This is a genomic window from Streptomyces sp. NBC_01217 (assembly GCF_035994185.1).
Classification (GTDB): domain Bacteria; phylum Actinomycetota; class Actinomycetes; order Streptomycetales; family Streptomycetaceae; genus Streptomyces.
This window is the reverse complement of record NZ_CP108538.1, coordinates 8,708,479-8,766,149: the sequence shown is the minus strand read 5'-3', so window position 1 is coordinate 8,766,149 and position 57,671 is coordinate 8,708,479. Positions and strand designations below refer to the sequence as shown.

The 57,671-nt window shown below is 67.5% G+C and carries 29 protein-coding genes and 12 pseudogenes (2 of these 41 only partly in view); 25 read left to right on the top strand and 16 right to left on the bottom strand.

From position 1 onward, the window contains the following. Positions 1-272: pseudogene (locus OG507_RS40580) on the bottom strand (Mu transposase domain-containing protein); its annotated part reaches 7 nt to the left of the window's first position; the annotation flags it as partial. Between the two features lie 349 nt (positions 273-621). Between OG507_RS40580 and OG507_RS39025 the strand changes: the two are divergent. Beyond that, a pseudogene (locus OG507_RS39025) lies at positions 622-1,170 on the top strand (transposase family protein); the annotation flags it as partial. A 446-nt stretch (positions 1,171-1,616) separates the two neighbouring features. Here the strand turns inward: OG507_RS39025 and OG507_RS39020 are convergent. Next, on the bottom strand, positions 1,617-2,108 hold the full coding sequence (locus OG507_RS39020) for a nucleotidyltransferase domain-containing protein (protein ID WP_327371822.1): 492 nt from the start codon (positions 2,106-2,108) through the stop codon (positions 1,617-1,619). Positions 2,109-2,201: 93 nt separating this feature from the next. Here OG507_RS39020 and OG507_RS39015 point away from each other — a divergent pair, with 93 nt between their 5' ends. From OG507_RS39015 to OG507_RS39000, 4 genes and pseudogenes are all read left to right on the top strand, one after another. Further along, entirely contained in the window at positions 2,202-2,498 is a 297-nt protein-coding gene (locus OG507_RS39015; RefSeq protein ID WP_327365108.1) for a hypothetical protein, read from the top strand. Between the two features lie 62 nt (positions 2,499-2,560). Continuing rightward, complete coding sequence (locus OG507_RS39010; protein WP_327365109.1) at positions 2,561-3,187, top strand: recombinase family protein; 627 nt, start codon at positions 2,561-2,563, stop codon at positions 3,185-3,187. Beyond that, positions 3,184-3,744, top strand: coding sequence for a hypothetical protein (locus OG507_RS39005; RefSeq protein WP_327365110.1), 561 nt, complete (start codon positions 3,184-3,186; stop codon positions 3,742-3,744). Before OG507_RS39010 ends, OG507_RS39005 begins: the two co-directional genes overlap by 4 nt. Before the next feature lie 334 nt (positions 3,745-4,078). Then, positions 4,079-4,810: pseudogene (locus OG507_RS39000) on the top strand (PP2C family protein-serine/threonine phosphatase); the annotation flags it as partial. 45 nt (positions 4,811-4,855) lie between these two features. On the opposite strand, the pseudogene OG507_RS40575 reads toward OG507_RS39000, so the two are convergent. From OG507_RS40575 to OG507_RS38990, 3 pseudogenes are all read right to left on the bottom strand, one after another. Then, a pseudogene (locus tag OG507_RS40575) lies at positions 4,856-5,011 on the bottom strand (acyltransferase domain-containing protein); the annotation flags it as partial. 185 nt (positions 5,012-5,196) lie between these two features. Further along, a pseudogene (locus OG507_RS38995) lies at positions 5,197-5,493 on the bottom strand (winged helix-turn-helix domain-containing protein); the annotation flags it as partial. A gap of 283 nt (positions 5,494-5,776) precedes the next feature. Then, positions 5,777-6,123: pseudogene (locus OG507_RS38990) on the bottom strand (IS1380 family transposase); the annotation flags it as partial. Positions 6,124-6,809: 686 nt separating this feature from the next. Between OG507_RS38990 and OG507_RS38985 the strand changes: the two are divergent. Beyond that, complete coding sequence (locus tag OG507_RS38985) at positions 6,810-7,901, top strand: helix-turn-helix transcriptional regulator (protein ID WP_327371817.1); 1,092 nt, start codon at positions 6,810-6,812, stop codon at positions 7,899-7,901. 70 nt (positions 7,902-7,971) lie between these two features. On the opposite strand, the gene OG507_RS38980 is transcribed toward OG507_RS38985, so the two are convergent. Both OG507_RS38980 and OG507_RS40570 read right to left on the bottom strand, forming a co-directional pair. Further along, the gene (locus OG507_RS38980) at positions 7,972-8,457 is read right to left on the bottom strand and encodes a hypothetical protein (RefSeq protein WP_327371816.1); all 486 of its coding nucleotides are present in this window, start codon (positions 8,455-8,457) and stop codon (positions 7,972-7,974) included. Beyond that, entirely contained in the window at positions 8,366-8,689 is a 324-nt protein-coding gene (locus OG507_RS40570) for an aspartyl/asparaginyl beta-hydroxylase domain-containing protein (RefSeq protein WP_442811079.1), read from the bottom strand. Before OG507_RS40570 ends, OG507_RS38980 begins: the two co-directional genes overlap by 92 nt. Before the next feature lie 42 nt (positions 8,690-8,731). Here OG507_RS40570 and OG507_RS38975 point away from each other — a divergent pair, with 42 nt between their 5' ends. Further along, positions 8,732-9,844: an IS630 family transposase gene (locus OG507_RS38975; protein WP_327371815.1), complete on the top strand. Its 1,113-nt coding sequence runs from the start codon at positions 8,732-8,734 to the stop codon at positions 9,842-9,844. Positions 9,845-11,180: 1,336 nt separating this feature from the next. Further along, the gene (locus OG507_RS38970; protein ID WP_327371814.1) at positions 11,181-11,402 is read left to right on the top strand and encodes a response regulator transcription factor; all 222 of its coding nucleotides are present in this window, start codon (positions 11,181-11,183) and stop codon (positions 11,400-11,402) included. A gap of 310 nt (positions 11,403-11,712) precedes the next feature. Here the strand turns inward: OG507_RS38970 and OG507_RS38965 are convergent. Next, a pseudogene (locus OG507_RS38965) lies at positions 11,713-12,291 on the bottom strand (transposase); the annotation flags it as partial. 506 nt (positions 12,292-12,797) lie between these two features. On the opposite strand from OG507_RS38965, the gene OG507_RS38960 reads away from it, so the two are divergent. From OG507_RS38960 to OG507_RS38925, 8 genes and pseudogenes are all read left to right on the top strand, one after another. Continuing rightward, a complete protein-coding gene (locus OG507_RS38960) occupies positions 12,798-13,004 on the top strand; it encodes an MbtH family protein (protein ID WP_327371813.1) in 207 nt (68 codons plus the stop codon). Further along, the gene (locus OG507_RS38955) at positions 13,001-13,813 is read left to right on the top strand and encodes a thioesterase II family protein (protein WP_327371812.1); all 813 of its coding nucleotides are present in this window, start codon (positions 13,001-13,003) and stop codon (positions 13,811-13,813) included. Before OG507_RS38960 ends, OG507_RS38955 begins: the two co-directional genes overlap by 4 nt. Positions 13,814-13,953: 140 nt before the next feature. Next, positions 13,954-29,730 (top strand): non-ribosomal peptide synthetase, encoded by a 15,777-nt coding sequence (locus OG507_RS38950; RefSeq protein WP_327371811.1) that lies wholly within the window; start codon positions 13,954-13,956, stop codon positions 29,728-29,730. After that, positions 29,712-36,047: a non-ribosomal peptide synthetase gene (locus OG507_RS38945; RefSeq protein WP_327371810.1), complete on the top strand. Its 6,336-nt coding sequence runs from the start codon at positions 29,712-29,714 to the stop codon at positions 36,045-36,047. The genes OG507_RS38950 and OG507_RS38945 overlap by 19 nt, the downstream gene beginning before the upstream one ends. 461 nt (positions 36,048-36,508) lie before the next feature. Beyond that, positions 36,509-37,330 (top strand): TauD/TfdA family dioxygenase, encoded by an 822-nt coding sequence (locus tag OG507_RS38940; RefSeq protein ID WP_327371809.1) that lies wholly within the window; start codon positions 36,509-36,511, stop codon positions 37,328-37,330. Positions 37,331-37,502: 172 nt separating this feature from the next. After that, positions 37,503-38,753 (top strand): MFS transporter, encoded by a 1,251-nt coding sequence (locus OG507_RS38935; protein WP_327371808.1) that lies wholly within the window; start codon positions 37,503-37,505, stop codon positions 38,751-38,753. Continuing rightward, positions 38,752-39,184 (top strand): annotated as a pseudogene (locus OG507_RS38930) (transposase); the annotation flags it as partial. The gene OG507_RS38935 and the pseudogene OG507_RS38930, both read left to right, overlap by 2 nt. A 907-nt stretch (positions 39,185-40,091) precedes the next feature. Beyond that, positions 40,092-41,483, top strand: a complete 1,392-nt coding sequence (locus tag OG507_RS38925; RefSeq protein WP_327366649.1) for an IS1380 family transposase — start codon at positions 40,092-40,094, stop codon at positions 41,481-41,483. 239 nt (positions 41,484-41,722) lie between these two features. On the opposite strand, the gene OG507_RS38920 is transcribed toward OG507_RS38925, so the two are convergent. The 5 genes and pseudogenes from OG507_RS38920 to OG507_RS38900 all read right to left on the bottom strand — a co-directional run bounded on the left by OG507_RS38920 (position 41,723) and on the right by OG507_RS38900 (position 45,700). Next, entirely contained in the window at positions 41,723-42,340 is a 618-nt protein-coding gene (locus OG507_RS38920) for an IS3 family transposase (protein WP_327372239.1), read from the bottom strand. Position 42,341: 1 nt separating this feature from the next. Then, a pseudogene (locus OG507_RS38915) lies at positions 42,342-43,327 on the bottom strand (IS5 family transposase). Between the two features lie 13 nt (positions 43,328-43,340). Then, positions 43,341-43,697 (bottom strand): IS3 family transposase, encoded by a 357-nt coding sequence (locus OG507_RS38910; protein WP_327371807.1) that lies wholly within the window; start codon positions 43,695-43,697, stop codon positions 43,341-43,343. Between the two features lie 288 nt (positions 43,698-43,985). Further along, positions 43,986-45,377 carry an IS1380 family transposase gene (locus OG507_RS38905; RefSeq protein ID WP_327366649.1) on the bottom strand — a complete coding sequence of 464 codons (1,392 nt, stop codon included), beginning with the start codon at positions 45,375-45,377 and terminating at the stop codon, positions 43,986-43,988. Between the two features lie 59 nt (positions 45,378-45,436). Further along, a complete protein-coding gene (locus OG507_RS38900; protein WP_327371806.1) occupies positions 45,437-45,700 on the bottom strand; it encodes a transposase in 264 nt (87 codons plus the stop codon). Positions 45,701-45,806: 106 nt separating this feature from the next. On the opposite strand from OG507_RS38900, the gene OG507_RS38895 reads away from it, so the two are divergent. Beyond that, the gene (locus OG507_RS38895; protein WP_327371805.1) at positions 45,807-45,995 is read left to right on the top strand and encodes a hypothetical protein; all 189 of its coding nucleotides are present in this window, start codon (positions 45,807-45,809) and stop codon (positions 45,993-45,995) included. A 286-nt stretch (positions 45,996-46,281) separates the two neighbouring features. After that, complete coding sequence (locus OG507_RS38890) at positions 46,282-47,085, top strand: aminoglycoside 3'-phosphotransferase (protein WP_327371804.1); 804 nt, start codon at positions 46,282-46,284, stop codon at positions 47,083-47,085. Positions 47,086-47,446: 361 nt separating this feature from the next. On the opposite strand, the pseudogene OG507_RS38885 reads toward OG507_RS38890, so the two are convergent. The 3 genes and pseudogenes from OG507_RS38885 to OG507_RS38875 form a co-directional block, all read right to left on the bottom strand. Further along, a pseudogene (locus OG507_RS38885) lies at positions 47,447-48,285 on the bottom strand (IS5 family transposase). A 737-nt stretch (positions 48,286-49,022) separates the two neighbouring features. After that, a complete protein-coding gene (locus tag OG507_RS38880; RefSeq protein WP_327371803.1) occupies positions 49,023-50,297 on the bottom strand; it encodes an MFS transporter in 1,275 nt (424 codons plus the stop codon). A 969-nt stretch (positions 50,298-51,266) separates the two neighbouring features. After that, complete coding sequence (locus OG507_RS38875; RefSeq protein WP_327371802.1) at positions 51,267-52,169, bottom strand: AraC family transcriptional regulator; 903 nt, start codon at positions 52,167-52,169, stop codon at positions 51,267-51,269. 143 nt (positions 52,170-52,312) lie between these two features. Between OG507_RS38875 and OG507_RS38870 the strand changes: the two genes are divergently transcribed. From OG507_RS38870 to OG507_RS38840, 7 genes and pseudogenes are all read left to right on the top strand, one after another. Continuing rightward, on the top strand, positions 52,313-52,630 hold the full coding sequence (locus OG507_RS38870) for a putative quinol monooxygenase (protein WP_327372238.1): 318 nt from the start codon (positions 52,313-52,315) through the stop codon (positions 52,628-52,630). Between the two features lie 111 nt (positions 52,631-52,741). Continuing rightward, on the top strand, positions 52,742-53,710 hold the full coding sequence (locus OG507_RS38865) for an alpha/beta hydrolase (RefSeq protein ID WP_327371801.1): 969 nt from the start codon (positions 52,742-52,744) through the stop codon (positions 53,708-53,710). A 145-nt stretch (positions 53,711-53,855) separates the two neighbouring features. Next, positions 53,856-54,461 (top strand): annotated as a pseudogene (locus OG507_RS38860) (SDR family oxidoreductase); the annotation flags it as partial. A 299-nt stretch (positions 54,462-54,760) separates the two neighbouring features. Next, entirely contained in the window at positions 54,761-55,174 is a 414-nt protein-coding gene (locus tag OG507_RS38855; RefSeq protein ID WP_327372237.1) for a CoA-binding protein, read from the top strand. A gap of 31 nt (positions 55,175-55,205) precedes the next feature. Further along, positions 55,206-55,406 (top strand): hypothetical protein, encoded by a 201-nt coding sequence (locus OG507_RS38850; protein WP_327372252.1) that lies wholly within the window; start codon positions 55,206-55,208, stop codon positions 55,404-55,406. Positions 55,407-55,497: 91 nt separating this feature from the next. Next, positions 55,498-55,665: pseudogene (locus tag OG507_RS38845) on the top strand (dienelactone hydrolase family protein); the annotation flags it as partial. A 288-nt stretch (positions 55,666-55,953) separates the two neighbouring features. Further along, on the top strand, positions 55,954-57,671 hold the 5' portion of the coding sequence (locus tag OG507_RS38840; protein ID WP_327371800.1) for a DUF305 domain-containing protein. Its footprint extends 187 nt past the window's final position; the window shows 1,718 of its 1,905 coding nt (coding positions 1-1,718); it begins with the start codon at positions 55,954-55,956; its stop codon lies beyond the right edge, outside the window.

The window sequence follows — 57,671 nt, the reverse complement described above, 5'->3', positions numbered from 1 at the left end:
TTGCCCCGCAGCAGCAGCACGCGCACGCTCTGGCCGATGAAGCGGGCCGGTACCGAGTAATGGCACTGGCGGACTGTGATCCGGCTGGTCCGGTCGGCCTTCGGTGTCAGGGTGATCCCGCATTCGAATGCCTCGAACGGCAGGGGTGCCAACGTCTCAGACTCGGCAGCGAAGTTGAAGCCGACCGTGGTGAGCCTGCCGTGCAGGATTCGGTTGTCCTCGGCGGCATCGATCTCGGCGATCCTCTCGTTCAGCTCCTCCAGCGAGTCCACCTCGGGGACGGGCACCAGGTGCGTGCGCCGGTACCGGCCGCTTCGTGCTCAACGCCGCCCTTTTCATGGGCGCCTTCCTGGCCGGGGATGCAGTAGAACGCGTCGAATCCGTAATGCGCCCGGAAAGCCACCCACCGTTCTGACTCCACCCGGCTGCGGCCGGTGCAGACCCGGTTGACGGCCGGTTTGAGGTTGTCGTAACGGATGTGCCGTGTTGGCCAGGGCCCCGGCGTGTGCCCGGCTCGTCCCGGGTTGGAGTGGTTGATCGCGGCAGCGGGCCCCGGAAGCAGGTGAACACGGCACCTGTGGATCATGGAGTTCTCTACGCTTCAAGATCCACGAAGGTGCCGTGTTCGTCCCTCCATCATCTCCTGTCGCTGTTCCCGCGCCTCACGCACCCCGCCTGGAGGCCCTCGGTGACGCTGCCGCTCAGGGGCAAGTCCGTTGTCTGGTCGCCGAGTTCGAGTCGGTCACCGACCCGCGAGGGGCTTGCGGAGTGCGTTACCGGCTCTCCTCGCTGCTGGCCCTGGTGGTGTGCGCGATGACGGCGGCGGGCCACGACTCGATCACCGCGGCGGCGGAGTGGTGCCGTCGTGCGACGCCGCATGAGCTCGCCGCCTTCGGCCTGCCCTGTCACCCGTTGCTGGGCCGCTACCGAGTCCCGAGCGAGAAGACCCTGCGCAGCGTCCTGGGGCGTCTGGATCCCGGCGAGATCAGCGCGGCCGGCTACGACTACCTCCGGCCCCTGCTGTCCACGCAGCCCCGTCAGCCGGATCCGGTGATGCCCGACGGGGGAACCGAGCGCGAACAGCGCCGGGCCCATCGCACGGCCACCCGCGCCGAGCCCGTGCGGTCCAGGCGGCGGGCGATCGCGCGCAGACTGTTGAGTACGAAGCGGCGTCGAAGTCGTATTCCGTGAAGAGGCGTTGGTGGATCCGCCGAGCGGTGTGCCTCTGCTTGCGCGGCGCGCTCAGGTCCTCCAGCAGCATCGCGTCGATCCAGTCCTTGGCCGGGTCCAGGACCGTCCCCCGGGGTCTGGGCACCTTCCGCGGCGGCGGCACTGCCGAACTCAGCGCCTGCCGGACCGTCCGGCGGTGAACGCCGTACTTCTCCGCGAGCACACGCTGGGACAGATCCGGATCAAGACACTTGTCCCAACGGATATTCGCGAACAGCTCAACACGCGACGAAACCACCCCGGCCTCCCGACATGACCGTGACCAACTACCACGTCCCGACATGACCGTGATCGACGGGAGACACCCTGACGTGAACAGGCGGACGGCCCAGCGCATTCACTCCAACGTGGGCACGTCGACGCCTCATTGCCGGCCGCGCGTTGTTTCAGAAGTGAGTGGAAATCCCGAAGGTCTCGCGGAGCCGAGCCATGTCATGACGGTCGCGGTCGGCCGGCTCGTAACCCTGATGGAAGTAGGCCTGCTGTTCGGCTGACAGACACGCAACTACCAAGCCCCCGATCGTGCCGGTCACAAAGCACGAGGCCGGATAGACAAATGGATGTTCCGCATCGGTTGATGCCTGCACCGCCGAACCGTCCGGCGCAAAGGCCAGAGGATGAAGATCGATCTCTCGTCCGTCCAAGGCCGTGACTACGAACCGCACGGGCCGCCAGTCCAAGGTCTCTACGAATCCCGCGTCATTCAGGAGCTCGACAACATCGGCTTCGTGATCATCCCGGAACATCAGATCGAGATCACGATGCTCGCGGGTCTGCTCACCGATCAGTGCGTCGATGCCCCACCCGCCACCGATCCAGGCGGCAAGGCCTGCCTGCTGCAGCCGTTCCAGTACGGATAACACATCATCAGCCGTCATCACCCTGGGCACGTTAGTACACCGCAACCGCCCCCAAAGCGAGTGGAGCCAGATCAACTTCTTACGTCAGTGGAGCCACTTTTCGTTGCCAGGGTGGAGCCCACAGAACTGCTTACAGACAGCCTCCCGCTGCGCGAGATTGCTGCCGGCTACCTGGCCGGGCTGGAGTGCGCCGACCTCGGCGACACCTACGGCGTTCCGGCCGGCACGATCAACTACTGGCTGGCCATGACCGGGGTTCCCCTGTGTCCCGGAAGCCGTGGCGTCCCACTGGACTGCAGCGTCCTGGACAGCCTCGTCCGCCGCCGGAAGAACGGCGAGACACTCGCCAAGCTCGGCCCGTCAGGAGACGTACATTCTGGGCAGATCGCCACAGCTCCCGTTCCATAAGTCGTTCCACAAAAGATGTTCCGGAACTCCCGTACGGAGCCGACTTCCGGTACGGTCCGGCCATGGGAACCGACAACCGCCACCCCGCGGGCGGGCTCGAACTCGCCTACGCCCGGGGCTCCACCACCAAACAGAGCCTGGAACGCCAACTCGACGCACTGAACGCCGCGGGCATCCCCGACGGACAGACCTACGTCGACAAGAAGAGCGGCGCCACCGTCGACCGCCCCGGCCTGGCCGACCTGCTCGCCTACGCCCGCCCCGGGGACACCATCGTCGTGTACACCCTCGACAGGCTCGGCCGGAACCTACGCGAAGTCCTCAACCTCGTCCACGACCTGGGCGAGAAGAACATCGGCGTGCGCTCCCTGGCCGACCCGCTGCCGATCAACACCGCCGACGAAGGCATGGGCCGCATCGCCTTCCTCCTGCTGGCCCTCTTCGCCGAGATGGAACGCACCTTCACCGCAGAACGCGCCGCCCACGCCCGCGCCGTCGCCGAAGCCGCCGGCCGCCACATCGGCCGCCCCGTCGCCCACCCCGAAGACAAGATCGAGTACGCACGGCTACTGAAAGCCCGAGGCGAGTCCCTCGGGCAGATCGCCGCGAAGACCAGGATCCCCAAGACCTCGCTGCACCGCTATCTGGCAACCGCCACCGGGGAAACCGAAAGCGACATGCCGGCGTGAGCGTCCGAAAGCAGGATGATCCGGGCCGCGTTCCCGAACTTACCTGGTGGCTGGACGATCCTGAGCTCTGGAAGCTTCTGGAGTTCGAAGGGCAACATGACGCGGATGGCCTGCCCGTCGATCTGAGGTGGAAGGACCGTCAGCAGCTCCTTGAAGACCTGGTCCGCCTTCCTGGACTGGTCGACGTCGACTTCGCACGGTTCTTGCTGACCCAAGAGACACGATGGCATGGACACGCTTGGGGTTTCAGTCACAGCATCGAGATCGCCGCCCTCTTGGTTGCTGAGCACCGCCGCGTCCAGGACATCTGGCTCCTCTGGGAGGCAATCGCCAGAAGCTTCGACACCTGGGGCGGCTTCCAGCCGCACACCCTGCTGTTCGCCGCCGGGACCGCCCGCGCGATCGAGTACGTCGGCGCCTCTGACCACCCGCAGCGGAGCAATCTCCTTGAGCACCTCCACGAGATCCCCGAACCCTCCGAGGAAGCGGTCACCGAACATCTGGCAGGCCGACGCCGCTACTACATCGAGATCCTCAACGAACTCGATACGCCGTAGAAGCACCATCGCCATCCGACTCCCTCAGCTCATGCTGAATGCAGGGGGCTTCGGATATCAGTGCAGACGACTACGGAAATCGACATCGGGCGTCAGATCCACCCCGGCAGTGTCTCAGAACCGCCTCGCACAACTCACCGGTTTTGAGAGGACCTCCGCAAACGACGACCTGCGGATTCACGATCGGCTCCGGGGTGTTCGCAGAACTCTCGCAACTGGTCATTTATGCGAGGGACTGGGCGTGCCTGCCCGCCGCCGAGGTGGAACCGGTGTGAGATCGAATGCGGGCAGTGCCCGCGGTCAGGCTGGGACATTCGCATGAGCGGAGGCAAGGATGCTTGGTGACCCGTTCGGGCTGGCCGAGGTGCTCGCCGCTGCGGAGGACGCGGCACCGGGGGCATCTCTCGCTGTGGTGGCGCGCAATCTACGCGACCGGTTCGACGCGCGGGCGGTGTCGTTCCTGTTCGTCGGCGTCGCTGGCCGGCAGATGGTGCGGGTCGACGAGGGTATCGCCCCGCGGGCCGGCCTCGACGTCGATCAGATCCAGCTGGCCGGCAGCGTCTACGACCAGGTGCTGCGCACCCAGGAGCTGGTGCAGGCCCCCGACGCCGGGTACGGAAAGCGGGTGTTCGCCCCGGTGACCAACCGCGGTGACACCATCGGCGTCCTGGAGTTGTCCCTGCCGCACATCAGCCAGGAGATCCTGGACGAGGTTGGCGAGGCCGCGCACGCGCTGGCGTACATCATCGTCACCGACCGCCGCTTCACCGACCTCTACCGGTGGGGTCAGCGCGCTACCCCTCTCAGCCTGGCCGCCGAGATCCAGCACCAGCTCCTGCCCGACGCGCCCTCCTGCGAAGCCGCACAGTTCGTGCTCGCCGCATGCCTGGTCCCGGCCGACGACGCCGCCGGGGACACCTACGACTACGCCCTCGACCACGACACCCTGCATCTTTCCGTCACCGATGCCATGGGCCACGACGTCGACGCCGCACTCATGGCCACCCTCCTGGTCAACGCCTCGCGCGGCGCTCGTCGCGACGGCGCCAGCCTGACCGAGCACGCCCCAGGAGCGCCACACCTCCGCCAGGGCGATCTCCATCGCCCACAGCGCGGGCTGGATGACGTCGAGTTCGGCGAAGCGGTCCTCGGGACCGTCTCCCAGGAGTTCGATGACGGACCACCCGGTCTCGGCGCGGATCGCGGCGTCGCATGCCTGCATGGCGCGGGCGAAGACCATTTCGCTGTCGAGCAGTTCTCGTCCCATGCCGATCCATTGGGACCCCTGACCGGGGAAGACGAACGCGACCCTGGGGCGCTGTGCGGGATCGGTGTACTCGAAGACGGTCCAGGCCCCAAAGGCCGCCGCGAGCCTTTTACCCGGGGCCAAACCTCCTTCTTCCACAGCTCCACCGCGTGCTCGTCACGCTCCAGTGCTCTGCGGGCGGGAGCCTGCCAGGACCAGCCGTGCCGTTTCAGCAGCCGCCACACCGTCGCCACCGACAGGCTCACTCGCAGCCGACGGCGGATCACCGCCTGGACCCGGACCAGGGTCCAGCGTTCGTCTTCGAAGCCGTGCGTCGCCGGGCCTTTGCCGAGTTCCTCCTCCAGCACGGCGAACTGGGCATCGGTGATGGTCGGTGAGTCCGCCGGACCCGCGGAACGCAGGCCCTCCATGCCGCCCTCGCGCCAGGCACGGCGCCAGCGTTCCACCGACCGCACACTCACTCGCAAGTCCTTGGCGATCACCGAGGTCTTCCCACCCGCCGCGAACCGTTGCCCGGCCTGAAGCCGGATCTCCTCACGAAGCGCCCGACGCTCAGCGGTCGGGCCCCCACCCTCCGAATACCTCACCCCACCGGCATACCGCAGGGATCATGAACCGTCACCACCCGACGACAACACGAAAACCTCAGTAGGTCAGGGTGCGGATCGCGCGGCGGACCGGTGCGGTGACCGCGTATCCGACCGAGAAACGCAGGAGAAGGCCGTTGTCACGCAAGGCGCGGAGATGCGTGAGGAATGCCTTCGCGCTGCCTGCGCTGTCGGTGCGGACCGGGATGTCGGTGCCGTGCCGGTGGGCGTCGGGGATCTGCGCGAGGGCCCGGTCGAGCGCGGTGATGGATCGGCGGCGGCGTTGGCCAGGAAACACAGCAACGGGTGGAACCCGAAGCCGCCTTTGCAGGTGGGTGCGGCCTGGCCCTTCTCGGAGTGGCGGGTGACCGGCGTGGCGTCGAGGTCCAGGACCAGGCCGGGCAGTATGCGTTCGTCGACAGCGGCCAGCAGCCGCCAGGCCGTCGGCGTGGAGGTCACCGGGCCGAACACCTCGCGCTGGTCCCGCAGGACGGCCAGCTCCACGATTGCCTCGCCGCCGTCAGCCCGGTCGCTTCGGTGAGGTCCGCCGGTAAATGTGCTCCGGCGTGCGTGCGGCCCGGCCGACTACGAAGTCCGCAACTGGCACGGCTGGTACCGACACATCACACCGCACCCTGACCAACGCCATTCAGGTGATCGATCGTCTATCGCGCAGCGAGTACAGCTGATTCCGTGTTGATCGAGGCGTGGTTGAGTCGTCTTCGTACGGGCGAGTGCCCAGGCCTGATAGTCGCGGTGCGAACAGTCCCGAACCGGGAATTGATAGGGGGAGAGTGGTGACACAGTGGGCCGTGGAAGCCGTACCTGGCTGTGTAAGCGCGCGATACAACTGCGTGGTCAACTCGCCGGCCTGCTCGTCGGCGTCGAGTTCCCCTCGGGTGGACTTTGGCGGCAGGCACTGGACGGGCTGAAGGCAATGGGGCCCAGCTTGCCGTCCCCGCATAGCGTTTGAACCAGATGGACCGCCATCTCGTGTTCAGATCAGTTGTCACAGACGACCACGATCGCGGCGTCCGCACCCATACCCACGGCGGCCCCCACAACCCTGACTACAGCTGCCGTGACGGCGGCGCGGCGCTTGTTGCCTTCACAAAGCATTATCCTCTAGTTTGCGGCTCTCCTGCGGTTTGCTCGGCCATCGGACATGACACCTTCGGTGTCATGGGGAATGCAACACCTGGAAGGAGATTGTGATTCTCCCAATTCACGGCGAGGCAGCCGAAACCGACCTGACTGTTTATGCATGGATTCTGAATAGTCGTCAACTTGACCTGGGATTGATGCAACAGGACCTGGGGCTGACCATTTCAGACCTGGAGGGCAGTATCGATCGGCTCTGCGCGGTTGGCCTGGTGGTGCGTCCCGACGATGACCCGGCTACTGGGTTTGCGGTGGACCCTGCTGTCGCCATCGCCAAGCTCACAAGCCCGATCGAGGCGCGTTTGCGGGAGGAGGAGCGCCGCATCCTGACGATTCGGGACGCGCTGGACAGGTTCACTCCGCATTATCTGGAAAAGAGCAGTTCCTCCCATGGTCTGGAAATCCTCGGGAACGTGAACGAGGTGCGGGCGGCCCTGAACCGCGAAGCGGCGCGATGCAGCCACGAGATGATTTCGTGTCAGCCCGGCGGGGGTTCGCGCAAGCCGGAGGCCATGTCCGAGGCGATGCAGCGCGATACCACCCTCCTGGAGCGGGGCGTATCCATTCGTACGCTCTACCACCACACTGCCCGGTTCAACGGGCCCAGCCAGGCCTATGTAGCAGTTGCATCGGCGCTGGGGGCGCAGTACCGCACGGTTCACGAGCTTTTCGGGCGTCTTATAATCTTCGACCGAGACGTTGCATTCATTCCTGTGCAGGATCAGTCCTGGGGTGCGGTCATTCTCCGGGAGCCCTCGACGGTGACGTACCTGTGCAACGTCTTCGAAGAGGCCTGGGAGCGGGGTACACCGTTCGTGGACGCGGCAAGCCAGGGTCTTGAACAGGTCTCGCGCGAAATCCACGAAACGATCGTCCGTCTGCTGGCCGAGGGGCACAAGGATGAGACGATTGCGCGTCGCCTGGGCATGTCGCTGCGCACGGCACGACGCCACATCGCCGACATCATGGAGCAGCTGAACGCGACAAGCCGCTTCCAGGCGGGCGTGGCCGCGGCAGCCCACAGACTCGTGAAGGCTCCGGCTGCCAAACAGGGCAACTGCCCCGATGCGGACGCGGCCTCGGTGCTGCCCCGGCCGTTGAGGGAACGCCAGGGCCGGGGCGAGGTTCCGGAAGGCGCCTGAAGCTGACAAGTGCAGACGGACGCCCTGCCCGCCGGTCCGCGCGAGATGGCCCGGGGCGCGGACGGAGGTGTCATTGCGCGGCGTGCCCTGTCGCCGGCGGCGGGTCTCCGACGAAGCTGAAGAGGTAGGCCGACGGCTGGATCACCGGCTGGATCACCCACGAGTAGCCCGGTGGGATGTACAGAACCTCCCTCGAGCGAAGCTGGTAGCTGATGGCGGCCCTGGCCGGAAGTTTTCCCTCCCGGCCGCTGTGTTCGGTGAGGTCTGGCAGCAGCGTCCAGTGTCCGCTTCCCGAGATCTGATGGACCAGGGTGTCACGTGAAGCCCGGGCGACCCGAACGCTCAGCGGGGCCTCTTCGCTGCGGACGGTCTGTACGGGCCTCCCCATGAGTTGAGCGAGACCGCGTGCCAACAGCACCCGATCCGTCTCATCCGCGTGGGAGTCATACGCCGGGTGATCGTGCTCAGGCCACACGACTCCGGGTGCCTGGCCCAGAAAGACCGATGCGAACGCGGCGACCTCCTGACAGTGCAGCGCTGCGTCGCTGGTATCCACCTGACATCCCCTCATCGTTGAAACCCTGCACACAGGACGGCAGGGACGCCGCATCGGTCAGCCCGCAGATCTCCGTAACAGCGCAGTGAGCGCCTCGTGCCCGGGGAGCGTCTGCGGGCCACAGGTCCGTGAGCAGGCACATGCGGGGCTGCGCGCCGTGGATCCACGCCTCGTGACCGAAGAATTGGCCGAAGAACAGACAATTTCCCTTCCCTCCCCTCCCGCGTCTCACCGGCTAGTGTTTCGTGATTCCGTCAGCGTTACTTGATCTTGTGTGACAGGGTCTCTTGGTGTGGAGATCTCCGTGGAACAGGCCGCCGAGTTGCGGGAGTTGGTGAACAGTCGGGACGTTCCTGCGGACATCGCTACGCGCGGCCGGATCGTGCTGTGGTCGAGTGAGGGGCGTCGGCGCAAGGACATTGCGGAGCTGCTCGGGGTGTCGCTGCCGACCGTGGACCGCTGGAAGATCCGCTATGCCGAGCAGGGCCTGGCCGGGCTGGAAGGGGAGCGTCCCGGTGGCGCGCGGGAACAGGTGCCGGCGCGGGTGCGGTCCCGAGTGATCGCGCTGACGCGCATGACGCCGCCGGACGGCACAGGGCTTTCGCACTGGTCCACACGGGAGTTGGCGAAGTACCTGGAGCGAACCGAGAACATCACCGTGTCCTGGCACTACATCGCGCGCGTCTGGCGCGAGGAAAGCCTGAAGCCGCACCGGTCCGGCACCTTCAAGATTTCCAAAGATCCCGCGTTCGCGGAGAAGGTGGCCGACGTGATCGGCCTGTATCTGGCCCCGCCGGGCGCCGCGGTGGTCCTCTCGATCGACGAGAAGACGCAGATCCAGGCGCTGGACCGGACCCAGCCGGTGCTGCCGGTCGCCTTCGCGGCGAGCGAGAAGCGCACCGCCGACTACGTCCGGCACGGCACCACGAACCTGTTCGCCGCCCTGAACGTCACCACTGGTGAAGTGCTCGGCGAGTGCAGGCCGACCCGGAACGGCAAGGATTTCCTGGCCTTCTTGAAGAAGGCGGTGAAACCGCACGCCGGGAAGGACATCCATGTCGTCCTGGACAACCTCTCGACGCACACCACACCCGAGGTCAAGGAGTGGCTGGTCAAGAACCCGCACATCCACTTCCATTTCACTCCCGTCGGCTCCTCGTGGCTGAACCAGATCGAGATCTGGTTCGGAATCCTGACCCGGCAGTCCATCCGCCGCGGCACGTTCTCCAGCGTCAACGTCCTGATCAAACAGATCCGCGACTACATCAACTCCTGGAACACGACAGCGAAACCGTTCACTTGGACCGCGACCGCCGACGAGGTCCTCGCGAAGGTCCGACTCGTCGCGACCAACGTGAAGAAACTCGTCAATAACAACTCGAACTGACATGAACAGGATCACGAGACACTAGAGGTACTCCGCAGCCGGCCGGGATGTCGAGGGCAAGGTACGGATTGATGCCCAAATTCCACAGGCTGCAGTGCGGCTTGACGGCCGTTGTGGGCAGCAGGGTCGGGAAATGGCCTTCCGGCGGCGCGCAATGCGCTCCGGTGTTCACCGCCTGTCCGTGAACACCTGTATTGCGGTCGGGAGACGGTTCGGCCGGCTCGGGAAATGAACTTCCCCCACTCGAAGAAGCAGATAACCCACCCGTTCCGATGGCACATCATGTGGCGCTCACAGCCGGAGAAATCCCTTCCCGCACTCCTCCGGGTGCCGGTCACACCCAAAGCGCTGATCGATGCCCGGAAGAATCCTTTCGCGTCCTCTTGGAGGCGGCCCCGGTACCGCCCGTCACCGTACAGCGCCTGCCCTGTCGGCCGCGTTCCGTACGCACGCCTGAACTCTTTCTTTTCCGATGCCATGTGCTTTTCCTCATTGCGTGACCGATTCCCGGTGGAACAGGGCACTTCTTATCCTCCTCCCGCTGTTCCGGCAGCGGCAAGTCACGAGAATCCGTTGGTCACAGCAGCCATACCCGGTACCTCTGGGCATCCAGACCTTACAAGTGGCCCTGACCAGCCCGCTCAAGAAGTCAGGACCCCACAAATGGCTCACCCGCCGCGGCCAACAGGGCATCGGCCGCTGAACCCGTTCGGACAGACATGTCCGGTGCCTGGCCCAAAGCCCCGCGCATGGCCCGGCGGCAGCCCCCCTCCGCTTCGCCCGCCACCGCAGCAGCGTGCTCCGCGAGGGCAGCCACCAGCCCAGAACTCCCGCGCCTCGCTTGACGAAAGCCGCAGAGACGCCCCCTGGCTCGCATGGACCCATGCGGGCGCCGTTACGGCCACCTCGGCAACCGACGTCGACCACCGGGCAGGCACCCGTTATCGGATTGATTATCCATTTCATCCACCCGTCGCCCTGGTGCCAGACAGCTTGATGAGGCGGTGAGGCGCTACTAATCGGCGCTCCCCCTTGCCACCCTTGCAGCAGGTCGCAGGTTGTAATTTTCACGCGCGTATACAGCTAGGAGAACCCCTGATGATTCGTCGGAGAGCGGCCGGTTGGATCGTTCTGGCCACACTGGCCGCCGTATTCCTGTCCCCGCAGTCACCGACTGCCGAGCCTGCTGCCGGCGTGCTGTCCCGGCACGCGGGGCTGCACATAAGAGCGGTGGCGTGCGGTGGCTGCCTCGACGACAGCTCCTGGGGCGGCCGAGTGCAACGGCCGAGCGCGTAGGAGAAGCAGCGCCTTTCCATCTACTCAGCCGGGACTGTCCATGTCTACGCAGAATTCGACTCAGCTATTCCTCACCTCCAGGGAGCGGGAAATCCTCGTGAAAATGTGCGAGGGCGGAACATACCAGGCCATCGCACGAGGGCTGGGGATCAGCCCGCACACCGTGGACACCCACATTCGCCGCATCCGACGCAAGACAGGAGTCACCAGCCGTTCCCAACTGGTGGTCCTGGCAGTGCAATTGGGCCTCTACCAGATCTGATCGGCAGGGGCACGCATGAACACCCGACGAGACCGCTCCCCGGTTCACGTCTTCCTGGCCGGCCAGGAAGACGAAGAGAACCTCTGCCGCTGAGCACTGCGGGGCTTCTTCTGCGTCCGGTCGGCACCCGGACCTGACTTCGGTCTTTCATGACGGGCCGCCGGATTCTCCGGCGGCCCGTTCCGGTTCGCCGGGGTGGTGATGGACAGAGTACCGGCCCGTCCGATGTCTCAACGGACGTCAAGCGGCTGCGGGGAGAACGCCGCTGCGCGGTTGCGGCACGGAGCCGATGATGCACTCAGAAGTCATCTCAATCGGTGAGTCTGCGGTGGCAGATGAGGGTGCGGGCGATGCTGGTGAGGGCGAGGAAGTGCCCGGCTTTGCGCTCATGGGCACCGGTGGGGTCGGCGGCAGCCGGCGAGCCGGGCCATGGCGCGTTCGACGGTCCAGCGGTGGCAGCCCCGTCGCTGTGAGGGCTGGACTCCTTTCCTCGCGATGCGGTGCTGGATGCCGCACCGGCGTAACCATCGCCGCAGGTGGGAGCAGCCGTGTCCCTTGCCGGCGTGGAGCTTTGCGGGTTTGCGCCGCCGGCGTCCGCGGCGGGAGCGGACGCCGGCGGCATCCCCTTGCACGAGGGGGATCAGGGCCTGGCTGTCGTGCAGGTTCGCCCCCGGGAGCCGAGCTCGTCGAGCACCAGACGGTGGAGACCGGCCCACACCCCGGCCTTCGTCCACTCGGAGAAACGCCGGTGAGCCGTCGCCCCCGACGGCCCGAACGAAGCAGTGGGCACCTGCTGCCACGTACGGCCCGACGTGGCCACGAACACGATCGCGGCCAGCCCCTCACGATCACCGTGCCGGCGCCGACCGCCGCCCTGACGCCGCGAAGGCATCTCCCGGGAAGCCCCGGAGACGATTGTCCGGCTGGCGCCCGGACTCAGGACGAGGCAATGGCCCGCCGCCCGGGCATGCCGCCGCGCACCACCCGTCGGCACCTCGCGCACATCACGGAGCGGTTGAACGCCTCAAGCCGCTTGTGGGCGGGAGTCGCCGCTGCGGCCTCCGGCCGGCTCATCCGGGGCCCGCGTGACCCATGCTGCGCAGGTCAGAGCGTTCGGCGTGCGGTAATCCAGGTGGTCCAGAGGCACCCGGGCTCTGTCAAGTAACGCCTCTTCGGGGCTTTCGGGTTCACACACATCACGATCGGATAGTCACGGCGACGGATTCGACCGGCGCATCCTGCAGTCGCCGGAGCCGGCCACACGACTTGTCGATCAACACGCCGGGTTCGAGCGAGGGCGCAGGCAGCCGGCTGACTGACATCGGTGGCCACGGCCCGCACATCTTCCGTACCCATGTGAACAACACACAACAGGTAACCGAGGAGTCAGTCATCATGAGCAACCCATTCGACAACGTCGACGGAACCTTCCTGGTCCTGGTCAACGACGAGAACCAGCACTCCCTGTGGCCCGCGTTCGTCGAGGTTCCCGCGGGCTGGAGGGTGGTTCACCCGGCGGATACCAAGCAGTCCTGCCTGGACTACGTCGAGGCCCACTGGACCGACCTGCGTCCCAAGAGCCTGATCGAGAGCACGGGATGACCCCGCTCCACCTGCCGACCTCGACCCGGCCAGGCACAGGCCTGCCTGCCGGCGAGGCGTGGCAGCCGGTCGTCGACAGCACCGACCCGTGGTTCCGCCGGTACCCGGTCGAACGCCCCGTTGCCCGACTGGTCTGCCTCCCGCACGCGGGGGGCACCGCCGGAGTGTTCCACAGCTGGCCCCAGTCGCTCGCACCCGGCATCGAGATGCTCGCCGTCCGCTACCCCGGCCGCCAGGACCGGCTGGACGATCCGTTCCCCCAGAGCCTGGAGGACCTTGCGGAGGAGATCGCCGGGCACCTGCTGCAGTACCTCGACCTGCCGGTGGCACTATTCGGCCACAGCATGGGTTCGGCCGTCGCCTACGAGGTGGCCCGCCGGCTCGAGGCCTGGAAACCGGACGCACTGGCCAGGCTCTTCGTCTCCGGCCGGGCGGCCCCCACCGACGGCCCGCGCGGCACCGGGCACCTGTCGGACGACGAGACCCTGGCCGCCTGGGCAGCGGGGTTGGGCGGCCCGGCAGCCGAGGTCTACGCCGACCCCGAACTGCGCTACATGCTGCTGTTCTCCCTCCGCGGCGACCTGCGCCTGCTGGACACCTACCGCCCGTCCGAGCTCGTGCCGCTGCACGCGCCGATCACCGCATTCGGTGGTACCGACGACCTCGGCTATCCGCCGGAAGAACTGTCCACGTGGAGCAAGGTCGCCAAAGGTGCTTTCGACGCCCGCAGCTTCAACGGGGACCACTTCTACCTCGTGCCCCACGCGGCCTCTCTGGTTGAGGAGATCTGCTCCCGTATTCCCCGGTAGCGGTTTCCGGCAAAACAGTCCCACCTCTCAGCCCCGGCGGCCGCACGAGACACAGGAGTCCCGGTGACTCCCCCGCGGACGGCGCCGTGGGCCTCACGCACCCGCTTCCTCACCAGCTCTTGCCTCGAAAGTTGATGACGATGTCCTTCTCGCGAAACGGCTCCTGGCCGCTCTCGGCACCCCAGACCGGTATCTGGATCGCCCATCATCTGGATCCGACCGGGGTTGCGTACAACATCAGCGAGTGCGTGGAAATTCACGGTCCGGTGGACGCCGGCCTGCTCCAGACGGCGCTCAGCCGGTCCGCGGCGGACATCGAAACGCTGCACATCCGGCTGGGGGAAGACGCTGACGGCCCGTACCAGTGGCTTGCCGACGAGACCGATCCCACCCTGGGCACGTGGGACTTCAGTGGCGAGGAGGATCCGACAGCAACTGCCTGGGCCTGGATGCGGACCGACACGTCCACGCCCCTGGACCTCGTCAAGGACGACCTGTGGCGGATGGCCCTGATCAAGGCGGCGGACAACCAGTTCTTCCTGTACTACCGCTATCACCACATTCTGATCGACGGGTTCAGCAGCGCTGCGTTTCTCCGCCGCATCTCCGAGGAGTACACCTCACTGTCCGCGGGTGCGCCGAACGCACAGAACTCGTTCGGACGGCTCCAGACGCTCCTGGAGGAGGACGCGTCCTACCGTCGTTCAGAGGAGTTCGAGCGCGATCGCCGGTTCTGGCAAGAACGGCTGACGGGCCTGCCCGGCAGCGTGACCCTGGCCACGCGATCCGAGCCGGTGTCCGCACAGGGGCACCTGCGCCTCACGGCGCAGGTGCCGCAATCCACCCTTGATGCCTTGCGAGACAGCGCACGCCGGGCGCGGACCAGCTGGTCGGCATTGGTGATCGGCGCAGCCGCCGCCTATCTGCACCGGATGACAGCAGCCGACGATCTGACCCTGGGCATGGCCGTGGCCGCCAGGCCGGCCGCTTTGCGGAATATCCCCGCAGTGACCTCGAACCAGGTGCCGCTCCGGTTCGCGGTCGATCCGGGGAAGTCCTTGTCCCAACTGGCTCGGGCCGCTTCACAGGAGGTCCGGCAGGCGCTGCGACACCAGCGGTACCGGTACGAGGACGTACGACGCGATCTGAAGCTGGTCGACGACGGGGCAGGAGTGTTCGGCCTGTCCGTCAACATCATGCCGTTCGACTTCAACCTGCGATTCGGAACGCACTCCGTCACCGCGCACAACATCTCCAACGGCCCGGTGCAGGACCTTGCCCTCGCCGTTCTGGAGCGGTCCGACGGGAATGGCCTGACCGTCATCTTCGACGCCAACCCGAGCCTTTACAACGAGTCGGAAGTAGCTGCACACCAGAAGCGCTTCCTGCGCGTCCTGGAGGCGTTCGCATCAGCCGATCCCCACACACCGATCGGGCGAATCGACCTGCTCGATGCCGATGAGCGCACACGTCTCCTGTCTGCCTGGGGAGCCGGCGAGACGGCCCCCACGAACGCGTCGGCACTGCTGCCGGGGTTGTTCGAGGCGCAGGTGGTGCGCACTCCGGAGGCGACCGCGGTGGTCTTCGAGGGGCAGGAGCTGAGTTACGCGGAGCTGAACGCACGCGCGAACCGGCTGGCACACCTGCTCATCAGGTCGGGGGTGGGTGTCGAGGACCGGGTGGCCGTGCTGCAGGAACGGTCGGTCGACCTGGTGGTGTCGACCCTGGCGGTGCTGAAGGCCGGCGGGACCTACGTGCCGCTGGACGGGCGGTCACCGGCAAAGCGGCTGCGGGCGGTGATGGCGGACACCGGGGCCTCGGTCCTCCTGACGGACCGGGCCTCGGCCGGTGTGGAGTTCGGCCACGCGGCACAGGTGCTGGTGGTCGACGACACCACAAAGCCGGCGGACATGCCGTCGAACGATCCGGCAGTGGCCCGGCATCCCGGGCAACTCGCGTACGTGATGTACACATCGGGGTCGACAGGTGTGCCCAAGGGTGTCGCGGTCACGCACACGAACGTGGTGGCACTGGCCGCGGACCGCCGCTTCCGCGCGGACGCGCACCGGCGGGTGCTGATGCACTCCCCGCACGCGTTCGACGCGTCCACCTACGAGATGTGGGTGCCGCTGCTGTCCGGCGGCACCGTCGTGATCGCCCCGCCCGGCGAACTCGACGCCCCGGCACTCGAACAGGTGATCAGAAGCGGGGGTGTCTCGGCGCTGTGGCTGACGGCCGGCTTGTTCCGGCTGCTGACGGAGGAGTCGGCGGCGTCCTTTGCCGGGGTGCGTGAGGTGTGGACCGGCGGTGACCTGGTGCCGGCCCCGGCCCTGCGACGGGTGCTGGAGGCATGCCCGGGCACCGTGGTCACCGACGGGTACGGCCCGACGGAGACGACGACGTTCGCCACCTGCCACCCGCTGCGGTCGCCGGCGGAAGTTGCGGACACCGTACCGATCGGCAAGCCGATGGACGGCATGCGAACGTACGTGTTGGACACGGGCCTGCAACCCGTTCCGGTCGGAGTGACCGGCGAACTCTACATCGCCGGCACGGGCCTGGCCCGCGGCTACCTGAACCGCCCGGGCCTCACCGCCGAACGCTTCCTCGCCGACCCCTTCGGCCCGCCCAAAACCCGCATGTACCGCACCGGCGACCTGGTGCGGTGGAACACCGGCGGAGAACTGGTATTCGTCGGCCGCGCCGACGACCAGGTCAAGATCCGCGGCTTCCGCATCGAACCCGGCGAGATCGAAACCGCACTCGCCGCACTCGACGAAGTCACCCAGGCCGCAGTCGTGGTACGGGAGGACCAGCCCGGCGTCAAACGCCTGGTGGCCTACGTCATCACTGACACACCCGCCGAGACCGACACCACCGCCCTCCACCACTCACTGTCGGCACTGCTGCCGGACTACATGGTGCCCTCGGCATTCGTGGTGCTGGAAGAGCTGCCGCTCACACCGAACGGGAAGCTGGACCGCAGGGTGCTGCCTGCGCCGGAGGTGACGGTTTCCGTGTCGGGCCGGGCGCCGCGTACTGCGCGTGAGGAGCTGCTGGCCGGTCTGTTCGCCGAGGTTCTGGGTCTTGCGGGTGTGGGGATCGATGACGGTTTCTTCGATCTGGGCGGCGACTCGATCGTCTCGATCCAGCTGGTGTCCCGGGCCCGCAAGGCCGGCCTGGTCCTCTCTCCGCGGGATGTGTTCGTCCACAAGACTGTGGCGGCGCTGGCCGGGGTTGCCAGGGAGCTGGATGAGGTTGTTGCCGAGGCGGTGGGTGCGGGTGTCGGTGCGGTGGGGCTGACCCCGATCGTTCACTGGCTGCGTGAGCAGGGCGGTCCGGTCGACGGTTTCTACCAGTCGATGCTGGTGCAGGCACCTGCCGAGGCAGGTCTGGAGGACCTGACTGCGGCCGTGCAGGCGGTGCTGGACCGGCATGACGCCCTGCGCATGCGGCTGTCCCGCGGTCAGGACGGCTGGGAACTGGAGATCGCACCGGCCGGTGCGGTGCCGGCAGCGAAGTGCCTGACCCGGGTCGACGTCCGGGGGGCGGGGGCGGGGGTGCTGCGTGAGGTGGTGGCCGAGGAGACCCGGGCAGCTCAGGGACGGCTGGCGCCTGAGTCGGGTGTGATGGTGCAGGTGGTGTGGTTCGATGCGGGACCGCAGGTGCCGGGCCGGCTGCTGGTGATGGTGCATCACCTGGCTGTGGACGGGGTGTCGTGGCGCATCCTGCTGCCGGATCTCCGCTCGGCGTGGGAGCAGGTGGTCGCCGGGCGCCGGCCGGTGCTGGACGCGGTGCCGACATCGCTGCGGACGTGGGCCGGCCGGCTTGCCCGGGAGGCTGTCGAGCCCGGCCGTGTCGCCGAGCTCGGCCTGTGGTCATCAATGGTTGCGGGTGACGCATCGCTGCTGACCGGGCGGGCACTGGACCCGGCAAGGGATGTTGCGGCAACAGTGCGTTCGCTGGAACTGGTGCTGCCGGCAGAGGTGGTCACGCCGGTGCTGACCACGCTGCCCGCAGCGTTCCACGCACATGTCAACGACGTCCTGCTGACCGCACTCGGTGCGGCAGTGAACGAGTGGACGCGACGCCGTGGTGCGGACACCGGCTCCGGGGTACTGATCGATCTGGAGAGTCACGGCCGGGAAGAAAACATCGCAGGCCCCGACCTGGAGAGTCACGGCCGGGAGAAGACCATCGCAGGCGTCGACCTGTCCCGCACGGTCGGTTGGTTCACCTCCGCGTATCCGGTGCGCCTTGCGCCCGGGGCGGCAGGTGTGGGTGACGGACCTGCTCTGGCGGGGGCGTTGAAGGCGGTCAAGGAACAACTGCGTGCGGTGCCGGACAACGGCATCGGCTACGGCCTGCTGCGCCACCTCAACCCCGGCACCGCACCCGTGCTGGCCGCGGGCAGCCGCCCGCAGATCGGATTCAACTACCTCGGCCGGTTCCCCGCCGCCAGTGAAGGCAGCACAACGGACTGGGCAGCAGCGCCGGAAGCCGCGACGCTGAGTGCGGGTAATGACGATTCCAGGCCTGTGCCGCATGTTCTGGAGGTCAACGCGCTGACCGAGGACCACCCCGACGGTCCGCGGCTGGTGGCGTCCTGGTCCTGGCCCAACGCCGTCCTGACCGAGAAGGAAGTGCGTGAGCTGGCGGAAGACTGGTTCACCGCACTGCGGACGCTTGCCGCACACGCGGCAGAACCCAATACCGGCGGACTGACCCCCTCAGACCTGCCCCTGGTCACCCTGGGCCAGGAAGAGATCGAGGAACTGGAAGCCCAGCACACCGCCACCGGCGTCACTGACATCCTGCCACTGTCACCCCTGCAGGACGGTCTGCTCTTCCACGCCCTCTACAACAACGACGAACACAGCGTCGACGTCTACAACACACAGTTCGCCCTGCACCTGAACGGAAACCTCGACGAACACGCCCTGAAGGCTGCGGGCCAGGCCCTGCTGGAGCGCTACCCGAACCTGCGAGCCGCATTCGTCCAGGCCGGATCCGGGCAGACGATCCAGATCATCGCCCCCCGGACCGAACTGCCGTGGAGCAAGACAGACCTGACCGCACTGCCCGAACACCAGCAGCACGAACAGCTGCAGCACCTGCTCGACAAGGACCGCATCCACCGGTTCGACATGACCACCGCCCCACTGCTGCGCTTCACCCTGGTCCGGCTCGCCGCCGACCGGCACGTACTGGTCTTCACCAGCCACCACATCCTCTTCGACGGCTGGTCCCTGCCACTGGTCATCGGTGAACTGTTCACCCTCTACAAACAGGACAGCTCCGCCCTGCCACCGGCCCCCGCCTTCAAGAACTACCTGCAGTGGCTGACCGCACAGGACCGGGAGGCAGGCCGGGAGGCCTGGCGTCAGGCACTGGCCGGCCTGGAGGAACCCACACTCCTCGCCCCGGCCGGCAGCGACCGCGAACCGGTCCTGCCCGAACAGGTCGACATCGAACTGAGCGAAGAATTCACCACAGCACTCACCACAGCCACACGAGCCGCGGGACTGACACTCAACACCCTGGTCCAGGGAGCCTGGGCAGTCCTCCTCTCCCGGATGACCGGCAAACAGGACGTGGTCTTCGGCGCAACGGTCTCCGGCCGCCCGGCAGAACTCGCCGGAGTGGAGAACATGATCGGCCTGTTCATCAACACCCTGCCGGTGAGGGCCCGACTGGACCCCGCCGAACCCCTGACCGGCCTCCTGGCCCGGATCCAGGACCAGCAGTCCGCACTCATCACCCACCAGCACATCCAGCTCGCCGACATCCAGCGCACCGCCGGACACGGCGAACTCTTCGACACCACCGTCGTCTTCGAGAACTACCCCCTCGACAGCGAAACCCTCACCGAACTCGCACCCGGCATCCAAGTCACCGACATCGAAGGACGCGACGCCACCCACTACCCACTCGGCCTGGTAGCACTCCCCGGACACCGACTGCGCCTCGGCCTAAGCTACCGGCCCGACATCTTCGACCGCCAGGACATCGAGCAGTGGGCCACCCGCCTCCAGCAGATCCTGAAAGCATTCACCACCGACGCGAAGATGCCGGTAGCCCGGGTGGACGTGCTGTCCGCACAGGAACGCGCCGAGATCGAAGCGGAGTGGAACAACACCTGCGCTCACGTGCCCCCGGCCACACTCCCGGAACTGTTCCAGGCACAGGCGGCCCGCACCCCGGACGCGACCGCGGTGGTCTTCGAAGGACAGGAACTGACCTACGCCGAACTGAACACGCAGGCCAACCGCCTGGCCCACCGCCTGCTGGCCACAGGCGCAGGCCCCGAACAGTTCGTGGCCGTCGCACTGGAACGGTCGGCGCAGATGGTCGTCGCACTGCTGGCAGTCCTCAAAACCGGCGCCGCCTACGTACCGATCGACCCCGGTTACCCGGCCGAACGGATCAGATACATCCTCGACGATGCCGCACCGGCCATCACGGTCACCACACGGCACACCGCACCAGAACTGCCCGCCGGCAAAAGCGGCACCGGGTTCGTCCTGCTCGACGAACCCAACACCCCCGACACGGACACGGATGCCTGCCCGGGCGCCTGCCCGGATCCCACGGACACCGACCGGCCGTCCCCGCTCACCCCGGCACACCCCGCGTATGTCATCTACACCTCCGGCTCCACCGGCCGCCCCAAGGGCGTGGTGGTACCGCACCAGAACGTCGTACGCCTGATGGGAGCAACCGACCACTGGTTCGGCTTCAGCGACCAGGACATCTGGACGGTATTCCACTCCTACGCCTTCGACTTCTCCGTGTGGGAGATCTGGGGCCCCCTGCTGACCGGCGGCCGCCTCGTCATCGTCCCCTACCTGACCAGCAGATCACCCGCCGACCTCCTGAAACTCCTCGCCCGCGAACACGTCACCGTCCTCAACCAGACCCCCTCGGCGTTCTACCAACTGCTCCGCGAGGAGAAAGACACACCCACCGGCGCACTGGCCGCCCTGCGCACCGTCATCTTCGGCGGCGAAGCACTCGACCTCAGCCAACTGCGCCAGTGGTACCGGGACCACCCGCACGACGGACCCGACATGGTCAACATGTACGGAATCACCGAAACCACAGTCCACGTCACCCACACCCTGCTCGACCCCGAAACCGTCGACAACGCCCACGGCAGCATCATCGGCCGCTCAATCCCGGACCTGAACCTCTACGTCCTGGACACCACCATGCAACCCGCCCCGGCCGGGGTGACCGGCGAACTCTACGTAGCCGGCGCAGGCCTCGCCCGCGGCTACCTGAACCGCCCGGGCCTCACCGCCGAACGCTTCCTCGCCGACCCCTTCGGCCCGCCCGGAACCCGCATGTACCGCACCGGCGACCTCGTACGACGCCACACAGACAACAACCTCCAATACATCGGCCGCGCCGACGACCAGGTCAAAATCCGCGGCTTCCGCATCGAACTCGGCGAAATCGAAACCGCACTCGCCACACTCGACGAAGTCACCCAGGCCGCGGTCGTGGTGCGGGAGGACCAGCCGGGTGTCAAACGGCTGGCCGGTTACGTGGTGCCGGCGGCCGGGGCTGTGCTGGATGTGGATGCTCTGCGGGCGCATGTAGCTGCGATGGTCCCGGATTACATGGTGCCGTCGGCGTTCGTGGTGCTGGATGAGCTGCCGCTGACTGCGAACGGGAAGCTGGACCGCAGGGTGCTGCCTGCGCCGGAGGTGACGGTTTCCGTGTCGGGCCGGGCGCCGCGTACTGCGCGTGAGGAGCTGCTGGCCGGTCTGTTCGCCGAGGTTCTGGGTCTTGCGGGTGTGGGGATCGATGACGGTTTCTTCGATCTGGGCGGCGACTCGATCGTCTCGATCCAGCTGGTGTCCCGGGCCCGCAAGGCCGGCCTGGTCCTCTCTCCGCGGGATGTGTTCGTCCACAAGACTGTGGCGGCGCTGGCCGGGGTTGCCAGGGAGCTGGATGAGGTTGTTGCCGAGGCGGTGGGTGCGGGTGTCGGTGCGGTGGGGCTGACCCCGATCGTTCACTGGCTGCGTGAGCAGGGCGGTCCGGTCGACGGTTTCTACCAGTCGATGCTGGTGCAGGCACCTGCCGAGGCAGGTCTGGAGGACCTGACTGCGGCCGTGCAGGCGGTGCTGGACCGGCATGACGCCCTGCGCATGCGGCTGTCCCGCGGTCAGGACGGCTGGGAACTGGAGATCGCACCGGCCGGTGCGGTGCCGGCAGCGAAGTGCCTGACCCGGGTCGACGTCCGGGGGGCGGGGGCGGGGGTGCTGCGTGAGGTGGTGGCCGAGGAGACCCGGGCAGCTCAGGGACGGCTGGCGCCTGAGTCGGGTGTGATGGTGCAGGTGGTGTGGTTCGATGCGGGACCGCAGGTGCCGGGCCGGCTGCTGGTGATGGTGCATCACCTGGCTGTGGACGGGGTGTCGTGGCGCATCCTGCTGCCGGATCTCCGCTCGGCGTGGGAGCAGGTGGTCGCCGGGCGCCGGCCGGTGCTGGACGCGGTGCCGACATCGCTGCGGACGTGGGCCGGCCGGCTTGCCCGGGAGGCTGTCGAGCCCGGCCGTGTCGCCGAGCTCGGCCTGTGGTCATCAATGGTTGCGGGTGACGCATCGCTGCTGACCGGGCGGGCACTGGACCCGGCAAGGGATGTTGCGGCAACAGTGCGTTCGCTGGAACTGGTGCTGCCGGCAGAGGTGGTCACGCCGGTGCTGACCACGCTGCCCGCAGCGTTCCACGCACATGTCAACGACGTCCTGCTGACCGCACTCGGTGCGGCAGTGAACGAGTGGACGCGACGCCGTGGTGCGGACACCGGCTCCGGGGTACTGATCGATCTGGAGGGTCACGGCCGGGAGGAGATCGTCGCGGGTGTGGATCTGTCCCGCACGGTCGGTTGGTTCACCTCCGCGTATCCGGTGCGTCTTGTGCCCGGGGCGGCGGGTGTGGGTGACGGGCCTGCTCTGGCGGGGGCGTTGAAGGCGGTCAAGGAACAGTTGCGTGCGGTGCCGGACAACGGTATCGGCTACGGCCTGCTGCGCCATCTCAACGCCGGCACCGCACCTGTGCTGGCCGCGGGCAGCCGCCCGCAGATCGGGTTCAACTACCTCGGCCGGTTCCCCGCCGCCAGTGAAGGCAGCACAACGGACTGGGCAGCAGCGCCGGAGGCAGCGGCTCTGGGATCGGGCGCGGATGAGACCAGGCCTGTGCCGCATGTTCTGGAGGTCAACGCGCTGACCGAGGACCACCCCGACGGTCCGCGGCTGGTGGCGTCCTGGTCCTGGCCCAACGCCGTCCTGACCGAGAAGGAAGTGCGTGAGCTGGCGGAAGACTGGTTCACCGCACTGCGGACGCTTGCCGCACACGCGGCAGAACCCAATACCGGCGGACTGACCCCCTCAGACCTGCCCCTGGTCACCCTGGGCCAGGAAGAGATCGAGGAACTGGAAGCCCAGCACACCGCCACCGGCGTCACTGACATCCTGCCACTGTCACCCCTGCAGGACGGTCTGCTCTTCCACGCCCTCTACAACAACGACGAACACAGCGTCGACGTCTACAACACACAGTTCGCCCTGCACCTGAACGGAAACCTCGACGAACACGCCCTGAAGGCTGCGGGCCAGGCCCTGCTGGAGCGCTACCCGAACCTGCGAGCCGCATTCGTCCAGGCCGGATCCGGGCAGACGATCCAGATCATCGCCCCCCGGACCGAACTGCCGTGGAGCAAGACAGACCTGACCGCACTGCCCGAACACCAGCAGCACGAACAGCTGCAGCACCTGCTCGACAAGGACCGCATCCACCGGTTCGACATGACCACCGCCCCACTGCTGCGCTTCACCCTGGTCCGGCTCGCCGCCGACCGGCACGTACTGGTCTTCACCAGCCACCACATCCTCTTCGACGGCTGGTCCCTGCCACTGGTCATCGGTGAACTGTTCACCCTCTACAAACAGGACAGCTCCGCCCTGCCACCGGCCCCCGCCTTCAAGAACTACCTGCAGTGGCTGACCGCACAGGACCGGGAGGCAGGCCGGGAGGCCTGGCGTCAGGCACTGGCCGGCCTGGAGGAACCCACACTCCTCGCCCCGGCCGGCAGCGACCGCGAACCGGTCCTGCCCGAACAGGTCGACATCGAACTGAGCGAAGAATTCACCACAGCACTCACCACAGCCACACGAGCCGCGGGACTGACACTCAACACCCTGGTCCAGGGAGCCTGGGCAGTCCTCCTCTCCCGGATGACCGGCAAACAGGACGTGGTCTTCGGCGCAACGGTCTCCGGCCGCCCGGCAGAACTCGCCGGAGTGGAGAACATGATCGGCCTGTTCATCAACACCCTGCCGGTGAGGGCCCGACTGGACCCCGCCGAACCCCTGACCGGCCTCCTGGCCCGGATCCAGGACCAGCAGTCCGCACTCATCACCCACCAGCACATCCAGCTCGCCGACATCCAGCGCACCGCCGGACACGGCGAACTCTTCGACACCACCGTCGTCTTCGAGAACTACCCCCTCGACAGCGAAACCCTCACCGAACTCGCACCCGGCATCCAAGTCACCGACATCGAAGGACGCGACGCCACCCACTACCCACTCGGCCTGGTAGCACTCCCCGGACACCGACTGCGCCTCGGCCTAAGCTACCGGCCCGACATCTTCGACCGCCAGGACATCGAGCAGTGGGCCACCCGCCTCCAGCAGATCCTGAAAGCATTCGCCGTATCTCCTGGCACGCGAGTGGGAGCGGTGGACACGCTCGGCACCGGGGAGCGAGAACTGCTGCTGGGCGGGTGGAGCGGAAGGGTCGGCGCCGCCGCGTCCACGACACTGGCGGATCTGCTCACGGCACAGGCGCGTCGCGCCCCCGACGCGACCGCGGTGGTCTTCGGCGGCCAGACATTGACGTTCCTGGAGCTGGACCGACGAGCGAACCGGCTGGCACGTCTGCTCATCGACCGGGAAGTAGGCCCGGAGAAAACCGTGGCCCTGGTCCAGTCGCGATGCGTCGACGCTGTCGTGGCCATCTTCGGCGTACTCAAAGCCGGCGCGGCCTACGTACCGATCGACCCGGGCTATCCCGCGGAACGCGTCGGCCACATGCTGGCCGATGCCGCTCCCGCGCTGGTGATCACCGATGCGGAGAGCAGGGGCAGCCTGACGGGGGAACTGGTGGCCCCTGTGATGCTCCTCGGGAGCCCGGAAGTGTCAGCGGAGCTGGCCGCGGTGTCCGACGCGGAGGTGACCGACGCGGACAGGCTGTCGCCGCTGCGGCCGTCGCACCCGGCGCTGGTGATCTACACCTCCGGCTCCACCGGCCGCCCCAAGGGGGTCGTGCTCGGGCACGCGGGCGTGGTGAACCTGTTCGAGCAGCATCGCTCCTCGCTCTACGGTCCGGCTGTCGCAGCCTCCGGGCAGGCCCGGTTCCGTGTCGCCCTGACGGCCTCGCTGTCCTTCGACGCGACCTGGGCCGAACTGTTGTGGATGCTGAACGGGCACGAGCTCCACCTCGTCGGCGACGATGTGCGCCGCGATGCCGAGGCGGTGATCGACTATGTGCAGAGGCACCGCATCGACCTGCTGGACACCACCCCGTCGTTCGCCGAGCAACTGGTCGCGAGCGGGCTGCTGGAGGCGCCCCACCGGCCCCACGTCCTGCTGCTGGGCGGAGAAGCCGTGAGCTCCTCGCTGTGGGAGACACTGCAGCAGGTCTCGCGTCCGGCCGCGTTCAACTTCTACGGGCCCACCGAGACCACCGTCGATGCGCTGTATCGCCCCCTGCACGGTTCCTCGCAGCCCTCGATCGGCCGTCCCGTGGGCAACACACGCGTGTACGTGCTGGACGCGGGACTGCAGCCGGTGCCGGCTGGGGTGGCGGGCGAGCTGTACATCGCGGGTGCGGGTCTGGCCCGGGGCTACCTGGGCCGGGCGGACCTGACCGCGGACCGGTTCGTGGCCGATCCGTACGGTGAGCCCGGAACCCGGATGTACCGCAGTGGTGACGTGGTCCGCTGGACCGAGGACGGTGAGGTGGTGTTCGTCGGCCGGGCCGACGACCAGGTCAAGCTGCGCGGCTTCCGTATCGAGCTCGCCGAGGTGGAGTCCGTGCTGGCCCGCTTTGCCGAGGTGGCCCAGGCCGCCGTGGTGGTGCGCGAGGACCAGCCGGGCCTCAAGCGTCTGGTCGGCTACGTCGTTGCTTCGGCCGGCGTCGAGGACCTGAGCCCGCGGGAGTTGCGCGAGCGTGTCGCGGCAGAGCTGCCGGACTACATGGTGCCTGCCGCGGTGGTGGTGATGAGGGAGCTGCCGCTCGGTGCCACGGGCAAGCTGGACCGGGCCGCCCTGCCGGTTCCGGAGATCACCGGCTCGGGAACGGGCCGTGCCCCGCAGACGCCTCGTGAAGTGGCACTGGCCGAGGTGTTCATCCAGGTACTGGGCCTGTCCGGGGTCGGTGCCGATGACAGCTTCTTCGATCTGGGCGGCGACTCGATCGTCTCGATCCAGCTGGTGTCCCGGGCCCGCAAGGCCGGCCTGGTCATCTCTCCGCGGGACGTGTTCGTCCACAGGACGGTGGCGGCGCTGGCCGGGGTGGTGCGGGATGCGGAGCCGGTGGAGCCGGGGGCCGGCAAGCAGAGCGGCTCCGTGCCGCTGATCGAACTGGACCGGGACGAACTGGCCGCCATGGAAGCCGAATGGCTCAGAACGAACAAGCAGCCAGGTTTTGAAGCGGTTCTGCCTCTGTCGCCGTTGCAGGAAGGGTTCCTCTTCCACGCCCTGTACGACGAGGGCACGGTGGATCCCTACATCACGCAGTCGGCCATGAAGATCGAGGGACCGCTGCGGGCGCAAGGCATGCGAGCCGCGGCGAAGGCGCTGCTGCAGCGGCACGCCGTTCTGCGCACGGGATTCCTGCAACGGCGCTCCGGCCAGACCGTGCAGGTGATCGCACGGGACGTGGACCTTGCATGGTCCGAGACGGACCTGAGCACCCTGGACGCCACACCCCAGCAGCAGGAGCTGGAGCGGCTGCTGAGCCAGGACCAGGCCCGCCGGTTCGACATGGCAGCGGCACCCCTGGTCCGGTTCACCCTGGTCCGCCTCGCCGCCGACCGGCACGTACTGATGATGACCAATCACCACATCCTGCTCGACGGCTGGTCCGTGCCCCTGGTCCTGGAGGACCTGTTCGCCCTCTACGCCGGCGACGGGGAGCACCACGCACTGCCGCAGGTCACCCCGTTCACCGACTACCTCAGATGGCTGGCCGGCCGGGACCCGCAGGCAGCCCAGACAGCATGGCGTGGGGCACTGGCCGACCTGGAGGAACCCACACTGGTCGCTCCCGCCGACACCGCTCACGCCTCCGTGACCCCCGAAATGGTCGTGACAGAGCTGCCGGAGGAACTCACCTCCGCGCTGACCGCCACCGCACGCAAGGCCGGCCTGACACTGAACACACTGGTCCAGGGCGCCTGGGCCGTGATGCTGTCGCGGATGACCGGACAGAGCGACGTGGTCTTCGGCGCCACCGTCTCGGGCCGGCCCCCCGAACTGCCCGGCGTGGAGGACATCGTCGGGCTGCTGATGAACACCGTCCCGGTCCGCGTCCGCATCGACCCCGCCGACACCCTGACCCGCCTCCTGGCCCGCATCCAGGACCAGCAGACCGCACTCATGGACCACGCACACCTGCCCCTGGCCGACATCCAGCAACTCTCCGGCTTCACCAAACTGTTCGACACCTCCACCGTGTTCGAGAACATGCCCATGGAGACCGACGCCCTCGGGGCGTTGGCCGGTCTGCGGGCGAGCCTCTTGCATCACGACGACGGGGCGGGGTTCATGCACTTCCCGCTCAGCCTGACGGCTCTCCCCGGGGCCCGGATGACCCTGGCACTGAGCTACCGGCCCGACATCTTCGACCGGGCCTGGGCGCAGGGGGTGTGTCAGTGGCTGGGCCGGATCCTGGAGAGCGCGGTCACGGCCCCCGGCACACCGATCGGCCGGATCGACATCCTCGATGCGGCTGAGCGCCGCCGTGTGCTGGAGGAATGGAACGACACCCAGGTGGAGCTGCCCACCGCCACGGTGGCGGGGTTGTTCGAGGCGCAGGTGGTGCGCACTCCGGAGGCGACCGCGGTGGTCTTCGAGGGGCAGGAGCTGAGTTACGCGGAGCTGAACGCACGCGCGAACCGGCTGGCACACCTGCTCATCAGGTCGGGGGTGGGTGTCGAGGACCGGGTGGCCGTGCTGCAGGAACGGTCGGTCGACCTGGTGGTGTCGACCCTGGCGGTGCTGAAGGCCGGCGGGACCTACGTGCCGCTGGACGGGCGGTCACCGGCAAAGCGGCTGCGGGCGGTGATGGCGGACACCGGGGCCTCGGTCCTCCTGACGGACCGGGCCTCGGCCGGTGTGGAGTTCGGCCACGCGGCACAGGTGCTGGTGGTCGACGACACCACAAAGCCGGCGGACATGCCGTCGAACGATCCGGCAGTGGCCCGGCATCCCGGGCAACTCGCGTACGTGATGTACACATCGGGGTCGACAGGTGTGCCCAAGGGTGTCGCGGTCACGCACACGAACGTGGTGGCACTGGCCGCGGACCGCCGCTTCCGCGCGGACGCGCACCGGCGGGTGCTGATGCACTCCCCGCACGCGTTCGACGCGTCCACCTACGAGATGTGGGTGCCGCTGCTGTCCGGCGGCACCGTCGTGATCGCCCCGCCCGGCGAACTCGACGCCCCGGCACTCGAGCAGGTGATCACCGGTCAGGAAGTTACCGCCCTGTTCATGACGATCGGGCTCTTCCGGCTGCTGGCGCAGGAGTCGGCGGCGTCCTTTGCCGGGGTGCGTGAGGTGTGGACCGGCGGTGACCTGGTGCCGGCCCCGGCCCTGCGGCGGGTGCTGGAGGCATGCCCGGGCACCGTGGTCACCGATGTGTACGGTCCGACGGAGACGACGACGTTCGCCACGTGCCATCCGCTGCGGTCGCCGGCGGAAGTTGCGGACACGGTGCCGATCGGCCGGCCGATGGACGGCATGCGAATGTATGTGCTGGACGCGGGCCTGCTACCGGTTCCGGTCGGGGTGACCGGCGAACTGTACGTAGCCGGCACGGGTCTGGCCCGCGGCTACCTGAACCGCCCGGGCCTCACCGCGGAACGCTTCCTCGCCGACCCCTTCGGCCCGCCCAAAACCCGCATGTACCGCACCGGCGACCTGGTGCGGTGGAACACCGGCGGGGAGCTGGTATTCGTCGGCCGGGCCGACGACCAGGTCAAGATCCGCGGCTTCCGTATCGAGCTGGGTGAGATCGAGACCGCACTCGCCGCACTCGGCGAAGTCACCCAGGCCGCGGTCGTGGTGCGGGAGGACCAGCCGGGTGTCAAACGCCTGGTGGCCTACGTCATCACTGACACACCCGCCGAGACCGACACCACCGCGCTCCACCACTCGCTGTCGGCAGTGCTGCCGGACTACATGGTGCCCTCGGCGTTCGTGGTGCTGGAAAGGCTGCCGCTGACTGCGAACGGGAAGCTGGACCACAAAGCCCTGCCTGCGCCGACGCCGGCTGCCGCTCTGTCGAGCCGCGCGGCCCGCACCCCGCGTGAGGAGCTGCTGGCCGGCCTGTTCGCCGAGGTGCTGCGGCTGGCGTCGGTGGGCATAGACGACAGCTTCTTCAGCCTGGGCGGCGACTCGATCACCTCGATCCAGCTGGTGTCCCGGGCCCGCAAGGCCGGCCTGGTCCTCACCCCGCGGGACGTGTTCGTCCACAGGACGGTGGCGGCGCTGGCCGGGGTGGTGCGGGATGCGGAGCCGGTGGAGCCGGGGGCCGGCAAGGAAAGCAGCTTTGTGCCGTTGATCGAACTGGACGAAGACGAAATGGACATGATGCACGCCCAATGGCGGAGGTCGAAGTGAAGCAGCCAGGTTTTGAAGCGGTTCTGCCTCTGTCGCCGTTGCAGGAAGGGTTCCTCTTCCACGCCCTGTACGACGAGGGCACGGTGGATCCCTACATCACGCAGTCGGCCATGAAGATCGAGGGACCGCTGCGGGCGCAAGGCATGCGAGCCGCGGCGAAGGCGCTGCTGCAGCGGCACGCCGTTCTGCGCACGGGATTCCTGCAACGGCGCTCCGGCCAGACCGTGCAGGTGATCGCACGGGACGTGGACCTTGCATGGTCCGAGACGGACCTGAGCACCCTGGACGCCACACCCCAGCAGCAGGAGCTGGAGCGGCTGCTGAGCCAGGACCAGGCCCGCCGGTTCGACATGGCAGCGGCACCCCTGGTCCGGTTCACCCTGGTCCGCCTCGCCGCCGACCGGCACGTACTGATGATGACCAATCACCACATCCTGCTCGACGGCTGGTCCGTGCCCCTGGTCCTGGAGGACCTGTTCGCCCTCTACGCCGGCGACGGGGAGCACCACGCACTGCCGCAGGTCACCCCGTTCACCGACTACCTCAGATGGCTGGCCGGCCGGGACCCGCAGGCAGCCCAGACAGCATGGCGTGGGGCACTGGCCGACCTGGAGGAACCCACACTGGTCGCTCCCGCCGACACCGCTCACGCCTCCGTGACCCCCGAAATGGTCGTGACAGAGCTGCCGGAGGAACTCACCTCCGCGCTGACCGCCACCGCACGCAAGGCCGGCCTGACACTGAACACACTGGTCCAGGGCGCCTGGGCCGTGATGCTGTCGCGGATGACCGGACAGAGCGACGTGGTCTTCGGCGCCACCGTCTCGGGCCGGCCCCCCGAACTGCCCGGCGTGGAGGACATCGTCGGGCTGCTGATGAACACCGTCCCGGTCCGCGTCCGCATCGACCCCGCCGACACCCTGACCCGCCTCCTGGCCCGCATCCAGGACCAGCAGACCGCACTCATGGACCACGCACACCTGCCCCTAGCCGACATCCAGCAACTCTCCGGCTTCACCAAACTGTTCGACACCTCCACCGTGTTCGAGAACATGCCCTGGGACACCGGTGCCCTCGGGCACTCCGGTGACCTGCGCGTGAGTCCCTTGCACCACGACGACGGGGCGGGGCTCATGCACTACCCGCTCAGCCTGACGGCTTTCCCCGGGGCCCGGATGACCCTGGCACTGAGTTACCGGCCCGACATCTTCGACCGCCAGGACATCGAGCAGTGGGCCACCCGCCTCCAGCAGATCCTGAAAGCATTCACCACCGACGCGAAGATGCCGGTAGCCCGGGTGGACGTGCTGTCCGCACAGGAACGCGCCGAGATCGAAGCGGAGTGGAACAACACCTGCGCTCACGTGCCCCCGGCCACACTCCCGGAACTGTTCCAGGCACAGGCGGCCCGCACCCCGGACGCGACCGCGGTGGTCTTCGAAGGACAGGAACTGACCTACGCCGAACTGAACACGCAGGCCAACCGCCTGGCCCACCGCCTGCTGGCCACAGGCGCAGGCCCCGAACAGTTCGTGGCCGTCGCACTGGAACGGTCGGCGCAGATGGTCGTCGCACTGCTGGCAGTCCTCAAAACCGGCGCCGCCTACGTACCGATCGACCCCGGTTACCCGGCCGAACGGATCAGATACATCCTCGACGATGCCGCACCGGCCATCACGGTCACCACACGGCACACCGCACCAGAACTGCCCGCCGGCAAAAGCGGCACCGGGTTCGTCCTGCTCGACGAACCCAACACCCCCGACACGGACACGGATGCCTGCCCGGGCGCCTGCCCGGATCCCACGGACACCGACCGGCCGTCCCCGCTCACCCCGGCACACCCCGCGTATGTCATCTACACCTCCGGCTCCACCGGCCGCCCCAAGGGCGTGGTGGTACCGCACCAGAACGTCGTACGCCTGATGGGAGCAACCGACCACTGGTTCGGCTTCAGCGACCAGGACATCTGGACGGTATTCCACTCCTACGCCTTCGACTTCTCCGTGTGGGAGATCTGGGGCCCCCTGCTGACCGGCGGCCGCCTCGTCATCGTCCCCTACCTGACCAGCAGATCACCCGCCGACCTCCTGAAACTCCTCGCCCGCGAACACGTCACCGTCCTCAACCAGACCCCCTCGGCGTTCTACCAACTGCTCCGCGAGGAGAAAGACACACCCACCGGCGCACTGGCCGCCCTGCGCACCGTCATCTTCGGCGGCGAAGCACTCGACCTCAGCCAACTGCGCCAGTGGTACCGGGACCACCCGCACGACGGACCCGACATGGTCAACATGTACGGAATCACCGAAACCACAGTCCACGTCACCCACACCCTGCTCGACCCCGAAACCGTCGACAACGCCCACGGCAGCATCATCGGCCGCTCAATCCCGGACCTGAACCTCTACGTCCTGGACACCACCATGCAACCCGCCCCGGCCGGGGTGACCGGCGAACTCTACGTAGCCGGCGCAGGCCTCGCCCGCGGCTACCTGAACCGCCCGGGCCTCACCGCCGAACGCTTCCTCGCCGACCCCTTCGGCCCGCCCGGAACCCGCATGTACCGCACCGGCGACCTCGTACGACGCCACACAGACAACAACCTCCAATACATCGGCCGCGCCGACGACCAGGTCAAAATCCGCGGCTTCCGCATCGAACTCGGCGAAATCGAAACCGCACTCGCCACACTCGACGAAGTCACCCAGGCGGTTGTGCTGCATCGGCAGGATCAGCTGGTCGGCTACGCGGTCACCGACGCGGACGCCCGGTCGCTGCGTGAGCAGCTGGCGGCGAAGCTCCCGGACTACATGGTTCCCGCGCACCTGGTCGTCATGGACCAATTCCCCCTGACCGGGAACGGCAAGGTGGACCGGCGGGCGCTGCCCGAGCCGGCGCGGGGTGCGGCGGCTCAGTACACGGCCCCGCGCGACCCGGTGGAGGCCGGCCTCGCCGAGGCGTGGGCCGAAGTCCTGGGCCTTTGTGAGGTGGGTATCGACGACAACTACTTCGCACTGGGCGGCGATTCCATCCGCAGTATCAGGGTGCTGGCGCTGGCCCGGCAGCGTGGCCTGCACTTCCAGATCGCCGACCTCCTGCGCCATGCGACGATCCGCTCCCTGGCCCGTGTCGTCACTGATGCCGAGGCGCACGCCGGCAGCGGCAGTGATGAGGAGCCGTTCGCGCTGCTGCCGGGCGGTGACCGGGCGGCGGTTCCCGAAGGCGTGGTGGACGCCTACCCGATGACCCGGCTGCAGATGGGCATGGTCCTGGAGAGCGAGAGGTCGGCCGCCTACCACAACATCGGGTCCTACCGGTTCACGGCGCCGTTCAGCGAGCAGGCCTGGCGCGAGGCGGTGTCGGGGCTCGTCGCAGCTCATGAGCTGCTCCGCACGTCCTTCGCTTTCACGGGCTTCGACCGGCCGGTCCAGCTCGTCCACGAGTCCGTGCCGCTGCCGCTGACCGTGGAGGACCTGCGGGGCCGGGCCGGCCAGGAGGCGCTCGTCCAGGCACGCTACGACCGTGAGCTGCAAACGCCGTTCGACTGGACCCGGCCGCCGTTGATCCGCTTCCACGTGCAGCGGCTGTCGCAGGACACCATGCAGCTGTTCGTCGCCGAGCACCATGCCATCATGGACGGCTGGAGCGAGCGCTCGATGTTCTCCGAGCTCCTCAACCGCTACGCCGGCACACACACCGCACCGCCGGTGTCCGCACGCTTTCGTTCCTATGTCCGCCTGGAACTCGCCGCGTTGGAAAGCGAGCCGGACCGCCGGTTCTGGGCCGTCCAGATGGACGGGGCGCCCTTCGCCCGGCTGCCTCGCCGACCGGACTCGGGCCAGGCGGCGGGCAAGGACGTCGTCGGGCTGCCGATTCCCCTGCCGGTGCAGGACGGGATCCGCGCTCTGACCGCGACGCTCGGCGTCGCGGAACGCACGATTGTGCTGGCCGCGCATCTGCGGGTCATGAGCCTGCTGGCGGGTACCAGGGACGTGGTGACCGGCGCGGTCTACAACGGGCGCACCGAGGAACCGGACGGCGACCGGGTCGTGGGCCTGTTCCTCAACACCCTGCCCGTGCGCGGGCAGCTGACCGGTGGCAGCTGGACCGACCTGATCCGGCAGACCGCCGATCTGGACAGTGACATCCAGCAACACCGCCGCTATCCGATGACCGAGATCAAACGGCTCGTCGGACGTCAGGCGCTGTTCGAGACGTTCTTCAACTACACCCACTTCCATGTCGAACGCGATGCCGCAAGCAGCAGCGACATCGAAATCGTGGGCGGCGTGGCGCTCACCGACTTTCCGTTCAGTGCGGATTTCCATGTCGACAGTGCCACCGGACGCCTGGGCCTCTACCTGAGTTACGACACGGGGCAGTTCGCCAGGGAGCAGATCGAGCAGATCCACGGCTACTACGTCGCGGTCCTGACCGAGATGACCCGGCGGCCCGATACCGGCCACAGCAGTGCCGGCCTGCTGTCAGCAGCGGAGCGGCAGCTGCAGGAGCGGTGGAACGATACCGCCCGGGAGGTGCCTGCGGTGACGCTGCCGGATCTGTTCCGTGCGCAGGTGGCCCGTACCCCGGATGCGACCGCAGTGGCCTTCGAGGAGCAGTCGCTGACGTATGCGGAGCTCGATGAGCGCGTCGAGCGGCTGGCGAGGGTGCTGGCGGGCCGTGGCATCGGGGCCGAGTCGGTGGTTGCCGTGGCGTTTGCCCGGTCGGTGGAGCTGGTCGTGGCACTGCTGGCCGTGCAGCGGGCAGGTGCCGCGTATCTGCCGCTGGATTCGGACTACCCGGCGCAGCGGCTGGAATTCATGCTCGCAGATTCCGGCGCGGTGTGTGTGCTGACCACACGGGGTGTCCACGTGCCCGAGTCCGGCGTGCCGTCGGTGTTCATCGAGGATCTCAACGCCTGCGAGCCCGGGGAACTGCCTGACTCCTACCATCCGGCTCACCCGGCATATGTGATCTACACCTCGGGGTCGACGGGACGCCCGAAGGGTGTGGTGGTGCCGCACGCCGGTATCGCCAACCGCCTGCTGTGGATGCAGGACACCTACCGGCTGACCGCCGGGGACCGGGTGCTGCAGAAGACCCCGTCGAGTTTCGATGTGTCGGTATGGGAGTTCTTCTGGCCGCTGATGACGGGTGCGGCGCTGGTGGTGGCCAGGCCGGAGGGACACAAGGACCCGGTCTACCTCGCAGACCTCATCCGCCGGCAGCACGTGAGCACCGTGCACTTCGTGCCGTCGATGCTGGCTGCCTTCCTGGAGGAGCCGTCGGCCGCGCACTGCACGGATCTGCGTCGTGTGGTGTGCAGCGGTGAGGCGCTGCCGGCGGGGGTGGCGGAACGTTTCCACGCGCTGCTCGGTGTGCCGTTGCACAATCTCTACGGGCCCACCGAGGCCTCGGTCGATGTGACCTTCGCATCCATCGAGCCGGGTTCGGGTACGGCCCCGATCGGCAGGCCGGTGTGGAACACCCGTGTGCACGTACTGGATGCGGATCTGCAGCCGGTTCCGACCGGGGTGGCGGGCGAGCTGTATCTCACCGGCGTGCAACTCGCCCGCGGATACGTCAACCGTGCCGCTCTGACCGCCGAACGGTTCGTCGCCGATCCGTTCGGCCCGGCAGGAACGCGGATGTACCGGACCGGGGACGTGGCGCGCTGGACCGGGGCCGGCAGCCTCGAGTACATCGGCCGGGACGACGACCAGGTCAAGATCCGCGGGTTCCGTATCGAACTCGGTGAGATCGAGGCCGCGCTGAGCGCATACGAGGGTGTCACACAGGCAGCAGTCGTGGTACGGGAGGACCAGCCGGGGGTGAAACGGCTGGCCGGTTACGTGATACCCGCAGCCGGGGCCGTGCTGGACACCGATGCCCTGCGGGCGCATGCAGCCGCGCTCGTGCCGGACCACATGGTGCCGTCGGCGTTGATGGTCCTCAACGAGCTGCCGCTCACACCGAACGGGAAGCTGGACCGCAAGGCCCTGCCTGCACCGGAGTACCGCACCCGCCGGACAGAGCGGGCCGCATGCACCCCGCGTGAGGAACTGCTGACCGGCCTGCTGGCCGAGGTCCTGGGTCTTCCGCAGGTGGGGACCGGCGACAGCTTCTTCGACCTGGGCGGCGACTCGATCACCTCGATCCAGCTGGTGGCCCGGGCCCGCGAGGCCGGCCTGGTCATCACACTCAGGGACGTCTTCACTCACGGGACGGTGGCCGCACTGGCTGCTGCCGCAGTCCAACACGATGACGACACGGCCGGTCCGGCCCCGTCCCGGGCCGTGGGCGCCGCTGGATGAGAACTGCCCGGAGAAAACCCAAGCCATACGGCGCGCATCCCGGGTGAACCCGCCGGCCCACACACCCCCCGCGCCAGGGCCGGCGGCGCCCGGCCGGCCCCTGCGAGGTGAAGGACCCGCACCCAAAAAGGTTCGGCAAGCCGGACAACACCAGCACCCCGAAACCCTCCCGAACACGTTTACCGATCAGGCCTCCCCTCTCCGGACCGCCCCTCCCCACATTTTCCCTGATCCAGGAAAGGAAATTTTTCATGCCATCAACCGTGCCCATTCGCAGACTGAGTCAGGATTCGGCAGAACAACTGATTCTGGTCGCAGAAAAACTCCTCACGGAACACGGCTCCGCAACTGCCCCGAATCTTCTGGATTCCCTTCCCGACGCCACCGGGCTGCTGGAACGATCCATACACGAGCAGTTCTCCCCGGAATTCACTTCCGCCGGCCTGTTCATCGTCCGGGGAATGAACATCGATGACAACACCCTTGGCCCCACACCCCTGCACTGGTCCCGCGCAGGAGACGCAGGAGCGGTCTGGGACATAGTCCTGCTGCTCATCGTCCACATGATGGGGCATCCCATCGCCTGGGCGGGACAGCAGAACGGCCGCGCAGTCAACAACATCGTCCCCGCAAAAGGCCACGAGAACGAACAGACCGGGGCCAGCAGCACCGTCCTACTGAGTCCGCACACCGAAGACGCCTTCCACCCGCAGCGCGCCCATCTGCTGCTCCTGTGCTGCATGCGCAACCACGACCGGGTGGCCACCACCGCAGCAAGCGTGCGCCGCACCGCACTCGACACCCAGGACATCGCCCAGCTCACCCGCCCGGTGGTGCCCATTCTCCCCGACGACGCCTACGCAAAGGTCCCGGACTTCCACGGCGAACCCCCCGCAGTGCGAACACTGTGGGAATCCCCGGAAGGACTCACCCTCCGCTTCGACCCGGCATACACCCCGCTCGACCAGGCCGGCGAAGACTACCGGGCCGCCTACCGGCGACTGGGACACGAACTGACGAAAGCATCCACCGAGGTCGTCCTGGAGCCCGGAGACGTACTCGTAGTGGACAACGACGCCGTCGTGCACGGCCGGGTCCCCTTCCGCGCCCGCTACGACGGAACCGACCGCTGGCTCAAGCGTGCACTCGTACGGATCCCAGGACGGCCCAGCCGCCCGTCATCAGAACAGCACGAACACGGCTACGGCCAGTCCGCGATCGAGCCCCAGCCCATACCAAACACAGCGACCACGACAGCCTCACCTCGACCGGGCAACCACTGACACGCCCCGACCAGACCAGGAACACATTGCGCGCACACCGCACCCGGAACCCCCGCACATGACCACGCCCCGGGGGGGATAACGCAACAAGCACTCCCCCGCCGTCCGACCGCACCCCCCGACCTGCCCGAACCGCCGCCCCGGTCACCTGCCCGCGAAGGAGCCGCCATCAATGCCGGCCCGAACACAGCCCCTGCACAACCCACTCGGCCCCCGATTCCTCCTGCTGTGGAGCTCGGTGACAGCGGCCAGCCTCGGCGACGGCATCGCCCTGACAGCAATGCCCCTGCTCGCCGCACACCTCACCAGCGACCCGCGCGACGTATCACTCGTCTTCCTCGCCGAACAACTGCCCTGGCTCCTCATCGCCCCGGTCTCCGGAGTCCTCGCGGACCGCCTCGACCGCCGACGGGTCCTGCTGATCACCGACTCCCTGCGCGCCCTGACCGCCGCCGCGTTCGCCACAGCAGTCCTCGCAGGACACGCCTCGATCGCACTGCTCAGCACAGTCGCCCTGCTGCTCGGCACCACACAGGTCATGTACGCGGGCGCATGGGCCGGCATGGTCCCCGCACTCGTCGCCCCGGACGCACGCACCCGCGCCAACGCAGCACTCCAGGCAACAGCACAAGTCATGGCCAACCTCCTGGGATCACCACTCGGCGCCCTGCTCTTCCTCACCACACTCGCCGCACCATTCGCCGCGCAAGCCGCATGCATCACAAGCGCCGTCCTCCTCATCGCCGCACTCCCAGGAAATTTCCATGCACGCACAACCACCCCGAAACCACGAACATCCATCCGCCACGAAGCAACCGAAGGCATCCGCTGGCTATGGCACCACCAACAGCTACGAACCCTCTGCCTGACCGGCGGCATCTCCAACCTCGTGATCGTCGGCCTCACCACAATCCTGGTCCTCTACACAAAAAACACACTCGGACTCGACAGCCTCGGCTACGCACTGATCATGGCAGCATTCGCAGCAGGCGGCCTGACCGGCGCCGCCATCACCCCCCGACTCTCCGAACGGATCGGCCCCAGAAAAACACTCACCCTCGCCATGACCACCCAAGCAGCAGCCATAGCCGCAGCAGGCACCGTCTCCTCCCCCATCGCATTCGGCTGCTCCATCACCGCCTACGGCGCAGCATCACTGACATGGAACGTCATCGCCCTGTCCCAACGCCAAAACCTCATCCCCGACCACCTCTTCGGCAGAGTCAACATGACCTACCAAATGACCAACGCAGGCATGAGCGCCACCGGCGCCATCACCAGCGGAATAATCGCCCACCTCCTCGGACTCCGCGCACCCTTCCTCATCGGCGCAGCCCTCCTCCTGACCATCACCACACTCACGACACACAAACCCCAAAACCCACAACCCACACCACACAACCACCCCACACCCACCCACTAAGGACGTCTTCAGTAAGAGGATCGTGGGCTACTCCATCGACGATCGGATGAAGTCCCGACTGGCCGTCGCAGCCCTGGACAACGCCGTGGCCCGCCGCGACAACGTCGCCGGGTGCATTCTCCACAGCGATCGCGGATCGCAGTTCCGGGCAAGGAAGTTCGTCCGGGCGCTCACCGGGCCACCAGATGGCCGGTTCGATAGGGAGGGTCGGGGCGGCGGGCGACAACGCGGCCATGGAGTCGTTCTTCAGCCTGCTGCAGAAGAACGTCCTCGACCGCCGACAGTGGGCCACCCGTGAGGAACTGCGGATCGCGATCGTCACCTGGATCGAGAGGACGTACCACCGACGCCGCAGACAAGCCTCGCTCGGCCGGCTGACCCCCGTCGAATTCGAGACCGTCATGACCACACCGGCCCTCCAGGCCGCGTGACCACACCTGTCACCCAACCCTGCATCAGACCCAGGTGGATGAGGCCGCAGACGGCCACCAGGCTGTCGGGAACCGTCAGTTGCCTGCGTCCGGTGGTAACGGGGACAAGCGTCCGGTATCGAGGAGCCAGCCGGTACGCAGGACAAAGCCGCCGCGCAATGCCGCAACCCGCGAGGCAGCCGCGCAATGCGGCAATACAGGAAGCTGGTGGCTGGCTGCTGCCGCGCCGCACGTAGTTTGGCCGACTCGCCTTTGTGTTCAGAGCATCGCCATGGTTGGCTCCGCCGCAGGGGTGCTGAGGGGTGCTTCCGGTCATCGCCCCTTCCGCGTCGGCGTCTCCTTCGCAGCCAATGTGTGTCGCTTGGTTGAAGTTGCTGGCCGGTTGGGCTGGAGCTAACCTGGATTGGTGTTGTGGCATTGGTGAGGTACTGCGTCGAGAGGGGTTGTGCGCACGCTGAGCCGGGCTTTCACGGGCGCTCGTGAAGCCGAGGCCACATAGGCGGCTGCCTACCGCACGAGCCTATGTCAAGGGCAGTGGCTGACGAAGGGTTCCGGACCGTACGCCAGCAACGAAGGCCACAGACGTGTGTCCGCCGGCGTGTTCAAATGCGCATCTGCGTAGTGCTTGGATTGCCGAGGGGGGCTTACCGCCATCGGCAAAGGTGCGAGCGACGGGGCACGGTACATGCGCCACGGGCACCTTGTGTCGGGCACAGGGGGGTAGTCGCCCCGAGGAGATTCCTATGTCCAAGACCCACACACACTCCGGCCACCCCCGCCGTCTGAGCCCGGATCCACCGGCTGACCTCTGTGGACAACTTCTCCGGGAACGAGGAAGAGCCTTGTGACCTGCGATGATGGGAGTTCTTGAGGCTTCCAGCACGCACGATGACAAGGCTCTTCCGAGATGCAATCTTCCCATGCCGCCGTCCATGTCTCCGCACTCTTCGACGAGCCGAATCTGATCGCGGATGCGGGGCTGCTTCCGCTGATCGCGCTCGCCGAACGGGTCGGCCTGCCCGGTCTGGCCGCCCAGGTCCGCATCGAGGCGGCCGACAACAGCGGCGGCGCCCATCCGGCGGCCAAGGTGATGTCGCTGCTGGGCGCGATGTGCTCGGGGGCCGACTCCATCGATGATGCCGACCGGCTGCGGCACGGCGCAATGGACCGGGCCTTCGCCGGGATACGCGCCCCGTCCACGCTGGGCACCTTCCTGCGCTCCTTCACCCACGGCCACAACCGGCAACTCCACCGTGTGCACCGGGAATTCCTGGCCCGCCTCGCGACCCGTACCCCGCTGCTGCCCGGCGCCGGGCAGCTGATGTTCATCGACATCGACCCCACCCACCGCCGGGTCTACGGACGGGCCAAGCAAGGCGCCGAGCACGGGCGCCTGAAGGGGCAGCGCACCCTGCACCCGATCATGGCCACCCTGTCCACCCCGCTCGCCCGGCCGGTGATCGGTGCGGTCCGCCTGCGCCGCGGCAAGGCCGCCGACGTCCGCGGCGCGAAAAGCTTCGTCGCCCAGGCCCTGGCCATCGCGAAGGACGCGGGCGGAACCGGAATCCGGATGGTGCGGGCGGACAGCAAGTTCTACACCGCCGATGTGGCCGCCGCCTGCCACAGGTCCGGTGCCCACTTCTCCCTCACCACGGGCATGAACCCCTCCATCGCCGCCGCGATCGGCCGCATCACCGAGGACGCCTGGATCCCGATCCGCTACCCCGAGGCGTTCGTGGATCCCGACACCGGCGAGATGGTCTCCGACGCCGAGGTCGCCGAGACCGAGTACACCGCGTTCACCGGACGCAAGAAGGCCGAGCAGGTCACCGCCCGTCTGATCGTGCGACGGGTGCGACGCCTGAACCCGCAAGCAGCCACCGGGCAGGGCGAGTTGTTCGACTCCTGGCGCTACCATCCCATCTTCACCAACAGCCCCTTCGGCATGCTTCAGGCCGAACTGCACCACCGGCAACACGCTGTCGTGGAACAGGCGATCGCGGACGGGAAGTCCTCCGCGCTCGCCCACCTGCCCTCGGGAAACTTCCAGGCGAACGCCGCCTGGCTGATCCTGTGGGCCATGTCGCACAACCTGCTGCGGGCCGCCGGCGCCCTGGCCTCGGCCTTCCACGCCAAGGCCACCACCGCCACACTCCGCGCCCACCTGATCCACGTCCCCGCCCGACTCGCCCGCACCGCGAGGACCAAGCTGACCGCCCACCTGCCCGCCAACTGGCCCTGGCAGGCCGCCTACCAGGACTTGTTCGAGGCCGTCCATCACCCACCGTCGACACCCTGACGGCCTCCATCGACACCGCACCCTGACGGCCGCACCGGCCACCGGCACCACCGCCCCAGCCCCGACTCGCAAAACACCTCGGACAGGCCGCGACCCGAGCGCGGCGGGCGCCGCCCGCCCTCGAACCCAAGCCCCACACCACCATCAGCCCTCGGCGAGAAATCGGACCTCGGAAACATCAGCCGGTGGATCCGGGCTGAGGGGCCCCGCGTTTCCCGGACAGGTGTCTGCCGTTGATTTCACGCGGCGATTCGCAACTTCTGGTGCTCGGTGTGGACTTCGAGTGGAGGTCGGTATCCCACCGCCGAGTGAAGGCGCTTGCGATTGTACCAGAATTCGATGTATCGAGTGATGTCCTGCCGAGCGGCCTCATGGGTCAAGTACGTTACCCGGGACACGCGTTCATTCTTCAGGACTCCGAAGAATGATTCGGCCATGGCGTTGTCGAAACAGATTCCGGTACGGCCGGCGGATCTGCGGAGGCCGTACCGTTCCAGTGTCTGCCCGAACTCGCCCGACATGTAGTTGCTTCCACGGTCTGAGTGGAATATTGCGCCCCTGGCGAGCTTCCTGTTGCGTGCCGCGTTGCGGATGGCCCGGGATATCAGCGATGTCTGGTAGTGGTCGTCCATCGCATAGCCGATGACTTCCTTGGTGCAGCAGTCGAGGACGGTCGCGAGATACAGCCAGCCCTCACCGGTCGATATATAGGTGATGTCTCCGACGAGTTTTTCTCCGGGGGCGCCGGCGGTGAAGTTGCGGCCGACGAGGTCTGGCACGGGGCCGGTTGTGCTCTTGGTGAGGCCGAAGCGTTTCGGCTTGGGCTGGCAGGGCTCTAGGTCCTGTACGGAGTTCAGATCATGCTCGTCGGGTGATGCCGCGTAGCCACAGCATCGTGCCGCACAGGTGGAGTCCGGCCAGGTAGCTCTCGGGAGTCTTGTCGTAGCGGGTGGCGATCCCGCGCCAGTTGCGCAGCCGGTTGATGCACCGCTCGACCGTGTTGCGGTCCTTGTACAGCTCGGCGTCGTGACTGACGGGGCGGCCTCCGCGCGAGCCCTTCTTTTTGCGGTTGGCCGTCTGGTCCGCCTTCTCCGGGATCACCGCCCGGATTTGGCGTTTGCGCAGGTAGGCGCGGTTGCGGCGGGAGGAGTACGCCTTGTCGCCGGCGACCGCGTCCGGGCGGGTGCGGGGCCGGCCCCTCCTGCCACGGACCTTGATCTTGTCCACGACCCGCGCGAACTGCGGGCTGTCACCGGCCTGGCCGGGGGTGAGGACGAACGACAGTGGACGGCAGCGCCGTTCGGCTGACAAGTGCACCTTGCTGGTCAGCCCGCCCCGGGAACGACCGAGCTCAGCAGCCTTCAAACGGGCCCGGCGGCGTCGCCGCAACCGCTGCCGCTCGGCTCGTTCCGGGTCCCCGTCCTGATCGTATTGCGGCTCCCGTCCCTTCTTCCCGCCCCCTTTTCGGACTCTGCGGCCTCCACCAGCGCTTCCAACTGCTCTTCGTCCAGAACCATCCCGGCGGCGTGGTGGTGAGCGCGGGAGGTAGCAGAGTCCACGCTGACCAGCGACAGGTCTGCCTCACCGCGTTCTGCGGCATAACCGATGACCGTCTCCATCAGGTGCTGGAAGACGCCCTCGCGCGTCCAGATACGGAAGCGGTCGTAGACGCTCGACCACGGACCGTACTCGGCAGGCACGTCTCGCCAGGGGCTGCCGGTGCGGAACCGCCACATCGTCGCGTTGAAGTGTTTTCGCAGGTCAGGTATGGGTCCGGATACTCCCAGCGGGAGGTGGGGCTCAATCAGGGACCACTGCTCATCGGTCACATCGCCACGTGCCATACCTGATGGCCTATCAAGCGCACACGGTTCCGCGCTGCGGATTACCCGAACCGTGATCTGAACTCCGTACAGGACCTAGGCCCAGCTCGCGCATGAGCCCGCGTACCAGCTCCAGGCCCGCGGCGATGCCCCAGCGTTGCAGCTGGGCATGGATGCGCCGGTAGCCGTAGGTGCTGTCTGAGTCCTCGAATGCCTTCTTGATGAGCAGTTTCAATTCATCGCGCCGCTGAGCCGTCGCGGAATCCGGGCGGCCGCGCCATTCGTAGTAGCCGGATCTGGACACGTCGAGGCGATTGCACATGTACTCGACGCTGTACGCGTACTCCACCGTGTCGAGTCGCATCTCGTCGATGAACTCGTACTTGCTCACTACCGGGGATCCCTCGCGAAGTACGCCGCGCATTTTTTCAGGAAGACGTTCTCCATCTCGACTTCCCGAATACGGCGTTCAAGCTCCTTCAGCCCGGATCCACCGGCTGATGTTTCCGAGGTCCGATTTCTCGCCGAGGGCTGATGGTGGTGTGGGGCTTGGGTTCGAGGGCGGGCGGCGCCCGCCGCGCTCGGGTCGCGGCCTGTCCGAGGTGTTTTGCGAGTCGGGGCTGGGGCGGTGGTGCCGGTGGCCGGTGCGGCCGTCAGGGTGCGGTGTCGATGGAGGCCGTCAGGGTGTCGACGGTGGGTGATGGACGGCCTCGAACAAGTCCTGGTAGGCGGCCTGCCAGGGCCAGTTGGCGGGCAGGTGGGCGGTCAGCTTGGTCCTCGCGGTGCGGGCGAGTCGGGCGGGGACGTGGATCAGGTGGGCGCGGAGTGTGGCGGTGGTGGCCTTGGCGTGGAAGGCCGAGGCCAGGGCGCCGGCGGCCCGCAGCAGGTTGTGCGACATGGCCCACAGGATCAGCCAGGCGGCGTTCGCCTGGAAGTTTCCCGAGGGCAGGTGGGCGAGCGCGGAGGACTTCCCGTCCGCGATCGCCTGTTCCACGACAGCGTGTTGCCGGTGGTGCAGTTCGGCCTGAAGCATGCCGAAGGGGCTGTTGGTGAAGATGGGATGGTAGCGCCAGGAGTCGAACAACTCGCCCTGCCCGGTGGCTGCTTGCGGGTTCAGGCGTCGCACCCGTCGCACGATCAGACGGGCGGTGACCTGCTCGGCCTTCTTGCGTCCGGTGAACGCGGTGTACTCGGTCTCGGCGACCTCGGCGTCGGAGACCATCTCGCCGGTGTCGGGATCCACGAACGCCTCGGGGTAGCGGATCGGGATCCAGGCGTCCTCGGTGATGCGGCCGATCGCGGCGGCGATGGAGGGGTTCATGCCCGTGGTGAGGGAGAAGTGGGCACCGGACCTGTGGCAGGCGGCGGCCACATCGGCGGTGTAGAACTTGCTGTCCGCCCGCACCATCCGGATTCCGGTTCCGCCCGCGTCCTTCGCGATGGCCAGGGCCTGGGCGACGAAGCTTTTCGCGCCGCGGACGTCGGCGGCCTTGCCGCGGCGCAGGCGGACCGCACCGATCACCGGCCGGGCGAGCGGGGTGGACAGGGTGGCCATGATCGGGTGCAGGGTGCGCTGCCCCTTCAGGCGCCCGTGCTCGGCGCCTTGCTTGGCCCGTCCGTAGACCCGGCGGTGGGTGGGGTCGATGTCGATGAACATCAGCTGCCCGGCGCCGGGCAGCAGCGGGGTACGGGTCGCGAGGCGGGCCAGGAATTCCCGGTGCACACGGTGGAGTTGCCGGTTGTGGCCGTGGGTGAAGGAGCGCAGGAAGGTGCCCAGCGTGGACGGGGCGCGTATCCCGGCGAAGGCCCGGTCCATTGCGCCGTGCCGCAGCCGGTCGGCATCATCGATGGAGTCGGCCCCCGAGCACATCGCGCCCAGCAGCGACATCACCTTGGCCGCCGGATGGGCGCCGCCGCTGTTGTCGGCCGCCTCGATGCGGACCTGGGCGGCCAGACCGGGCAGGCCGACCCGTTCGGCGAGCGCGATCAGCGGAAGCAGCCCCGCATCCGCGATCAGATTCGGCTCGTCGAAGAGTGCGGAGACATGGACGGCGGCATGGGAAGATTGCATCTCGGAAGAGCCTTGTCATCGTGCGTGCTGGAAGCCTCAAGAACTCCCATCATCGCAGGTCACAAGGCTCTTCCTCGTTCCCGGAGAAGTTGTCCACAGAGGTCAGCCGGTGGATCCGGGTTCAGACGGGCCCGCTCGCTCACCGTCAGGTCTGCATCGGCAGACGGCTCATGCTGTTTCTGATGCTTCTTCACCCAGCCCCGGAGCGTCTCCGGATTCAGCTCAAGATCGCGAGCCGTCTCGGAGATGGTCTTGCTGGACCGGAGTGCGATCTGGACGGCTTCCTCGCGGAACTCCGGTGAATATTTGCTGGGTGGCGCCACTTCGTGCTTCCTCGTTTCCTGTTCAGGGCAATCCTATTGGGTCCCTGTCCGGGAACTTCGAGGCACCACAGGTGTCGAACTCAACCAAGGCCGCGTTCACGAGTTCGTGGACCGCTCCCTGATGCTGGTGACAGCGCTGTCCCCGGTGATTGGCTACGACAAGGCGTCCACAATCGCTCACAAGGCCAACGATGAAGGAACCACGCTGCGGGAGGCCGCACTGGCGTCTGGCTACATCAACGCCGAGGACTTCAACCACATTGTCAACCCCCGCGCCATGGTCGGCCAGGAATAGAAGGGTGCCGAGCAATAGTCGGCACTCGCCAGGTGTCCGTTGGATCGGTGGCGTGTGCGGCGCGGCCCGTTCCCGTGCAGGCGTGCCCCAGACCCACGCCTCTCCGGGGAGAGCAATTGTCAAATCCTGTGGATCGATCGGCGGCGCAATGGCTGGACGATCTTGCGATCGAGGCGGGGCGCCCGCGCCGTGCTGCGGGTCTCTCTGCGAGTTGCCGCAGTTGCCGGCGGCGGTGTCCGGGAAAATTGGTTGACCGGCTGTCGGCAGGTCCGGCAAGAATGGCCTGGTGATAGCCACGTCGCCTCAAGGACCGGTCGAGCTTCCATGGATCGTCACCGAGTTGGCGGCGGGGCGGCCGGTGCAGGCCGTATGGGAGAACGAACTCGGCGGCCTGACGTTTCGGATCGGACTGGGGGATGCACGGCAGTTTGTGAAGTGGACGCCATCCGGCAGTGGTATCGACCTTTCGGCCGAGGTGGTGCGCCTGCGCTGGGCAGCGGCGTTCACTGTGGTGCCGCGCGTCATCGACGAGGGCGCGGACGAAACGGGGTCCTGGATCGTCACAGCCGGCTTGCCCGGACGCATGGCGGTGGACGACTACTGGAAGCGCGACCCCGACACCGCAGTACGCGCTATCGGTACTGGGCTGCGCGCCCTGCATGAAGAACTGCCCGTTGCGGACTGCCCGTTCGGCTGGTCGGCCGAACAACGGCTGAATACGGTTCGGCCGCGAGCGGCGGCGGGCCGGATCAATCCGGCGGACTGGCCTCAAGACCTTCAGCACATCGGGACCGTTGAGCGTGCGCTCGGCCTGCTCGCCGACACCCCGCCGGTCGATGAGCTCGTCGTCTGCCATGGCGACGCCTGCGCTCCGAACACCCTGATCGGCGACGACGGCAGGTGCAGTGGCCACGTCGACCTCGGCGCGCTCGGTGTCGCCGACCGCTGGGCCGACCTCGCCATCGCCACGTGGAGTACGCAGTGGAACTACGGTCCCGGTTGGGAGGAACCGCTGCTCGAAGCCTACGGGGTCGCGCCGGACCCGGAACGGATCATGTATTACCGTCTGTTGTGGGAGCTGTCGGACTGAGCCGGTGGACCCGCATGGTGTGGTGAAGCGGTTCAGGCTGCGGTGACATCATCGTGCTCGACCAGGTGTCCGCGTTCAAAGCGGGCTCCGGCGCGGACGAGGGCGACGAGGTGGGGTGCATTCACGGCTCTCGCTGAGCATCGCGATGCAGCAGACTCATCCTCACGGCCTTCGTGCTGAACGTGTGTGTTCCTTGGTCGGAGCACATGTTCAGACGAAGGCCGCCTCCGTGTACGGCGGTTACCGAACCGAGTGATCAAGTTAGGGGATGTTGTAGTAGTCGACCATGGCGTCGGCGAAGTCGCCCCAGGCGTTCGTGCTCTGAGAGGGCGTTTGATCTAGCCGAATTGCCCTTTAAGCTCTAGTAAGTCCCTTGCCAGGTTGTTGTGGTCTCGTCCGTTATGCGCTTGGTGAGGTTGTCGATCGACGCGATGTGGATCATGGCCTCGGAGCTGGCTGTGAGGGTTTCGTAGTCGCGGGCGAGACGTCGGTGCATCATGATCCACCCGATACTTCGTTCCACTACCCAGCGCCTTTTTACGACGTGAAATCCGCGAACTCCGGGGTTTCTGTTGACGACTTCGACGTCGATTCCGAGCTGGGCCCCGTGCTCGACGACGGCGTTTTTGAAGCCGGTGTCAACCCAACTCTTGGAGATGGTCGGGTACGTCTCCTTCGCCTGGTCGAGGAGGCGTATTCCCAGGGCGTTCTCGGAAAGGCCGGCGGCGGTGACGGTCACGGCAAGGATGAGGCCGATCGTGTCGGTCAGGATGCCCCGCTTCCGGCCTGCGATCTTCTTGGCGGCGTCGGTTCCCTGGCTGGTCACGGGCACGTTGGTGGAGGTCTTCACGCTCTGGGTGTCGATGATGGAGGCGGTGGGTTCGGGCTTGCGGCCTTCCTTCACACGGGCCAGGCCCGTGAGGTCGTAGTTGAGTTGGGCGAAGATTCCCTCGTCGCGCCAGGCCGCGTAGTAGAAGTAGACGGTGCCGTGCCCGGGAAGTCGTGCGGAAGATATTTCCAGGGGATTCCCGTGCGGTTCACATAGAGAATCGCGTTGAACACATCACGGAGTTCGACTTTGGGCGGCTGACCGGTGGGCCTGCGGTCGAGCCGGGCTTTCCGCCAGGCCGTCAACGTCGGCTCGATCAAGGCCCATCGGGCGTCGGACAGGTCGCTGGGGTACGGCTTCCGTTGGCTCACGCCGTAGCGTGATCATGGGCCGCACCGGAAGGTGGCGTTCCGTCGCTGCTCGGGCGATTCCGTGATCTTTTCGAACCAGACGGACTTCAGGCCGCAACCTCGGATGAGACGGGCAGTCGAGTTCGCAGCCCCTGAGGGCGCGATAGCCGCTCACCCGTTCATACGCCTCAAAACGGGGCACGGATGAAAGACATTTACCGGACCTGACCTGCATAAACGCCCTCTGACTTCGCCGCAGAGGCGGAGGAACGCCACCCAGACGTCGCCGCCTGCTGCAAGGGCGGCACCATCCGGCGCTTCTCAACGGTGTGCGCCGGCCGAAATACGAGCGGGGCCACCGGGGCGTTTTCCTGCTGCCCGGCCGGCTGTGACCGTGATCACTTGGTACTCGTAGCGTAGAGCCGGATGCCACTGGAGATCTTGGCGCGGCTGGTCCCCTGGCCGGGTTTCCGCCGGTTCGCCCGTTCAGCGCGTGCATCGCTTACGACGGAGCGCTCATGCCGCCCTGCACGCTCCGTCGTGGACGGAAGCCTGCCCGATCAGACAGCAACCACCCCGGCACCGCCAGCCGATGGGCTCGCTTCACCGGCGACGGCTGGGCCGGCTGCCCAGCGGCTCGCCCTACGTGAGCGCCCAGCCGTTCGGCGGGTATGGGGGCGTGATGCCATGGGGACCGGACGGTTGGTCGAAGTCGGGCGGGCCGCTGAGGAACGTGTTCGCCGGAACCGGGGGGGCGGCTATGCGTGCGCCTCGTCCGGTTCTCCGCAGGGTTCCGCAGCTGCAGCTCCCTGCCGAGACCGGGTTCGCGTGCCCCAGCGTTCAAGCGATGGGCCCGCGGCACCCACGGCGGCGAAGAACGCGCCGAGGAGCAGCCAGCCGGCCGTGCCCAGTCCGAGGACGACGGTGGTGAGGATGGCGGGGGCGAGCGCCTGCCCTGCGCTGAAGCCGAGCCCGAGAAGCCCCTGGTACTGGCCTTGGGCGTGGTCCGGTGCCAGGCCGAAGCCAAGGGCGAAGCCGGCCGAGGACTCCCATATCTCCCCGAGGCTGTGGACGAAGATCGCTGCGACCACGAGGCCGGCGGCTGCCCACACGGGAGCGTGCGCGGTCAGGGCCATCATCGGACAGCTGAGGAGGAAGAGCAGTCCTGCCGTGCGGAACGCTTTGCCGCCATCGCGAGGGGTTTCGATGCGGGATCCGATTCTGGTCTGCAACAGGACGCAGACTCCAGCATTGATCGCGGATACCGCGGCCACGGTCCAGCGCGGTGCGTTTGTGTACTCCGAGATCCATATCGGCAGAAGCAGGGACACCACCGGGTACTGCAGCCCCATCGCACCATAGAGGGCTGTGAAGGTCACGAACGGACGGTCGGTGAGAGCGATCCAGCGGCGCTGCTGCGCCGGTGGCGCCAATGCTCTGTAGTCGGGGAGCAAAAACAGGAGGAGGGCGCACAGTGCAAAGCTGGCCGCGTTGCCGAGAATCAGCACGATGTAGGCAGTACGAGTATTCGCTGCAACCGCGAATCCGGCACCCACGGTTCCCAGGACGACGCCCAGATTCACGTACGTACGGAGCTTTGCCCTGAACGGCGCGGGGCGGTCAGTACCGACCCGGACCACGAGGGCTCCCCAGGCTGCGCCGCCGGCGGCTGCGGCAAGCTGGTCAACGGCAGCGACGGCCGTGAGGGCGGCCCAGCTCTCGACAAGCACGAGAGCGGACATCGCCACTGCCTGAACCGTCAGAGCGAGCATCATGATCGTGCGCGGCCCGTGCCGATCGGCCAGATGGCCTCCCGGTATCCCCGCGAGCAGGCCGATCAGGCCGGCGACAGTGAGGGCGGCACCCACCTGCACTGCCGGTAGATTCACGACCAATGTGAAGTAGAGCGCCGACGCCGTGTTGAAGAGCCCATTGCCGACCCGGTTCACGAAGCTGGCCAGGATCAATACACGCTCTGACCTGCTTCCCCCCGCCAGGTGAGCTATTCGGCCGGGTGGTCTTTCCTTGATCATGGGCGCAGGCTAGCAGCGGTCGCACACACCGTCAGTGGTGCGAAGCCGCCGGCCGTCCACGACACCGCCTCCGTGCCCTTCAAGATCCAGGACGGGCGCTTCGCTGCCCGGCCCCCAGGTGATCCACTTGCTCGGCCGGCGATCCGAGGAAGGCAGGGAAGCCCCTTTGGTGTCCCGGGCGCCGGATACCGCAACTCTCCGATACCGACGCTTCACCAGTGTTCCCGCATCACTGCGGAAGCGTGATCGGCGCGGTCACCGGATCGCCGGACAGTCCACTCACTCTGCCGTCGGGCCGCTATGCCGATGGTGGTGACCTGTGCCCGGCCGCCCGCACCACCCCGCTGAACACTGCGGCCCGCCGCGACCCGGGTCGGCGGCCGGCCCCAGCGGGCTGCGAACACCCCTGACACGGGCCGTACTTCAGCGCTGGACGGGGGGCCGGCGAGCTGAAGTACCGCACGGTCCGGCCGGCCGCGGCGGCCGAGCCCGCCGCCGACACCGCCGTCGATGCAGGCCGCTGCCGTCACCCGGTCCGCTGCATCCGCGTCCGAGCAGGGTTGCATCCGGTGCACGTGCCGAAGCCCGGGGAACAGGACGAACTACCAGGTGGGGAAACGGCTTTGGAGCAGACCGGAGCTGCGCCGATCCGACTCATTCGCGAAACCGGCAATGCGATGCCACGATGTCGTGCCGGATGCAGCTCACGGAAAGGCGAGTCGACTCACCTGGTGCGGCGCATCCGGTTCCGGTGCCGGCACCGCCACGGGCTGCGCAGGAACTCGCGGGCGAGGAGCGCTGTTCCACATGCTGTACCCCCTGCGGTGCGGTGGGATGAGGAACGGGCAGACATTTTCCTGCTCCGCAGGGGAACCGGTGATCCCATCGAACCGCTGTGACCTGCAAAAACCGTAACCTGATCCACCGCCCGCCCGCCCTTGCACGATCCTCCTGTGCGGCCCGGCCGGCTCAGGGGAGGACACCTGCCGGCGTGCGCACCGTCTGACGCAGGCGGGCGGCGTCCCGGCTGGGCGGCGCGCCGAACTGGCGGCGATACTCCCGGCTGAACTGTGACGGGTTGTCGTAGCCGACGCGGTGGCCGACCCCGGTGACGTCTCCGGGGTGGGTGGTGAGCAGCAGCCGGGCCTCCTGGAGCCGGATCTGCTTCTGGAACTGGATGGGGCTCATCGCGGTCACCGCCTGGAAGTTGCGGTAGAAGGCGGAAACACTCATCCCGGACAGCCGCGCCACGTCCTCGACCCGGAAGGGCTGCGCGTAGTGCTCCCGGATCCAGCGCACGGCCCGGGAGACATGGCTGAGGCTGCTGTCGGCCAGGCCGAGCTGGCGAACCGTCGCACCCTGTTCGCCGGTGATCACACGCCACAGGATCTCGCGCTTGACCAGCGGGGCCAGAGCAGCCCGGTCGCGGGGCTCGTCGAGCAGGCGCAGCAGCCGGACCGCCGCGTCCAGCAGCGCGGCCGGGGCGTCGCTGACGGCGATGCCCGACGGTGCGCCCCCGCCGGTACGGGGGGTGTCTGCGGGTCCGGCCTGCAGCAGCTCGGCAACAGCGGACGGTTCCAGCACGAGACCGAACCCGAGCGCCGGCTGCCCGGGGTCGGCCCGGGTGAACTGCCCGGTGACCGGCAGATTAACGGACGCGACCAGGTACTGCCCGGGCCCGTACTCGTACACCCTCTCGCCCAGCGCGAGCCGTTTGGCGCCCTGGGCGATGACCGCCAGCACCGTGCCGGACATCGAGGGCGCCGGCGGATCCGACCGGTCGACCTTCGAGATGAGGACGCCGTCGATGGCGGTGGTCCCGTCAGGACGGGCATGCCGGGCCAGCAGAGTGCGGAGCTCTTCAAGGTACATGCGTCCATTGCAGCACCACTGCGCGCCACGACTCCTGTGTACACGAGGATTGTGCAAGTACGAGCGAGCATCGTTCTAACGTTTTCGCAGGTCAGCCCGGTTGAATGGAATCACCGCACTCCACCACCGAGAAAAAGGCAGCCATGATCGCCAACTACGGATTCAACGCCACCCTGACCGCCAAGCCCGACATGGGCGACCAGCTCGTCGACCTGCTGCTGACCGGCCTGAACGAGGGCAGCCCCGGCGCGAGCGAATACTGCGTCGTCTACCTCGTCTCCCGGTCCGCGTCCGACCCCGACGTCGTCCACGTCACCGAGGGCTGGACCAGCGAGGAGGACCACCACCGGATCTTCGCCGGAGAGGCCGCCCAGGCCATCGTCGCGCAGATCGACGCACTGCTCGCCAAGGAATCCCAGTACACCGACTACGTCCCGGTCCGCGGCAAAGCCGCCTTCTGACCCGCCGAACACCCCAGCCCCCACCCCCCAGCCCCTGCCGCCTCGGTGCCCGCCGAGGCGGCCTCCCTCCTCGCCCGACCGTCCCGCCACCACCCACGAAAGGTCACGACCATGACCACAGCACGCCCCGCCCTTGACCCCGAACTGCATGAACTCCTGGCCGACATGCCGCTGATGTCCCAGCTCAGCCCGGAAGTGCTGGCGCAGGTACGCCCCTTCTCCTCGATGCCCGTCGAACCCCTCCTCGAAGGTCGTGCGATCGACCGGCGCGAGGTCACCGTTGCGAGTCCGGATGGCACCCCGATCCCCCTGTCCGTCTTCAGCCCCGCGAACACCGACCGCACCACCCCCGCGCCCTGCGTCTACTGGATGCACGGCGGCGGGATGGTCATGGGCGACCGCTTCTCGCAGATCGACATCCCGCTGGAGTGGCTCGACGAGTTCGGCGCCGTCGTGGTCTCCGTCGACTACCGGCTCGCACCCGAAGCCACCGGTACCGCCCTGGTCGACGACTGCTACCAGGGACTGCTGTGGATCACCGACCACGCCACCGAACTGGGCATCGACCCCGCCCGGATCGTCGTGGCGGGCCCCAGCGCGGGCGGCGGCCTCGCCGCCGGCCTCACCCTGCTGGCCCGCGACCTCGGCACGCCCGCGATCGCCGCGCAGATACTGATCTGCCCCATGCTCGACCACCGCAACACCACCACCTCCAGCCACCAGTACTCCGGCGGGCCCGGCGTCTGGACCCGCGAGATGAACGAGTTCGGATGGCGTGCCGTGCTCGGCGACCTCACCGGCCAGGAGGTACCCCAGTACGTCTCACCCGCACTGGCCGACGACCTCTCCGGCCTGCCCACCACCTATATCGACACCGGCTCCGCCGAAGTCTTCCGCGACGAGGACACCGACTACGCCACCCGCATCTGGGCAGCAGGCGGCCAGGCCGAACTCCACGTCTGGGCAGGCGGCTTCCACGGCTTCGACACCCTCTACCCCCAGGCACGCATCTCAGCCCAAGCCCGCCAGACCCGCACCGCCTGGCTCTCCCGCCTCCTGCAGCCGCACCCCGCCGCATAACCCCACCGGCGCACCCACACAACACACGCACCAACGCACCAACGCGCACCAGAGGAAACAGCACGAAAGCCGCCACCATCACGGGCGCCGGCTCCGGCTCCGGCACAGGACGAAGCGCCGCGTCCGAGATCACCAAAACGGGAACGGAGTCATACTCACCCACGGCACCAACCCACAAGGCTGGCCGGGGACAGCCGCCATCACCGAGAAGGAGGGCAGCACGGCCGTCGCACTCCCGTTGGCCGTCAACGAAGCAGGCACCTTCACAGCCCTCCCCGACACGGTGGCCGACGCGCCGCGCGGCGCCTGCCGGCGCGACACCTTCGACCATCCGCCCAACAACACCGCTCTCACGCAGACCCCGTCGACCAAGGGCACGACCGAGGAGACGTCCGACAGGCTCATGTGTCTACTCCTCATGGGCCCGTACTTCCCGACACAGACGTTGCTGCCCCCGATGGCGGATGGCGGGACCAACGTCCATACGAGCAGCAACCCGGCGACGGCGGTGACCGGCCTGGAACCTGGCCACTCCGCCCACGCCTCGATGAAGGACGGACCGGACGCGCCGACCCGGTACATGGCCAAGGAATCCAGCACGCGTGGCATCCACGTCAACGCCGTCTCACCGGGGCCGACCCGCACCCGGAACGCCGACGACGCCTCCACCCGGCACCCCGAGACCGTCCCGGCCCCTGCCACGACGACCGCACCCGGCCGGATCCCTGAAGCCCGGCAGCGAAGGTCTTGATGAACTGCCGGCCAAGGGCCGGGCCGTTACCGCACCACCGGCGCCGGGCCCTTGAGCGGGGCGGCGGCGGTGGCGGCGGCCGGCCTGCCTCCACAACCGGGCGCAACGGACGAGGATCCCCCCTCCCGCTCCTGCCGAACGACGGATACCCGGAGACACCCCATTGCATACAGTATTCAAACTGGCTAACGTCGGCTCATGCGACTGACGAAGCCCACAGACCTGACACTCCCCATGCTCATGCGGTTGGCGGCAACCGGCGTGGAACCCACCACCGCACGGCGGTGCCGGGCATGACGATCTATGGCGATGACGCGACCATAAGGCAGATCCTCACTGCTGCCGGAGACACCTGGGCCGTGGTGGGCCTGTCCGATAACCCCGAACGGGCCGCCTATCGCGTGGCCGCGAAGCTGCAGCGCCTCGGCAAGACAGTGGTGCCCGTGCACCCAAAGGCCGAAACGGTGCACGGAGAACAGGGCTACGCCTCTCTCGCCGAGATCCCCTTCCCGGTGGATGTCGTGAACGTATTCGTCAACTCCGCCCTCGCCGGCGACATCGCCGACCAGGCCATGGCCATCGGCGCCAAAGCGATCTGGTTCCAGCTCGGCGTCATAGACCAGGCCGCCTACGACAGAGCCCGCAAGGCCGGCCTGCTCATGGTGATGGACCGCTCCCCCGGACGGGAAATACCCCGACTGGCGCTGGACTGACACCCCCGCCCCACAAGAGCCCCAAAAGCCGATGCCTCAGGCCATACGGCACATCGACCCTCGCCAGACCAACACCGAACCCAAGCTCCGCGAGCTCTTCACGAAACTCCAGGCCAAGCACGGCACCGTGCTGGAGGTCGTCGACCAGCCGGCCTCGACCGTTCTCGCGAACAGCACTGTGGCCTGGAGGGGCTGGCATCGGCTTTATCCGGTGGGCCACGTTGTGCCATGACTACCGGGACGGCATTGCGCCACACACGGATTGGTGACCCGGTGCTCTTCTGAGTGCCGTACAGGCCGGCGCCGGCCCGCTGTCGGATCCCCTCAGGTTCCCCACCACCCAGCCCGAGGCCGGCGCCGGACCGGTCGCGGTGACCGGCCACTGCATAGGCGGCCTCCTGGCGATGCACACCGCCGCGGCCCACCCCGGCCAGGTGACCGCCGTCGCCACATTCCTCGGAACTGGTGTGGGAACGGGCACAGCCGGCCCTCACCGATTGCGAGTCAGAGATGTCCGGCTACTCGCATCGGCGGCACAGGCGGCCCAGTCGCCGCCTGATGCCTGCTGCCACGGGATGGCGACTCTGAGCCGAGAACGTCAAAACCGTTCACACTTGGCGTCGACCCGATTCTCGACGGTGTGTTGCGCCTGAGCGCCGTCACTCCCCTGCGCTCGTGAAAGTGACAATCCTCCATTAGCTGAAAAGACTGGCGTCCAGCTCCAGGCCCCCGGGGTTACTGAGGCCCCATGCGATGGAAGACGGCCCACAGGGAGAAACATGGCACGCAGAGCGCACCACCGGCTCCGCCTCACCGGAACCGCAGGGGCCGTCACACTGGGACTGATTGCCTGCCAGGCCACGGAGCAGCCGGCGGTGGACGCGACGCAGGCGCAGGCGCATGCTGCTCACGAAGGCGCATCGGCACTGTTCGCCCAGGAGATGGACGCGAGCATGCAGGCCATGATGAAGGCTATGGGGGACTCCTCCCAAACCGGTGACCCCGACCACGACTTCGCAGCGATGATGGTGCCGCACCACCGGGGGGCCATCGCCATGGCCAAGGCGGTCCTGGAGCACGGCAAGGACCCTGTACTGCGGAGGCTGGCTCAGGAGATCATCGTCACGCAGCAGCAGGAAATCGGGGTGATGAAGAGTCAACTGTCGACGAAGCCCGCAGCCGGGCGGAACGCATCGCCCCCCGCGGCGCAGCCGGGCAAGGAGATACCCCGGCCGCAGGCAGACGGTGCAGGTCCAGTGCTCCCGATATCCAGCCAGGACCGCGTCTACACCTCTGACCAAACGTCCAACACTGTCTCCGTGATCGACCCCGTCGCCAATCGCCTCCTCGGAGTGATCCGCCTGGGCGACCCGGTGCCTGGTTCGCTCAGCCCGTTGTACAAGAATCAACTACTCGTGCACGGCGGCGGCTTCTCCCCCGACCACCGGACCCTGGCCACCGTCTCCATCGGCTCCAACTCGGTAACGCTCATCGACACCGCGACGAACAAGGTGAAGGGCGTCGTATACGTCGGCCGGTCCCCGCACGAGGCGTTCTTCACGCCCGACGGCAAGGAGTTGTGGGCCACCGTGCGCGGCGAGAACTACGTGTCGGTGATCGACCCAATACGGATGCGGGAGAAGCGCCGTGTCACAACCGCCAATGGGCCGGGCATGGTGCTGTTCCGCCCGGACGGCAAGTACGCCTTCGTGCCCTCCAGCTTCACCCCGGAGGTCGACGTCGTCGACACCCGGACCTACCGGGTCGTGGCCCGCGTTCCGCAGGCCAGCCCGTTCTCCCCGAACCTGGCCGTGAGCCGGGACGGCACCGAGGTGTGGTTCACGCTCAAGGACAGCGGCAAGACCCAGGTCATGAGCGCGCGGCCGCCGTTTCGTATCCTTGCCACGATCAACAGCGGGCCCATCAGCAATCACGTCACCCTCGTCGACAACAGTGCCGGTAAGTTCGCCTACGTCACGGTGGGCGGCGAGAACGTCATCAAGGTCTACCGACGTGGCCCCAAGCCGGCCCTGGTCGCTACCATCCCCACCGGGGACCTGCCTCACGGGATCTGGGTTTCCGGCGACGGCACACGCGTCTACGTAGGCCTGGAGAACCAGGACGCCGTCGTGGCGGTCGACACGCTCAAGAACAGGGTGATCGCGACCATCCCGGTGGGCCAGCAGCCCCAGCAGCTGCTCTATGTGCCGCGTGCCGTCCCGCACGGCAAGGGGACCGCCAACCTGCAGCCACTGGGAGTCGCCGGCAAGGCAGGCCACCTCACGCTGACCGCTCCGAAGGGCGAGGGCGGACACGCCCACGCGACCGTCTCGGTCAACGCGCTCGGCGCCCTGGACCTCCTCCAGGTCGCGGCCACCGGCCTGAAGCCCGGCAAGAACTACAAGGTGTGGCTCACCGAGCACCGCACCGCACCCTTCGGCCGCAAGCAAGCACTCACCATGTTCACCACCAACTCCGCCGGCGCGCAGGTCAGCCA

Bases quoted from the DNA above. Each gene is read 5' to 3' on its own strand.
- OG507_RS38970 (WP_327371814.1), top strand. From the start codon at position 11,181: ATGTCTACGCAGAATTCGACTCAGCTATTCCTCACCTCCAGGGAGCGG.
- OG507_RS38880 (WP_327371803.1), bottom strand. From the start codon at position 50,297: ATGATCAAGGAAAGACCACCCGGCCGAATAGCTCACCTGGCGGGGGGA.
- OG507_RS38850 (WP_327372252.1), top strand. From the start codon at position 55,206: ATGCCTCAGGCCATACGGCACATCGACCCTCGCCAGACCAACACCGAA.
- OG507_RS39020 (WP_327371822.1), bottom strand. From the start codon at position 2,108: ATGACGGCTGATGATGTGTTATCCGTACTGGAACGGCTGCAGCAGGCA.
- OG507_RS39010 (WP_327365109.1), top strand. From the start codon at position 2,561: ATGGGAACCGACAACCGCCACCCCGCGGGCGGGCTCGAACTCGCCTAC.
- OG507_RS38955 (WP_327371812.1), top strand. From the start codon at position 13,001: ATGACCCCGCTCCACCTGCCGACCTCGACCCGGCCAGGCACAGGCCTG.
- OG507_RS38940 (WP_327371809.1), top strand. From the start codon at position 36,509: ATGAACATCGATGACAACACCCTTGGCCCCACACCCCTGCACTGGTCC.
- OG507_RS38960 (WP_327371813.1), top strand. From the start codon at position 12,798: ATGAGCAACCCATTCGACAACGTCGACGGAACCTTCCTGGTCCTGGTC.
- OG507_RS38870 (WP_327372238.1), top strand. From the start codon at position 52,313: ATGATCGCCAACTACGGATTCAACGCCACCCTGACCGCCAAGCCCGAC.
- OG507_RS38945 (WP_327371810.1), top strand. From the start codon at position 29,712: ATGGCGGAGGTCGAAGTGAAGCAGCCAGGTTTTGAAGCGGTTCTGCCT.
- OG507_RS38925 (WP_327366649.1), top strand. From the start codon at position 40,092: ATGCAATCTTCCCATGCCGCCGTCCATGTCTCCGCACTCTTCGACGAG.
- OG507_RS38905 (WP_327366649.1), bottom strand. From the start codon at position 45,377: ATGCAATCTTCCCATGCCGCCGTCCATGTCTCCGCACTCTTCGACGAG.
- OG507_RS38950 (WP_327371811.1), top strand. From the start codon at position 13,954: ATGTCCTTCTCGCGAAACGGCTCCTGGCCGCTCTCGGCACCCCAGACC.
- OG507_RS38935 (WP_327371808.1), top strand. From the start codon at position 37,503: ATGCCGGCCCGAACACAGCCCCTGCACAACCCACTCGGCCCCCGATTC.
- OG507_RS38875 (WP_327371802.1), bottom strand. From the start codon at position 52,169: ATGTACCTTGAAGAGCTCCGCACTCTGCTGGCCCGGCATGCCCGTCCT.
- OG507_RS38865 (WP_327371801.1), top strand. From the start codon at position 52,742: ATGACCACAGCACGCCCCGCCCTTGACCCCGAACTGCATGAACTCCTG.